Below are 57671 nucleotides of genomic sequence, written 5' to 3'. Positions count from 1 at the left end.
AGGTCCAGCGAGGGGTGGCGTTCGCTGAGGGCGTTGACGATGTCCAGATTGCCGTGGTGGGCGACCAGAATCAGGCCCCCATGGCCGCCGTCCACGGCCTGGGCGAAGTGCTGTACACCGTCGCCGGACAGCCGCGAGGGGGGATACTCGCCGTTCCAGGCGGCCACCTTGTCCATCAGCGAGCGACCAAAGCACAGAAAATGACGAAAGCTACGCGCCCGCAGCCGCAGTGGCTGTCGTTCGAGCGCCGGATCGAGCCGTGTCAGGTAGTCCTGGGAGGCGCGCCGGGCGGTGCGGTGGGACAGGTAGTACCACAGGATCACCGGCCACAGCAGTAGCTGGAAGGGCCAGTCGCCGAAGCGTCTCAGCCAGACCATGAACAGCATCCCCGAGAGGGTGCCGCGCTCGCCGATGGCGGCCCAGTGGCGGTTCATGGCTGCCTCCGATGGCGCCACAGCAGAGCGGGCAGGCGGGGCCACATGGCCACGAACAGGCGGGCGTGCATGGCGCTGATCTGGGCGTTGTCGCGCCACAGGGCGAAGTGGCTGACTCCCTGCTCGGGGTAGTGCACCCGTACCGGCAGGTTGGTGAGTTCGCCACCGGCCCAGTACCAGCGCACCAGCACCTCGGTGTCGAAGGTCATGCGATCACCACAGGGGTGCCGACGTAGCAGGCCATTGACGGCAGCCAGGGGGTAGAGACGTACCCCACACATGGAGTCGCGAATCCGCCGCGACAGGGTGTTGATCCAGACCCACACATGGGTGGCGTAGCGGCCGTACAGCCGGGCTCTGGGCACGCTGTCATCATAGCGGGCGTAGCCGACCAGCAGACGATGGGGCGTCTGGTGCATGGCATCGATGAAGGCAGGCAGGTCGTCCGGGTGGTGCTGGCCATCGGCGTCGACCTGCAATGCGTGGCTGTAGCCCAGCCGCTCGGCCTCGAGCAGCCCACTGCGCACCGCCGCGCCCTTGCCACGATTGCGCTGGTGGGTCACCAGCGCGTGGCCGTCGCTGGCCAGACGCTCGAGCTCCCGGCGACAGGACGGTTCACTGCCGTCGTCCACCAGGATCACCGGCAGGCCCAGATCGACGAGCCGCCCGACCACTCCGGCCACACTGTCGGGGTGGTTGTAGACCGGTACCACGGCGCAGGGGCGGGGCTCAGTCATGGCGCGCCTCCAGCCGGACCCTGCCGCCGGCGTGGCGACCCTTCGGCGAGTCGAACGAGAAAGCGATGCCATCGGTACGACGCTTGAGCGTCAACGTCAGGCGCTGGCCGGGACGCAGGACCTTCTGGAACTTCAGCCGGTCGACGCCGCGAAAGGCGCAAAGCGCCGGATACCGCTCACGCGCGTGGTGGATGGCCCACTGCACCAGCACCACCCCGGGCACCAGCGCGAAGCCCTCGAAGTGGCCTTCCAGATAGCGCAGACGCTCGGGTACCTCGAGGGTGATGCGCTGCTCGTCATCGACGTCCACTGCGCCCAGCCAGCGCGGCAGACGATCGTCGTCGAGGTCATCGAAGAAGCGACGCAGGGTAGCGTGATCGTGCTTGCCCTGGGGATTGAGTGGAAGCGACTCGACGAAGCGCCAGTAGCGCGGAATCGCCGACGGCTCGTGCTCGCTGGCGAGGTGCTCGCGCAGGGTCGAGATCAGCCGTCTTCTGGCCTCGTGCTGCTGGGGTAGCGCATCGCCGGCCACGGCCAGCACCACGCCGAGCCTTCCGTCGCGCAAGTCGAGATCCACGCAGCGGGCGTCATCGACAACCTCGTGCTGACACAGACGTTGTTCCAGCGCCGTCAGCGAAACACGCTTGCCGCCGATCTTGGCCAGTCGGTCGCGGCGCCCCAGCAGGCGAAAGCCCTCGCCCTGGCGCTCGACCCGGTCGGCCTGGTCCCACCACTGCTCCGGCCGGGCCAGAAAGGGCGAGCGCAATCGCAGGGCGCTGTCATTCAGGTCCAGTTCGACCCCGGGGAACGGTGTCCAGAGATCACCGCTCGATTGCCGACGATGGGCGATGCCGCCGGTCTCGGTGCTGCCGTAGATCTCGATCACCGGGCTATCCAGCAGACGCTCGCAGCGCATGGCGTCGTCCCTGGACAGCGGTGCCCCGGAGCACAGTACCCGGGCAATGCGCTGGTGGTGCAGGGCCAGGTGCTGCGGCAGCCGCGACAGTTGCGCGGGGCTCGCGACCAGGCAAGCGTCCAGCCCGACTGCGGTTGCCTCGCTGACCCGTTGGGCCATCACCTCGGGGAAGCGGCTGTCGTCGCCACAGAAGGGCGCGCCGTGACACAGCGGTGCCAGAATACCGGCGAGCAGGCCGTAGATATGCTGGTGACTGACCTGACAGACCACGGCTGTCTGTGTCAGCGGCCACAGTGCGGCGTGACGCTCGAGCTCTTCGTCGAGTTGGCGAAAGCACTTGGGCTCGAGGCTTGGCTGGCCGGTGGAACCCGAGGTGCACAGCACCACCGCCTCTTTTTCCGCCGCCTCGCTGTCAGCCGCCACCACCGTCGCACCGGCAGAGTTCCGATCGGTTTCCCGCTGTGTAGTGGCGAGGGAATCCGGGGCAGGAAGATCCTGGGTGTCTTCCGGCGATGGCTCGGCGGGGAGTCGGCCGACGACCAGCGGCATCAGTCGCGCCAGAGTGGCGGGACGATCATCGCCGGGAAGCAGCGCGCTTTGTCCGCTTTCCCAGAGTGCCAGCAAGGCTGCAGTAAAAGTGATCGGGTCTGGGTCGAGCAGCAGCCAGCGTCCGTGCGGGCGAGGGGCGAGCCAGGCGAGCCAGGCGTCGATTCGCCGGCCAAGATCCCGGGAATGGCACCAGCGGGAGGACAGGTGCCGAGCGTCCGGCCAGGCCTGTCGCCAGGGGCGATCTGCCAGACACAGATAGCCGTCACGGGTTGTCGGGGCGCCGATGGTGGGGCGTGTCATGAGGAGGAGCTCCGCAACCGGCGACGGCACAGCCATTCGCCGGTAAACATCAGGGCGATCAGGCCATAGCTGATAACGCCGTTGTACAGGGTCCAGACGTCCAGGTCCGCAAAGGCCGCCGTCCAGGCAGCGATACCGCCATTGATCAGGAAGAACAGGCACCAGGCCTGGGTGACGCGCCTGGTATAGCGCACCCCGGCGGGGGGCAGGTCGGGCTCCTTGAGACGCGCCAGGCGTTCGATCACCGGCATGCCTCGCCACAGGCTGGCGGCGAAAGACGCCAGCAGCACCGCATTGACGGCCACCGGGTAGCCGCGCATGCCAAGCTCGGCATCGACGGCAAGCCCCACCGCCAGCAGCGCCAGGGCGGCAAGGATCGCCAGACCGCGTGTCTGGGGCAGGCGCCAGGCGATCAGCCCGCAGCCAATCAGCAGCAGTGGCCAGGGCCCCAGGGTGCCCTGCAGCCACCACACCGGCAGCGGCCAGCTCAACGACAACGCGGTGGCAAGCACCACGACGGTAGTGGACAGCGTGCGCAAGACCGGGCTCAGTCGCGCATCAGCTGATCGACGGAGTTGACCACATCATCGATGCTGCGCACCGACTTGAAGGCCTCGGGATCGATGCGCCGACCGGTGAACTGCTTGAGTTCGACCACCAGATCGACGGCGTCGATGCTGTCGATGTCGAGGTCTTCGTAAAGACGGGCCTCCGGGGTTACCTCGGCAGGAGAGACTTCGAACAGCTCGACCAGGGTACGTTGCACGTGGGTGAGAATCTGTTCACGGCTGATGGCGGCTTCAGTTGACACGGCGTTCCTCCACCAGTGCTTGCAGCGCCGCCAGGCTGGCGAAGTGGCGGCGAGTATCCTCGGCCTCGGCGTCAAGGGTGACGCCGTAGCGCTTCTGCAGCGCCAGCCCCAGTTCGAGGGCATCGATGGAGTCGAGCCCGAGGCCCTCGCCGAACAGCGGCGCATGGTCGTCGATGTCCTCGGGGGTGACATCCTCGAGTTCGAGGGTGTCGATGATCATGTGCTTCAAATCAAGCGACAGCGGTACGCTTTGGTTCATGGTGGAGGCGCTCCAGTTCCCTGTTGAAGTAGTGGCTCAGTTCCCGCGTCAGTTGTCGGGCTTGCTGGCTGGTCGGTTGGTTTGACGCCGGCTCTGGCGGCAGGTCGTCGAGTATATGCAGGTCCATCTGAACCTTGCGCCGGGGGATGTGATACCAGGGCTCACCCTTGGTCAGGGTGGTGGGCGAGCATTTGATCAGCACCGGGGTGATGGCGCTGCCGGTGCGCAGGGCGATGTTCGCTCCACCACGGCGGAACTTTATCGGGCGACCGGGCGTGGTGCGCGTGCCCTCGGGAAACAGGATCAACGAATTGCCCCGGGCAAGGCTGTCCCGCGCGGCCTCGAGCAGTGCCTGGGGATCGCGGTTGGTGATATAGCCGGCGACACCGATCGGCCCGCGGGTGAAGGGGTTGGTGGCGAGTCGGCCCTTGACGATGCAGTCGGCGTTGGGGGTATAGGCCAGCAGGAACACCACATCGATCAACGACGGATGGTTGGCCAGAATCAGACGGCCGCCACGGGCGAGTCGCCCACGACCTTCCAGGCGATAGTCGAGTACCCCGAGGCCCTTCATCAGCGCAATGAAGGCGCGAAAGACCCGCTGGATCAGACGCCTGGCCAGGCGTTGGCGACGCATCGGGTCGCGCATCCCCAGGTGCAGCAGCGGTGCCACCACCAGGCCGATGATCAAGCCGCCAATGCCGAAGGCAGTGAAGGACAGGAAGGTGCCGATGCCGCGCCGCCACTGGTCCAGCGTCATGCTTCCTCCAGGCGCCAGCCCGGGGCGGCGGCGAGACGTGGACTGCAGCCACCAAGCCAGTCGATGACGTCGAGCGGCGTCGGAGCCGCCCCTGGCGTGGCGTCCTCGGTTACCAGCGCCCGGCCCTGGGTCAGTGACAGTCGCAGGCCCACCGCGCAGGCGTGCCCCGGGTGCGGCGTGCAGTCGATATAGTCGCCGGGAAGCGTCCCTTCGCTGAACACAATGACCACCGCTTCATGGCCCTCGGCCAGGTAGCCACGGGCTTCCCACAGCAAGGCGTTGAACTCGTTGCCGCTGGCGCCGAGCGCCTGTAGCGGGCGGTAGTGATGGTTGGCGATGGCGTGGACGCCCAGGGTGGCGTTGTGCACCGACATCGAAAAGCGGGTAGGCGAGAGCGGTTCCTGATTCGCCAGAGCCTTCAGCATCGACAGAGTAAAGTTGGCGTCGCCGTGGCGGGATGCGTGGATCAAGGGACAACGCGCCTCGGGATCGAGCCCTGCAAGAATATCGCAGGTGGCCCGACCGGCATTGTCCAGTCGGCGCCGGAGCATGGCCGGTAGCGAGACTCCCGGCTTGTCTGAGGGCAGTAGTCGGGCATCCTTCGTCGCGTTTTCTTCGCGGAGAGGATCCCAACCAAGCCATTCACTTAGGCGTAGTTGTTCCATGCTTAAAATCCGCCTGAGCGAAAAGGTAAATTTTACCGCTAAATCTGCACCTATCCAAGCACGTTAATTATCAGTATTACGTCGAAAAAGGGGTGTTTGGTCGCGTTTTTTTCTGATTGGTGCAGATGTCGATAGGCGCGCGGTGTAAGCAAGGTTGGGCTCGATAAGGCCTTTCAAGGAAAGTTGCTCCGGAAAGTACCGAGATCAGACACCAAAGCCACATCAAACAGGGCTTTAAGATGCGACATATGTGGGACGACATGGTGGCGTGTTTCATTGCTGTCCAGATCACAGCGGTCGCATGTGGTGTAGGAGGCCTCGGTGGTAGTCCGTCGGCGCTATTCGGGGTGCGAGCTGCTGCAAAGGCACAACCTGACTTTCTTGTCGAACCAGAATGGGCCACCGAGGCGGCCCGTTTTTGTCCGTGTACGTCAATGCCGAGCGAGTGGCCGGGCATCGGCGCAGCGAGGCTGACAGCTCGTGCCTGATCAGGGCGTCGCCTTCTGGGCGATGGCCTGGCGATAGCTTTCAAGCGTCAGCTGATTGCTGGTCGCCCAATCGCTGTCGACCACCATCTGCATGCGATCCTTCAAGTGGGCGTGGATCGGTTCCAGCTGTCGTGCGTCGGAAAAGGTGAACTCGGTCTCGATATCGGTGTTCAGGGCGATAGCCCAGAAGCCCGGCTTGACCCAGGTCCAGAAGCGGGTCACACCGATATCCACGGTGGTCACGTCGTCGCTGGCGTCGGCGCTGTTGACTACATTCCAGCCTGCGTCCTCGAAGCCTTCGCTGGCGTAGACGCGCACCAGCTCCGTGATGGTCTTGTCTTCCGGCAGCAGCACGTCGCCGAGCGCCTTGCCGTAGCCATTGCGCTTGCGTCCGATGGCCCGGGACTTGAGCTCGTCCGTCGCCGCCTCGGCGCCCTCGAAGCCCAGTGATGGAATGTCGGCGGAGCGGGGGGCCTCCTCGAAGTGCCGCTGATCAGTGACGTTGCGTATGTACAGGCTGGGGCCTGTGTGTGCCTGGCTGACTGTCCCGGTATTGGGTGTCTGTACGTCCACGGTGCTACGACTGGTGGCGCATCCCTGCAGAAGGGCGGCCGCCACAATGATGGCGGCCAGCATGATCCTTTTCATATGTCGTTCCCTGATGTCTTGATGATGAGCAATATCGTTGTCGGCAGCAGAGCGATCAGTGCCGAAGCGGAAAAATATCAGTATTGGTTGAACAAGTGCAGCTAGCACGCGCCGAGGTTGTGTCGTAAGACAATGTAATGCAGGTGTTGGAATGTAAATGTCTAACTTTTGTTAACTTTGCGTATAGGGTTTAATTTACTGATATAGAAGAAATATTCTGATGTTTTGCACGTAAGGTGCCGAGATGGAGGTTTGAGAGTTGCAGATCTCTTGCCTATAAGGGAATGGCTTGTTTGGCGGTGTGACTGGTAGTTGGCGCCGACCGGACCGATGACGGCCCACGCCTGGTGGCGTGGAAGGCTCATTTCCCGAGCAAACAACGGAGTGTTTGTCATGGCGAAGAATCCGTACACCCAACCGAATCGAGACGAGGCTCATGACACTGAGCGTCGTACCGACGCCAACAGCAAGTCCGACAATCTCGAGACCTACCGCAGTGATGCGACCGGGCATGACCTGCGTACCAACCAGGGCACCCGGATCGCGGACAACCACAATTCGCTGAAGGCCGGCGAGCGCGGCCCGACGCTGATGGAAGACTTCATCTTCCGCGAGAAGATGAATCACTTCGATCACGAGCGCATTCCCGAGCGTATCGTCCATGCCCGCGGTGCGGCGGCCCACGGCTACTTTCAGCCCTATGAGGCGGCGGCAAGGTACTCCAAGGCGGGACTGTTTCAGGATACCGGCAAGAAGACGCCGGTATTCGTGCGCTTTTCCACCGTGCAGGGCGGGCGCGGGTCCAATGACACCGTGCGCGACGTGCGCGGCTTTGCCACCAAGTTCTACACCGACGAGGGTAACTGGGACCTGGTGGGCAACAACATGCCGGTGTTCTTCATTCAGGACGCGATGAAGTTTCCCGACTTCGTGCACGCGGTGAAGCCCGAGCCCCACAACGAGATTCCCCAGGGGCAGTCGGCCCACGACACCTTCTGGGACTTCGTCTCGCTGATGCCCGAGAGCGCCCATATGGTGCTGTGGACCATGTCCGACCGGGCCTTCCCGCGGCACTACCGCTATATGGAAGGCTTCGGCGTCCACACCTTCCGGCTGATCGATCGACAAGGCAAGGCCCGCTTCGTCAAATTCCACTGGAAGCCGCTGGCGGGCACCCACTCGCTGATCTGGGACGAGGCCCAGAAGCTGTGGGGTCGTGATCCAGACTTCAACCGCCGCGAGATGTGGGGCGACATCGAGAATGGCGATGCCCTGGAATGGGAGCTCGGCATTCAGGTGGTCGAGGAAGAAGACGAGCATGCCTTCGACTTCGATATCCTCGATCCGACCAAGCTGATTCCCGAGGAGCAGGTGCCGGTGACTCCCATCGGCAAGATGGTGCTGGATCGCAACCCGGACAACTACTTTGCCGAGACCGAGCAGGTCGCCTTCAACCCCGGCAATGTGGTGCCCGGCATCGACTTCAGCAACGATCCGCTGCTTCAGGGGCGCCTGTTCTCCTATCTGGATACCCAGATGCTGCGTCTGGGTGGCCCGAACTTCCACGAGATCCCGATCAACCAGCCGGTGTGCCCGTTCCACAATCACCAGCGCGACGCTCCGCACCGTCAGACCATCAACAAGGGCCAGGTTTCCTACGAACCCAACTCGATCGAGGATGGCTGGCCCCGGGAGACCCCGCCGGCGGAAGAAAACGGCGGTTTCGAGAGCTATCAGGAGCGCATCGATGCCCACAAGGTCAGGGCGCGCAGCGAGTCCTTCGGCGACCACTACTCCCAGGCCAGGTTGTTCTGGCATAGCCAGAGTGACGTCGAGAAAGAGCACATCATCGCCGCTTACGCCTTCGAGTTGTCCAAGGTCGAGCGTCCGTGGATCCGTGAGCGGGTGATCAAGGAGATCCTGCCCAATATCGACATGGAGCTCGCGCGCCGAGTAGGCGAGGTGCATGGTGTCAAGCCGCCGGAGCATCCGCCGGCACCCTCGGAAGAGTTGGGCACCACGTCGCTGGACGCCTCCTCGGCGCTTAGTTTGATGCATCGCGGTCAGCCGGATATTCGCTATCGCAAGGTGGCGATCCTGGCCGCCGACGGGGTCGACGGTGACCAGGTGGAAGCGCTGCAGAAGCGCCTGGAAGCCGAGGGGGCCCAGGGGCTCATCATCGCGCCGTCGATGGCGCCCGTGGCGACCGTTCAAGGCGGCACCCTGACCCCGGATGCCATGCTCAACGGACTGCCGTCGGTGACTCTGGACGCCGTGGCGGTGGCCCCTGGCGATGACAGTGTCAAGGCGCTGGCGGGTTCCGGCCTGGGGCTTTACTACGTGCAGGAGGCCTACAAGCACCTCAAGCCGATCGCTGCACTCGGCGACGGTGCCAATGTGCTGCAGGCGGCTGGCATCGAGGTGCCGGAAGACGGCGTGTTCTCGGCGCAGACCGTGGACGATCTCTACGCCGATTTCCAGGAGGCGATTCGTGGCCACCGGGTCTGGTCGCGCGACGCCAAGGCCAACGACATGCCGGCCTGAGGTCCGGCGATGGCAGACCCCTTTGAACTGGCGGTCAGCACAGCAGCCCCCGAGGAGACTCGGGGGCTTTTTTTGGGTTCATCGCATTTTGCCGGGAAATGCGGCGCGGATCTTCAGGAAGAAGTACGCCGTGTCGCGTTATCCATAGGCCATCCGCCGATCGGACCTGATCCACGGCTTGCTGTTGGGGCTATTGGCCGGTCTTACCCATGCCCTGTATTCGTGGACGGCACGCCGCCTCATGCAGCGGGGCATCGCTCCCCGGGCCGCCATGAGGGCCACCTTTGACCACCTTTGGATTGGGTGGCCTGATCTGAAACCTGTCCTCATGGTCGCCGAGGCCTTATGACTCCCAGACTTGCCAGCTGAGCCGAAACCAATCATTATTCGGCTCACAATGCGAGTCGAATATCGTTGTCATTCGGCTCCTCCGCCTTCTTGGAGGCCTGGCATGACCGATCACGCCTCGACATGGATCTGGCAGCATCCTGACTGGCCGAACTTCACCTGGCACGCGGCCGAGATTCAGCCGCGGGTCCAGGCATGCTGGAGGGATCTCGGCATCTTGCTGGGACGCTCGTGGGCTCTGACATCCGCGGATGACCAGGACGCTGAGGCAAGAGCCGCCCTGGATACGCTACTGCAGAGCATCGTTACCTCTTCGGCCATCGAGGGAGAGCGTCTGAACGTGGTGTCAGTTCGCTCTTCCTTGGCCCGACGCCTTGGTGTGGAGGAGCCGGAGGGGGCTACCTCACCACGTGCTGAAGGCCTGGCGGAGTTGATGCTGGATGCCACCTTCAAGCCTGACACGCCGCTGGACACCACCAGGCTGTTTCAGTGGCATCGGTGGTTGTTCCCTGATGCTGACGCGGGGCTTACGACGTTAAGGCCCGGGCAGTGGCGCGGAGTGGAGCCCATGCAGGTGGTCTCGGGTCGCCTCGATCGACCCAAGGTGCATTTCGAAGCGCCGCCGCGAGAGGGGTTGGAACATGAGGTTGATCAGTTCCTCACTTGGTTCGCGTCCAGCCGTCATGACCCCGAGTTGGATCCCCTGGTTCGAGCGGGCCTGGCACACTTCTGGTTTGTAACACTGCATCCATTTGAAGACGGCAATGGTCGAATTGCCCGGGCTATCGCTGATCGCGCCTTGGCGCAGGCGGATCAGCAGAGTATCCGCCTGTATGCCATGTCGGCTGCCATCCTGGAGCGCCGCGCTGACTATTATCGGCGCCTGGAAGCGAACCAGTGTGGCACGCCTGACCTGACGGCCTGGCTTGTCTGGTTCCTGGAGACGCTGGATGCCACCTTGTTGGATGTCCTGGGGAAGGTCGATCGGACGTTGGCCAAGGCCCGTTTCTGGCAGCACTTCAGGGCGGCCGGCCTGTTGCCTGAGCAGGTGAAGGTGTTGAACCGCCTGCTGGATGGCGGTGAGAGAGGCTTCGAACACGGCATCAGTGCGTCGCAGTACCAGAAAGTCGCCAAGGTCAGTAAGGCAACTGCCACCCGTCATCTCGCAGGGCTGGTCGAGAAGGGTTGCTTGGTAAAGCTTCCAGGAGGTGGCCGCAGCACGCGCTATCAGGTACCGGAACGGTTTCATCAGGACAGCGGGGAGTAGGTGTTCGCCGTAATGACACGAGGAGAAGGAGTGCCGAGCCATACTGCTGAGACCCGCGGTTGCGGGGAACGGTAGGAGACGGGGTGCCGCCCTCTCGACCTCGGTAAGGCACGTTGTCGACAGCTAGCTTGGCCTTTCCCCAATAGCGATAATAACTCGTTGAGACCGCCACATTTTTTTCTTCGACTCCGCTCAAGCGCACCACTGGTGACCCTGAGTGCAAGCATCAGCCGGTGTAAGCGTCACCTGGATGAAAGGTGCAGGAGTAAAGACGGTTCCCTCAAGCTAAATAAATTGCCTGAAGTGCGCATCATTGCCCGAGCTGATATCGACCTTGGTTGAGTCATCAGGAGATGTCTTGCAAGAGATATCGGCGATGACGTACTGATCGGTGAGACGTTGTTTTTTCTGCCACCGCCACTTTCACGAAGTTGGCGGTTTTTTGTTGCTGTTTCCGTTAGTTACTTATTCAAGTGACTCACTATGTGGCGGATTGGTTGACTATTTGACCGTGTATGGGGCCTTGCCTTGAATGGGATGAATCAAGGAGGCGCCATGGATGAACTGATTCCCCCCAAAGACCGCTCCGGCACCCAGACCCTGAGTCGAGGGCTCGAAGTGCTGCAGTGCGTCGGGCGTGGTATTTCCACGATCAAGGCGCTGTCCCAGGCGATGCAGCTCCCTCGCAGTACGGTGGCCCGTTCCCTGTCCTGCCTGGTCAGAGACGGCTACCTGCACAAGGTGCCCTACAAGGGCTACTACCTCGGGGCGAAGTTGATCGAGCTGGGCGAACGGGCGGCGGAGCAGCAGCCCCTGGTCGATATTGCCAGGCCGTACCTGGAGGCGCTGGCCGAGCAGACGCGGGATACCGTGCACTTCGGGGTGCTCGACGGTGGCGATGTGCTCTACCTGTGCAAGTTGCCGGGCAAGCGGACTCTTGAGATGCGCTCGCGCACCGGAGGGCGCATGCCGGCGCTGGCCACTGCCCTGGGCAAGGCAATGCTGGCATCGAAGGATCCCTCCAGCTGGCCCGCCTACTATGCCGCCGTGCAGCAGGGATCCAGGCCACGCGAGGATGCTCCTGCACTCAAGTCATTCGCGGAGGTCCGTCGCGATCTGAAGGAAGCCGACGTGCGCGGCTGGAGCTTCGACTGGGAAGAAAACGAGTACGGCATCCGCTGTGTCTCGGCACCGGTCAAGAATCATGTCGATAACGCCGTGGCCGCCGTCAGTGTCACCAGTGTCATCAGCTTTATGCCGAGAGACCGCATGGCAGCCTTGGGCCCCCAGGTCAAACGCACCGCCGACACCATCTCGCGAGCTCTTCGAGGTGAAAGTTAGCAAGCAGCATAGCGTCCAGGCGCGGTCGCGCGTGGCGCTCTGTGCCTGGCAGCCACCACCCACACCGGAGCGTGAGATGGACGTATTGGTCGATACCGGCCCCTGCAGCGCCGGGGATGACATGAAAGGACCACCGATGATGCTGGCATCACCTGTCTCTGACGATGTCAGAGAGGCCGTTCCGCCTGTGGACAGTGGTTGTCTGGGATCTTGAAAAGGACACCTGCCATGAACATTGTCTTCTCCGATCTGGATCACGCCGACCATGACGTCGAGCAGGACATCCTGGCTTCCGCCGGATTCGACGCACCGATGCTGGCCTGTCGCACCGAGCAGGATCTGGTCGATCAGCTTACTGACGTGGACATCGCGCTCAACCAGTACGCCCCCTTCACCCGTCGGGTGCTCGAGGCGCTCCCACGACTCAAGCTGATCGTGCGCTACGGTGTCGGCGTCAATAACGTGGACCTCGAGGCGGCCACCGCCGCCGGGGTGCAGGTATGCAACGTACCCGACTACGGCATGAACGAGGTCTCCGACCATGCCCTGGCGCTGACGCTGGCGCTCACGCGCAAGCTGGTGCCGATGAACCTTGCCTGTCACCAGGGTCGCTGGGACTACGTCGAGGCCATTCCATTGCGGCGGCAGTCGACACAGACGGTGGGTCTGATCGGCCTGGGGCGGATTGGCCGACTGTACGCTCGGAAAGTCAACGCCCTCGGTTTCCGCGTCATCGGCTACGACGCCTTCTACCGCCCCAGTGCCGAGGATGGCACCGACTATATCGAAGCCGTCGAACTCGATTCACTCTACGGCCGGGCCGATGTGGTGGCGGTGTTCTGCCCGCTGACGGAGGACACCCGTCACCTGATCGACGCAGGGGCACTGGCCGCGATGAAGCCCGGGGTCTTTCTGGTCAACACCTCACGAGGCGGGATCGTCGACGAGGTGGCACTGGCCGAGGCGCTCGCCTCCGGTCACGTCGCCGGGGCAGGCCTCGACACCACCGAACGGGAGCCGCTGGAACCCGAGAGCCCGTTGTGGGCCCAGCCAAGCTGTCTGATCACACCGCACATGGCCTGGTATTCCGAGGACGCGGCTGCCGAGCTCAAGCGCAAGGTGGCCGAGGAGGCGGTGCGCTTTGCCAGAGGGGAGGCGGTGTACTGGGCCGTCAATCGGCTCGCGTGACCAACCCTCGAGAAGCGGATGCAGGATCGCTGTGACGACGGGCGCCTTGGTGCCCGTGCTCTTCAATGCCAACAACACCAACAAAGGAAGACCTCATGCCAAGACTCTCCAGAATGAAGCTGTCCCTGATCGCCGCGGCACTGGCGATGACCCCGGCGCTGTCTCAGGCCGAAACGCTGCGCATGTCCAGCGTGACCTCGACCTCGGCCAAGGACGCCAGTGTCGAGTTCAAGCGCCTGGTCGAAGAGCGGACCGACGGAGAGCTCAAGATCACGCTGTTCCCGGATAACCAGCTAGGCGATGACAGGGTAGTGGTGGAAAGCACCATCTTCGGTGATATCGACATCGGTATCTCCTCGACCAGTCCGATGGCCACGCTGTTTGCGGACCTGTACGTGTTCGATGCTCCCTTCCTGTTCCTGTCGACGGAAGCCACCTACAGTGCCCTGGACGGCGAGGTCGGCGACAAGCTCCTCGAGTCGCTGGAAAGCAAGGGCCTCAAGGGGCTGGCGTTCTGGGAGAACGGTTTTCGCAACTTCACCGATAGCGGCAAGGTGGTGGCCGAGCCGGCTGATCTGGACGGCATGAAGGTGCGGACCATGGAGAATGAGGTCCATCTGGCGGCCTGGCGCGCCTACGGTGCGAATCCGACACCGATGGCCTTCACCGAGCTGTTTACCGCGCTGCAGCAGGGGACCGTGGACGCCCAGGAAAACCCGTTGGGCATCATCGACGGCAATCGCTTCCAGGAAGTGCAGGACCATGTGTCGCTGACCCAGCACGTCTATACGCCCTACCTGGTGTTCATGAACCTCGACAGGTACAGCGCCCTCGACGACTCCCTGCGTGAGGCACTCGACGCCACCATCGATGAGATGACGACGTACCAGCGCGAGCGCTCCCAGCAGCTGGAAGGCGAGATCCTCGACAAGTTTGCCGATCAGGGGGTGACGGTGACCGAGATTACCCCGGAGCAAAAGGAGCTGTGGCGTGATGCCGCCGTCGAGGCCGACATCTATTCGCTGGTCAAATCGAAGATGGAGCATCCCGAGTACCTCGATGAGCTGTTGAAGCCATGACCCGATGAGGCCAGAAGGCGCCCGCTGCACGCGGGCGCTTCGCTGTAGCCTTGCCGACTTCTGTCATCACCCCGCTGCCAGGGAGAGAGCGGATGAAACTTGTGAGATGGCTCGATGAGTACGCGGAGATCTCGATCTGCGTGGCGCTGATGTCCGCGATGACGCTATTGCTCGCGGTGCAGGTGTTCATGCGATACATCATGGGCGCGTCGCTGTCCTGGTCCGAGGAGCTCGCGCGCTACTTCTTTATCTGGTTGATTTATCTTGGGATCAGCTACGGCGCCCGGGAAATGCGGCATATCAAGATCGACGCGGCGCTCAAGCTGTTCCCACGCTCGGCGCGTCACTGGGTGGTCATCCTGGGGGACCTGCTGTTTCTGGCCTTCGCGCTTTATGTGGTCTGGACCAGCTGGGCGGTCATAGAGCGCCAGCTGATGCTCGGCCAGGCCTCCCCGGCTATCGGTGTTCCCATGTGGGTGGTCTACGCGGCGCCTTTCGTCGGCTTCGCGCTGACCACCCTGCGCCAGGTGCAGAGCATTCGCTGGCGGCTTGCGCATCCCGACGCCGTACACGACAAGGAGGTGTGAGATGACCGCGACGGTATTGTTCTTGAGCCTGGTCGTATTGTTGATCCTGAACGTCCCTGTGGGCATCGCCATCGGTCTGTCCTGTGTGGTGACCATCCTGTCCTTCGGCACCCTGTCCGAGCTCTATGTGGCCCAGACCCTGGTGTCGGCCACCGACAGCTTCCCGATCATGGCCATACCGCTATTTATTCTGGCCGGCGACCTGATGGGGGCCGGCGGCGTGTCGCGGCGGATTCTCGGGGTGGCCTCGGCGTTCTTTGGTCGCTTCACTGGGGGCCTTGCCATCGTCACCGTGGTGGTGTGCATGTTCTTTGCCGCGGTATCGGGCTCGGGCCCGGCCACGGTTGCAGCGGTGGGGTCCATGGTGGTGCCGACCATGCTTGAGGCCGGCTACTCGAAGTCCTTCGTGCTGGCGCTGGTGGCGGCGGCCGGCAGTATCGGCGTGATCATTCCGCCTTCGATCCCGATGGTGCTGTACGGAGTCTCCACCGGCACCTCGATCTCCAACATGTTCCTTGGCGGTGTCCTGCCGGGGCTGTTGATTGGTCTGGTGCTGATCACCTACGCCTACTTCTATTCCCGCAAGATGGGCTGGAAGGGCGATGATACCCCCTTCGATGGGCGCAAGACCCTGTGCCTGGTGTGGGAGGCCAAGTGGGCGCTGCTCAATCCGGTGATCATCCTGGGGGGCATCTACGCGGGCATCTTCACTCCCACCGAGGCGGCGGCGGTGGCGGCGGTGTACGCCTTTGTCTGTGGGGTGTTCATCCATCGCGAGCTGTCGCCCCGGGATATCTTCAAGACCATCGCAGGGTCCTGCGCCACCACCGGCACGGTGATGGTGATCCTGGGCTGCGCCTCGACCTTCGCCCGCATCCTGACCATCGAGCAGATCCCGGTGGCAATCGCCGACTTCATGCTGCAGTTCTCGTCGAGCCCTGCGGTGTTGCTGCTGGTCATCCTGGTAATGCTGCTGCTGGTGGGCTGCGTCATGGATACCACACCGGCGATTCTGGTGCTGTCACCGATTCTCTATCCGGTGGCGACCTCCATGGGCATCGATCCAGTGCACTTCGGCATCGTCATGGTGGTCAGCCTGGCCATCGGCTTCATCACGCCACCGCTGGGGATCAATCTGTTCGTGGCCTCGCGCATCGGCAATGCCTCGCTTGGCACCGTGATCAAGGGCATTGTGCCCTTCGTGATCGTGATGATCCTGACCTTGCTGGTGATCGCCTACGTACCGCAGCTGTCGCTGGTATTGCTGTCGGTGTTCAATTGAGCGTGGCATCGTAAGTCGCACACGCTGTCCATCAACGCCTTTATCGCCCCCGTCTGCCGCTGCCGGCCAGGCCTCGGGAGACAGGGGCGATGCGCATGCCAAGGGGCAGCGGATGGCTGGCACATCGGGCGCTCCGGCCCTTGCCCAAGGTCTAGCGGTTGCCGCTGAGTTCGCCGTCTATGCTTCTCCTGTCGGGTCAGTGACCGCCAATGACAAGGAGATGCTCATGCTCGCCTCGTGCAGAACCGCCCTCGTTTTCACTACGTTCGCCACTATGCTTGCCCCGATGTCGCTTCTGGCTCAAACCGTCATGCAGGAGCACCGCATCAAGAGCTCTGCGGACGATGCCATCGAGCTCTATGTCAGGGAGCGTCTGCCTGATGGAGTGTCGCCCGCCGACCTGTCCGAGGCGGTGCTGTTTGTTCACGGTGCCACCTATCCCGGCATTTCCTTCGACACCGACCTGGCAGACGGCAAGAGCTGGATGGATCACACCGCGGAGGCAGGCTTTGCCACCTACTACCTTGATCAGCGGGGGTATGGCAATTCGACTCGGCCGGAGGTGATGGCGCAGCCCTCTGAAGACAACGCACCTTTCGCGCGGGCAGAGACGGTCATCGACGATATGGAGGGTGTCATCGATTTCATTCGCGAGCGCACTGGAGTCGACAGGGTCAATCTGGTGGGCTGGTCCTGGGGCACCGTCACCAGCGGCATGTACACGGCGCGTAACGATGAAAAGGTGGATCGCCTGGTGCTGTTCGCGCCGGTCTATAGCCATCGTAACCAGAACTGGACCAGCAGCCTGGCCGATGCGAATGATCCTGGCAAGTTGGCCGACGTGGGCGCCTACCGGACAGTGAATCGAGATCAGGCAGACCAGCGTTGGGCCAACCAGATCCCGCCCGAGGCACTTGAACAGTGGCGTGATCGGGCGGTTTTCGACAGCTGGTTCAACGAGATGCTGGCTATGGAGCCCGCCGAGGATTCCGACGTCGTCAAGGCGCCTAACGGCGTTCTGGTTGATCTGTGGGAGATCTTCAATGCGCGACCGATCTATGAGGCTTCGCGCATCAGCGTACCGACGCTGGTTATTCGCGGCGATGACGACCCTACGGCGACCGACGCTGATGCCAGAGGGCTTTTCGCAGAGCTGGCAGCTGAGGAAAAGCGCTATGTGGTGATTGGAGAGGGATCGCACTTTCTTAATCTGGAAAAGCATGCCCCTCAGCTATTTGCCGAGACATTACTGTTTCTCGGCGGTGGCGAAGGGCAGCCTTGACGACGGCGTGGCCTGGACGGGCGACGGATTAGCGGTCCAGATAGTTGCGATAGATACGCGCCATGCGCTTGCGGTCGCGGTAGCCCCTGAGTTGTTGCGTTTCCAGGTGGTGGGGACGCGCCTGTCCGTTGTCGTCGAACACAAAGGAGCGGCTGGCCCCCATGATGCCGGGGGCGGAGCTGTAGATGTACAGCACCAGCAACTCGAGCACGTAGTCGCTGTCTTCACCCTCACACAGGGTGTTGTCTTCGTCCTCGATGTCGGCGGCGCGTGCCCGGCGCACCAGACTATCGATTTCGCCGGCATCCAGGTGGGCGTTGGATGGCAGCGGACCCTGCAGCGTCCCCCTGGAGACGGAGGTTGGGGTTTCGCCGTTTTCGTCGGTATCCAGCTCCGACACGGTGCAGCGGCGTATTCCGCACTTCTCGTGCAGCCATACCTGGACGGTCTCGATATGGATGCCTTCGGCGCTCATGTTGCTGATCAGGCAGCGGCCTTGGGTGGACAAGCCCATCACCTGATTGATGACCACCTTGGGGCGCCGCTGGCGACGGAAGCCGGCGTAGAGCAACTGAGCGTAGAAGATCCAGACTGCCAAAGTGCCGAGGCTGGTCATGAATTGCAGAAAGGTACCGTGGCTGGAGATCCATTCCATGGGAGAGGTCCTTGTGGCAAAGAGGGGGAGTGAGATCGAGTCCATGATCTCCACGTACGACGCTGCTTTTATTGTGCAGGGTCGAGCATCTAGAAAGAGTGGGTCAGCGGTGACGGACTTGCAAGACGTGGGGAGGTGAAGGGGTGCGTGCAACGAAAAACGGCCACCGCTCTGATGAGCTAAGTGGCCGTCTTTACTAAATTCTTGGTCGGAGTAGCAGGATTCGAACCTACGACCTCTGCCTCCCGAAGGCAGCGCTCTACCAAGCTGAGCTATACTCCGATGTTTGAGGTGTGTCCCTCAACGGATGCGTAGTATACGGATCCGTGTGGATGATGCAACCCTCGCGAGCCCGAGTCAGCCACTTTTTTCCAGCTTCCCCGTCACTTGAGGGCACTTGCCCGGTGATTTTCAGGTCTTGCGTTCCACCGCCAGGCGGGCCAGTTCGGCCATGCTGTCGCGGTAGGGCGAGGGCGGCAGATGGTCGAGTTCGGCCAGGGCCTTGGCGGCCATCTCTTCGGCCTTCTGGCGGGTGTAGTCCAGTGCGCCGGTGGACTTGACGATGGCCAGCACCTCGTCGAGGTGGTCGAGTCCGCCCTTACGGATGGCGCGACGCACCAGGCGGGTCTGGTCGGGGGTGCCGGCGGCCATGGCCTGGATCAGCGGCAGGGTGGGCTTGCCTTCGGCCAGGTCGTCGCCGACGTTCTTGCCCATGGCCTTGGCGTCGCCCTCGTAGTCGAGCAGGTCGTCGACCAGCTGGAACGCCAGACCCAGGTAGCGTCCGTACAGCGCCAGCGCCTGTTCCTGGCGTTCGTCGGCGCCGGCCAGGATGGCGCCGCTGTGGGAGGCGGCCTCGAACAGCATCGCGGTCTTGCCGAGGATGGTGTCGAAGTAGGCGGCCTCGTCGGTGTCGGGATTGCCCACATTGGTCAGCTGCTGAACCTCGCCCTCGGCGATGGTGCAGGTGGCGGCGGACAGCACCTCCATGATGCGCATGGAGCCGACCTCGACCATCATCTGAAACGAGCGCGAATACAGAAAGTCGCCGACCAGCACCGAGGGCGCGTTGCCCCAGGCATCATTGGCGGTGGCCTTGCCGCGACGCATGTGCGACTCGTCGACCACGTCGTCATGCAACAGCGTCGAGGTGTGCATAAATTCGATCAGCGTCGCCAGGGTGATGTGACGATCGCCCTGATACTCCAGCGCGCGTGCCGCCAGCAGCACCAGCAGGGGACGCAGACGCTTGCCGCCGCTTTCGATGATGTACTGGCCGATGGTCTCCACCAGCGGGATGCGCGAGGCGAGCTGGTCGAGGATGGTCTGGTTGACGGCGGCGAAGTCGTCGGCGACCACCGCGTGAATCGGCGAAGGAGCTGCTGATGGTGACGGGGTGGCGTTGACTGACATGAAGGCGGCTTCGACTGGAGGTGAGGGAGGCCGTGGGCCTTGGGTTGCCGGTCATGCTATGGGCCGCCCATGGGGGCGTCAAGACGATTAGCGCCCGGCGGCGGCCTCGCGCGGGGTTTTTTCCGGTCTCGCCACTTGACGCTGGTTGTCGGGTTGTGCCCACGCGAGGGTGTCGCTATAATACGCGGCCCACTCATCCATGCTCCCTGTCAGATGGCTGCCAAAAGGGGCGCCACTCGAAGCAGGTCGATCAAGAGCCAACCCCGATGAGTTTCTGGAGAAACAGCATGTACGCAGTGATCAAGAGCGGTGGCAAGCAGTACCGCGTTCAGGAAGGCCAGACTCTCAAGCTCGAGAAACTGGAAATCCCCACCGGCGATACCGTCGAGTTCGACGAGGTTCTGCTGGTCGGCAACGATGACGACGTCACCGTTGGTGCCCCGCTGGTCGAGGGTGCCAAGGTCAGCGCCGAAATCGTCGCCCACGGCCGTGGCGAGAAGGTGACTATCATCAAGTTCCGTCGCCGCAAGCACAGCATGAAGCGTCAGGGCCACCGTCAGTGGTTCACCGAAGTTAAAATCACCGGAATTTCTGCCTAAATACGCCTCGCCCTCGGGCGAATGCGTAGCGGACTATTCCCTCAACGAGCGAGGACTTTGCAATGGCTCATAAGAAGGCAGCCGGCTCCACACGTAACGGTCGCGACAGTGAAAGCAAACGCCTTGGCGTCAAGCTGTTCGGCGGCCAGGCCGTGACCCCGGGTAACATCATCGTGCGTCAGCGTGGCACCCGTTTCCACGCCGGCACCGGTGTTGGCATCGGCAAGGACCACACCCTGTTCGCTCTGGACGAAGGCGTGGTCAAGTTCGAGACCAAGGGTCCGAAGAACCGTAAGTTCGTCAGCGTCGTCTCTGCCTGAGACCGCCCGAACGCCATGGGCCGCCGGCGAGCGTGACTCGCTTGCCGACAGGCCCCGGAAGGCCCCGCCAAGCGCGGGGCCTTCTTGTATCATGGTGGAAAGCATCCGCCAGGAGAGTGATAGATGCAGTTCGTCGACGAAGCCTCGATCATCGTGGAGGCAGGCAACGGAGGTAACGGTTGCCTGAGCTTCCGGCGCGAGAAGTACGTGCCCAAGGGCGGCCCGGATGGCGGCGATGGCGGCCATGGTGGCAGCGTCTACCTGATTGGTGACGATGCCCTCAATACGCTGATCGATTTCAAGTATCAGCGCTTCTACAAGGCGCAGAACGGCCAGCCCGGCCAGGGTCGCCAGATGAGCGGCCGCGCTGGCGAGGATCTCCACGTCAAGGTGCCCGTGGGTACCACGGTGATCGACGAGGATACCCTCGAGGTGATCGCCGACGTGACCGAGATCGGCCAGGTGGTGCAGGTGGCCCAGGGCGGCCGCCGTGGGCTCGGCAACATTCACTTCAAGTCCTCCACCAATCGGGCACCACGGCGTACCACGCCGGGCACCGAAGGTGAGCGGCGCAACCTGCGCCTGGAGATGAAGGTGATGGCCGATGTCGGTCTGCTGGGGCTGCCCAACGCCGGCAAGTCGACGCTGATCCGCTCGGTGTCGGCGGCCAAGCCCAAGGTGGCCAACTACCCCTTCACCACCCTGGTGCCGAACCTGGGGGTGGTAAAGCTCGGCATGCACGAGCACTTCGTCATGGCCGACGTGCCGGGGCTGATCGAGGGTGCTTCCGACGGTGCCGGCCTGGGGCTGCGCTTTCTCAAGCACCTGACGCGTACCCGCCTGCTGTTCCACGTAGTGGATGTGGCTCCGTTCGATGAGTCCGATCCAGTGGAAGCCGCCGAGGCGATCATCCATGAGCTGGGCGAGTTCTCGCCGACCCTGGCCGAGCGCCCGCGCTGGCTGGTGCTCAACAAGCTCGACCTGCTGCCCGAGGACGAGCGCGAGGCTGCCGCCGACGAGATCGTGCGTCGACTCGGCTGGGAAGGCCCGGTCTTTCGTATCTCGGCGATCTCCAACGTCGGCACCGAGGCACTGGTGCAGGCGGCCCATCGCTGGCTGACCGAGCAGCGCACCCTCGAGAACGAGGATGAAGAGGCCATGGAGCGCGAGCAGGAGATGCGCCGGCGCATGGAAGATGAGGCGGTGGCCAGGACAGAGGCGCGCCTGGGTCGTCGTCGCAAGCGTGACGAAGACGACGATGACGATCTCGATGACGACGACTACGACGTCGAGGTCGAATACGTTCAATAGCGGTCGTCAGGGGAGTCGACAGCCTCCCCGTTCGGCCAGAGCAGCGGGGCGAGAAAAGGATGCACAGCGGAGAGCGGGTCCCGGGGCGTGACGCCCTGTCCAGCGCGCGGCGGGTGGTGGTGAAGATTGGCAGCGCCCTGTTGACCAACGACGGGCGTGGCCTCGATGACCCCGCCATCGGTGGCTGGGTGGATCAGATCGCCGCCCTGGCGAGTCGCGGCATCGAGGTGGTGCTGGTGTCTTCCGGGGCCGTGGCGGCAGGCATGGTGCGTCTCGGCTGGCGGGCTCGCCCGTCATCGGTGCGAGAGCTCCAGGCCGCTGCGGCGGTGGGGCAGAACGTGCTGACCGAAACCTACGAGAATCACTTCGGTCGTCACGGCCTTGTGACCGCGCAGATTTTGCTGACCCACGACGATCTATCCAATCGCAAGCGTTACCTCAACGCGCGCTCGGCGCTGAGCACGCTGGTGGACCTCAAGGTGGTGCCGGTGATCAACGAAAACGACACCGTGGTCACCGACGAGATCCGCTTTGGCGACAACGATACCCTTGGCGCCCTGGTGGCTAACCTGCTCGAGGCCGATGCGCTGGTCATCCTGACCGATCAGGAGGGCTTGTTCGACGCCGACCCGCGCCATGACCCCAGCGCCCGGCTGATCGAGGAGGGGCGCGCCGACGATGCTCGTCTGGCGGCGGTGGCCGGCGGCGGCGGCGCCCTGGGGCGCGGTGGCATGACCACCAAGGTGCGCGCGGCGCGCCTGGCCGCGCGCAGCGGGGCGGTCACGGTGATCGCCAGCGGTCGCCAGCCCCGGGTACTGGAGCGGCTGGCCGATGGCGAGCGGCTGGGCACCCTGTTGACGCCGGACCGGGCCCCCATCGCTGCGCGCAAGCGCTGGCTGGCCGGCCAGCTGCAGGTGCGCGGCACCCTGACCCTGGACGCCGGCGCGGTACGGGTGCTGCGCGGCAGTGGCTCGTCGCTGTTGCCGGTGGGGGTCAAGGCCTCCTCGGGTGACTTCGCGCGCGGCGATATGGTGCTGTGCGTCGACGAGCAGGGCGAGCGGATCGCCAAGGGGCTGGTCAACTACAACGCCGAGGACGCACGCAAGATTCTCGGCCAGCCCAGCGGGCGCATCTGTGAGTTACTCGGCTATATGGAAGCGCCGGAGCTGATTCACCGCGACAATCTTGTGGTGCTGGCTTGATCCAGGTCGGTATCAGGCGCCTTGTTGCCCCCGGCGCCTCTCTTTAGGGATATGGTTCCCGTCTTTTCTCCGTGCTCTTATGCGCCGCCGACAGCAGCCGCTGTCGGCGGCGCATGCGCGACATCTGTCCTGTTGCGTGAGCCTTGAAGCTGAAGCGTGCCCTGGTGCGTGGTCTCAGCGGTCTTTGGAGAAGAGGGAGCGTTGTCGATGAAGTCTATTCTGGTAACGGGTGCTGGTTCCGGCGTCGGCTTTGAGGTCGTCAAACTGTTTTTGGAGAAGGGCTTCAAGGTCGGTGGCCTGGATATCAACGTCAAGGCGCTGAACGAGCTGCAGGCGCAAGGGCAGGCGAACCTGTTTGCCTACAAGTGCGATGTCTCCTGTCGTGCTGGTGTGCATGACGCCATCGAGCAGTTCGCCACCGTCTGCGGTGGAGTGATCGATGTCGTCCACTCCAATGCCGGGATTCAGGCGAGTGGCCTGTTCAAGGACGTCGAGCTCGAAAAGTACGAGATGATGAACCTGATCAATGCCATGGGCACGATCTACATCATCAAGGAGGCGCTGCCCTACGTGATGGCGTCCGAGGCAGGCGCCATCCTGCTGACGTCGTCGGCGTCGGCGATCACCGGGCTGCCGATGTTCAGCGTGTACGGGGCGACCAAGTCCTTCGTGACGTCGCTGGGCGAGTCGCTGAGTATCGAGCTGGAATCCGATGGCATCTATGTAGGGATCATCGAACCCGGCCTGATCAATACACCGATGAACTCCAACAATCCTGACTCCATGGTGTGCACGGAGCAGGAGATTACTCTGGGCCCGAAGGAAGTGGCGGAGGCCGCCTACCAGGCGATCAGCACTCGCCGTCAGCTCTACTGGCACGTGGGCGAAGAGGCTCATGATCTGGCGGAGGCGATCCAGGGGCTGCGGCTGCAGGAGCGTCAGCGCTTCGTCAAGCAGATGATCCAGTCGAAGCTGAAGTGATTCGAGTGGCGATGGCGGCGGCAACGTCTGCGGTGACCTGAGGCGCCCGTGGCGTCGTGACAAGTGGCGCGATGACCGGTGCGGTGGCCGCCGCTGGCCGGGCACAAGGTCGGTGGAGTGAGCCAGGCGCGCCAGGCCCTAAAAGGCTGGCGCGCAGTACCTTGACATGATAGGATGCGCCATCCTCTCAGACACGGCCCGTAACGATTGCCTCGCGACAGTGCTTGCGATGGCGGTCGGCCAGATGGCCAGGCCGACGGGGATTTTTTTATTTCCCTGTTGGATCAATACGTTATCAAGTCATCGTGCGACGGTGACGACAACTTTCTCCAAGGAGACAGTCAGTGGCTAACAGCAAGCAAGCCCGTAAGCGCGCCCGTCAGGCAGAATCTCGTCGTGTCCTGAAGGCAGGCCAGCGCAGCATGGTCCGCACTTACGTCAAGCGCGTGATCAAGGCGATCAACAGCGGCGACCACGCTCAGGCAATGGACGCCTTCAAGGCGGCGCAGCCGGTCATCGACCGCATCGCCGACAAGGACACCCTGTCCAAGAAGAAGGCCGCTCGCATCAAGAGCCGTCTGAACAAGCGCATCAAGGCGCTGGCTGCGTAAGCCGGTCCCGCGCTTTCGGCGTGACGCGGATGCGTCCGTGTCGCGCACGCGAAAAACCGGCTACGGCCGGTTTTTTTGTGCCTGCCAATTGATGACCCGCGGCGCCCCGGTGCCCCTTCGTCGCCCTTCTCCGGGCGATGGAGAGCCACAGGGCGGGGAATGTCAGTGGGACAAGAGGGCCGGACAAACGAGCCGGGAATTGAGCAGGGAACCCGCAAGCAAGGAATCAGTGACGTGACCGACGAGCGTCGACAGCAGGCCTCGGATGAGGACATTGATCAGGCCCTGGAGCAGGGAGCGGGCACCTCGGTGGGGGGCGCCAAGGCGCCCGTGCGTCGGGGCCTGATGCGCTCTGGGTTGGTGGTCAGCAGCATGACCATGCTGTCCCGGGTGCTGGGGCTGGTGCGCGACGTGGTGATCGCCACCCTGCTGGGTGCAGGACAGGGCGCCGACGCCTTCTTCGTGGCCTTCAAGATCCCGAACTTCATGCGTCGGCTGTTCGCCGAGGGCGCCTTCAATCAGGCCTTCGTGCCGGTGCTGTCGGAGTACTCGACCACCCGCACCCGCGAAGAGATACGCGAACTGCTCAATGCGGTGTGCGGTAGCCTGGCGGCGGTGCTGGCGCTGATCACCGCCCTGGCTATCGTCGCCGCGCCCTGGTTGACCTGGGTGTTTGCTCCTGGCTTTGCGCGAGATCCCGACAAGCTCGCGCTGACCACCGACATGCTTCGGCTGACGTTCCCGTATCTGCTGTTGATCTCGCTGACCGCCTTCGCCGGCAGCGTGCTCAATACCTGGAATCGCTTCGCGGTACCGGCCTTCACCCCGGTGCTGCTGAACCTGTCGCTGATCGGTGCGGCGCTGGTGCTGACGCCGATGATGAGCGAGCCGGCCATGGCGCTGGCCTGGGGCGTGCTGATCGCCGGTGCCGCGCAACTGCTGTTTCAGGTGCCCTTTCTGGTGAGGCTCGGGCTGATGCCCCGGCCCTGGCCCAACTTCGTTCACGAGGGTGTGCGGCGCATCCTTCGACTGATGGTGCCGGCGTTGTTCGGAGTCTCGGTGTCGCAGATCAACCTGCTGCTGGATACCATCCTGGCCTCGCTGCTGGCGGCGGGCAGCGTGTCCTGGCTCTACTATTCCGACCGCCTGGTGGAGCTGCCACTGGGGGTGTTCGGCGTGGCCATCGGTACGGTGATCCTGCCGGCGCTGTCGCGGCGCCACGCCGAGGCCTCCACTGAGCACTTCAGCCAGATGCTGGACTGGGCGCTGCGAGCGGTGCTGCTGCTGGGGCTGCCAGCGGCGCTGGCGCTGGCGCTGCTGGCCGAACCGCTGTTGATCACGCTGTTCCACTACGGCGCCATGACCGACAACGATATCGTGATGGCGGCGATGAGCCTGCGTGCCTATGCCCTCGGCCTGGTCGCCTTCATGCTGATCAAGGTGCTGGCGCCGGGGTTCTTTGCCCGCCAGGACACCAAGACGCCGGTCAAGGTCGGTATCATCGCGATGGTCGCCAATATGGTGTTCAACCTGATCCTGATCTGGCCACTGGCCCACGCCGGGCTGGCGCTGGCCACCGCGCTGTCGGCCTTCCTCAATGCCGGGATGCTGGCCTGGCTGCTGCGCCGGCAGGGCGTGCTGCGCTTCCAGCCCGGCTGGGGGCGCTTTGCCGTGCAGCTTGGAGGCGGCTGTGTGGCCATGGGCCTGGTGCTTGTGTTGCTGGCGCCGGAGTGGCACCAGTGGCTCGGCTGGGGGCTCATGCCTCGTGTGCTGTGGATGGCGGCGCTGGTGGCGGCCGGCGGACTTGCGTACTTCGCCTGGCTGGGGCTGACAGGAGTCAGAGTCCGCCAGTTCCGGCTCAAGGGTTAGGGCTGGGGTTTGTCAGAAAGCTGTCTGCCCACCCAGACGCCTTCAGACGGTGGGAAGACGCGGCGCCCCGCACTTCGCTATAATCGACTCCCTTTAGGTTCGGTGTGACCCGACTCATGGAAGTAATTCGAGGCCTGCACAATCTGCGCGAGGAGCACCGTGGCACGGTGGCGACCATCGGCAACTTCGATGGGGTGCACCTGGGCCATCGGGCGATCCTTGAGCAGTGCCACGCCGAGGCGGCGCGCAGCGGACTGCCGGTGACCGTGGTGGTGTTCGAACCCCAGCCGCGCGAGTACTTTGCCGGCGACCAGGCGCCACCGCGCCTGACGCGGTTGCGCGACAAGGTCGGCCTGCTCAAGGAGTGCGGCGTCGATCGGGTGCTGTGTCTGCCGTTCAATGAATCGCTGCGCCAGCTGACGGCGGCAGAATTCATCGAACGGGTGCTGCTGGAGGGGCTCGGCGTACGCCATCTGGTGGTGGGCGACGACTTCCGCTTCGGTTGCGATCGTCGCGGTGATTTCGCCCTGCTGACCGAAGCCGGCCGCAGCAGCGGCTTCAGCGTCGAACACACCCTGACCTTTCGCATCGACGATGATCGAGTGTCGAGCACACGGGTGCGCACCCTGCTGGCCTGTGGCAACTTCGAGGCGGCGGCGCGCCTGCTGGGTCGGCCTTACCGCGTCAGCGGTCGGGTGGTGCGTGACCAGCAGCGCGGGCGCACCATCGGCGTGCCCACCGCCAACCTGCCGCTGCTGCCGGGTCCGCTGGTGCTGCGCGGTGTCTATGCGGCGACGGTGGAGATCCACGACGGCAGCGATGGCGAGGCGTCCCAGCGTCATCCCGCGGTGGTCAATATCGGCTGGCGGCCCACGGTAGGGTCGCCGCGTCCGGTGCTGGAGGCGCATCTGCTGGACATGCAGGCAGACCTGTATGGCAAACGCCTGACGGTGGTGCCCTGCGCCAAGCTGCGCGGTGAAGAGACCTTCGCGGACTTCGCCGCGCTGAAGACCCAGATATATGCCGACATCGACCGGGCGCGAGCAGTCTTTGCCCGGGACCCTGACGGCCCACGACCCTATCCTCTGGCATCGGCGCCACGTGCGCGCGAGGCCGCAACCCAGGATTCCCCGGCGGGGCAGGCCCCCGCCGATCATGACGACGGCTGACCCCAGGACTATGAGCGACTACAAGCACACTCTGAATCTGCCAGAAACCGAATTCCCCATGCGCGGCATGCTCCCCAAGCGCGAGCCGGCGCGGGTCGAGCAGTGGCAGAAGCTGGACATTTACCAGCGCTTGCGCGAAGCACGCCAGGGCCAGGAGGTCTTCGTGCTGCACGATGGCCCTCCCTACGCCAACGGCAGCATTCACATCGGTCACGCCGTCAACAAGATCCTCAAGGACATCATCGTCAAGTCGAAGAACCTGGCCGGCTTCGATGCACCCTACGTGCCGGGCTGGGACTGCCACGGGCTACCCATCGAGCACAAGGTGGAGACCACTCATGGCAAGCACCTGGAGCCTGAAAAGGCCCGGGCGCTGTGTCGCGAGTACGCCGACGAGCAGGTCAAGGGCCAGCTTCAGGACTTCGTGCGTCTGGGCGTGGTCGGCGACTGGGACAATCCCTACCGCTCCATGGAGTACGCCAACGAGGGTGGCGAGATCCGTGCCCTGGCCGACATGGTCAAGGGCGGCTACGTGTTCAAGGGACTCAAGCCGGTCAACTGGTGCTTCGACTGTGGTTCGGCCCTGGCCGAGGCCGAGGTCGAGTACGCCGACAAGAAGTCCGACGCCATCGATGTGGCCTTCACCTGCGCAGACGACGCCAAGCTGGCCACCGCCTTCGGTCTGGACAGCCTGCCCAAGCCGGCGGCGGTGGTCATCTGGACCACCACCCCCTGGACCATCCCGGCCAACCAGGCGCTGAATGTCCATCCGGAGTTCAACTACGCCCTGGTCGACACCGGCGAGCGGCTGTTGCTGCTGGCCGAGGAACTGGTCGAGAGCTGCCTCGAGCGCTTCGGCCTGAGCGGTGAGGTCATCGCCACGGCGCGTGGCGAACGGCTGGAGCTGATCGAGTTCCATCATCCGCTGTATGAGCGTACCGCGCCGATGTATCTCGCCGACTACGTGACCAGCGACGAGGGCAGCACCGGCATCGTCCACTCGGCGCCGGTTCATGGCGTCGATGACTTTGACTCCTGCCGTCGCTACGGCATGGACTTCAGTGACTTCATCAGCGTGGTCAAGGGCGACGGCGTCTACGTCGACGACCTGCCGCTGTTCGGTGGCATGCTGATCTGGAAGGCCAACCCCAAGATCGTCGAAGCACTGTCCGAGGCCGGCGCGCTGATGGCTCACAAGACCATCACCCACAGCTACATGCACTGCTGGCGTCACAAGACCCCGGTGATCTACCGGGCCACCGCCCAGTGGTTCGTCGGCATGGACATCCCTGGCCATGACGGTCGCACCCTGCGCGAAAGCGCGCTCGAAGGGATCGAGGCAACCGAGTTCACCCCGGGCTGGGGCAAGGCGCGGCTGCACAGCATGATCGCCAACCGCCCGGACTGGTGCATCTCGCGTCAGCGCAACTGGGGCGTGCCGATCCCGTTCTTCCTGCACAAGGAAAGCGGCGAGCTGCACCCGCAGACCGTGGAGCTGACCGAGAAGGTCGCCGACCTGGTCGACCGTGACGGCATCGACGCCTGGTTCCGCCTGGACCCGGCCGAGCTTCTGGGCGAAGAGGCCAGTCAGTACGACAAGGTCACCGATACCCTGGACGTGTGGTTCGACTCCGGCACCACCCACCGCCACGTGCTGCGCGGCTCGCACCCCCACGGCCATCAGAGCGGCCCGCGTGCCGATCTGTACCTGGAGGGCTCGGACCAGCACCGCGGCTGGTTCCACTCGTCGCTGCTGACCGGCTGCGCCATCGACGGTCACCCGCCGTACCGGGGCCTGTTGACCCACGGCTTCACCGTCGACGCCCAGGGCCGCAAGATGTCCAAGTCCATGGGCAACGTGGTGGCCCCGCAGGAGGTAATGGACAAGCTCGGCGCCGATATCCTGCGTCTATGGGTGGCCTCCACCGACTATTCCGGCGAGATGGCGGTGTCCGACGAGATCCTCAAGCGCACCGCCGACGTTTACCGGCGTATCCGCAACACCGCGCGCTTCCTGCTGGCGAACCTCAACGGCTTCGACCCCGAGCGTGACGCCCTGGCCTTCGACGACATGCTGGCGCTGGACCAGTGGGTGGTGGACCGTGCCGCGCAGCTTCAGGCACGCATCGAGACGGCCTACGACGAGTACCGCTTCCTCGACGTCTACCAGCAGGTGCACGGCTTCTGCGCGCGGGAACTGGGTGGCTTCTACCTGGACGTGATCAAGGATCGCCAGTACACCACCCAGTCCGACTCCCAGGCTCGTCGCAGCGCCCAGACCGCGCTCTATCACGTGGTCCAGGCGCTGGTGCGCTGGGTCGCACCGATCCTGTCGTTCACCGCCGAGGAGATCTTCGAGAACATCCCCGGCGAGAAAGGCCTGGCCGAAGGCCGCAGCGTGCTGCTGGAGACCTACTACACTGGCCTGTCCACCCTCAGCGACGACGCCAGCATGGGCCGTGACTTCTGGGAGCGAGTGCTGACGGTCAAGCAGGCGGTCAACAAGTGCCTGGAAGACGCCCGCAACGCCAAGACCATCAAGGGCAGCCTGGCCGCCGAGGTGACCCTGCACGTCAGCGACGAGCTTGACGAACTGCTCTCGCGCCTGGGCGACGAGCTGCGCTTCGTGATGCTGACCAGCGAGGTCCACCTGGCGCCGCTCGACCAAGGAGTCGATGCCGCCGAGACCGACGTCGAAGGGCTCAAGGTGGCGGTGCGCGCCAGCGACAACGCCAAGTGCGAGCGCTGCTGGCACCATCGCCCCGAGGTGGGCTCGCTGCCCGAGCACCCGGACCTGTGTTCGCGCTGCGTCAGCAACCTGCCGGACGGTCCGGGTGAGGTGCGTCACTATGCCTGACGCCACGGATTCCACGACCAAGGAGGGTGACGGGCACATGAGTTCACAGGTGGAACCGATGCGCCAGCCGCTGCGCTGGTGGTGGCTGGCGCTGGCCTGGGTCGTGCTCGATCTGGGCACCAAGGCACTGATGAGCCAGACGCTGACCTACGCCACGCCGGTGGAGGTGCTGCCGTTCTTCAATCTGACGCTTTTGCACAATACCGGGGCGGCCTTCAGTTTCCTGGCCGATCACCCCGGTTGGCAGCGCTGGCTGTTCGCCGCCATCGCGGTGGCGGCCACCGTCGGCCTGACGATCTGGATGCGTCGCCTGCGGCGTGACGAGAAGCTGCTGGGGGCGTGTCTCGCGCTGATCATCGGCGGCGCCCTGGGCAACCTCTATGACCGCCTGGTGCACGGCTACGTGGTGGACTTTCTGTCGTTTCACGCGGCGGGCTGGTACTACCCGGCGTTCAACGTGGCGGATATCGGCATTACCCTGGGCGCCATCGGCCTGATCTGGGAGTCGATCTTCGGCGAGCGCCGCCGCGCCCGGCGCGGCTAATTATCTGTTGCCGGCAGCGACGTATCGGTCCCTGCCGGTCCGTCACTCTTTCGGAGATCCCAATGAGCGACTACCGTATCGACGAGGGCATGGAAGTCACCCTTCACTTCACCCTCAAGCTGGAAGATGGCACCGTGGTGGACTCCACCCGGGACAAGGCCCCGGCGACCTTTCAACTGGGCGATGGCAACCTGCCGCCCGGGTTCGAGCAGCCGTTGAAGGGTATGACCGACGGCGACAGCGGCAGCTTCGAGGTCAGTCCCGAGCACGCCTTCGGTCAGCACAACCCGCAAAACATCCAGCGCATGAAGCGTGAGGTGTTCAACGGCGACGAGCCGGAGGTCGGCACCGTGATGTCCTTTGCCGATGCCAACGGCGACGAATTGCCCGGGGTGGTCACCGAGATCGACGGCGACATGGTGGAAGTGGACTTCAATCATCCGCTGGCCGGGCGCACCCTGACCTTTGAGGTCGAGGTGCTGGGCGTCAAGCCCGCCACCACCCACTAGGCGATTCACGTCCCCGGTGTGCCGGTAAGGCGCAGTACGTGATGACCACGCGAATCATCCGCTCAACCAGGTGCCAAGACGGCACCGAGGCAAGGCAAACCATGCAAATCAAGCTGGCCAACCCGCGCGGCTTCTGCGCCGGCGTCGACCGGGCCATCGACATCGTCAACAGCGCGCTGGACGTGTTCGGGCCGCCCATTTACGTGCGTCACGAGGTGGTCCACAACCGCTTCGTGGTCGATAGCCTGCGCGAGCGTGGGGCGATCTTCGTCGAGGAACTCCACGAGGTTCCCGATGACGTCATCGTGATCTTCTCTGCCCACGGGGTGTCCCGGGCGGTGCAGGAGGAGGCCGAGCGGCGCGGGCTCAAGGTCTTCGACGCCACCTGCCCGCTGGTGACCAAGGTGCATATGGAAGTGCTGCGCTACGCTCGCCGTGGCCAGGAGTGCATCCTGATCGGGCATGAAGGGCATCCCGAGGTCGAAGGCACCATGGGGCGTTACGACACCTCCCACGGTGGCCAGATCTACCTGGTCGAGGACGAAAAGGACGTGGCCCGTCTGGAGGTCAAGGACCCCAGTCGGCTGGCCTTTGTCACCCAGACGACCCTGTCCATGGACGATACCGCTCGGGTGATCGATGCCCTGCGCGCCACCTTCCCCGACATCCAGGGGCCGCGCAAGGACGATATCTGCTACGCCACCCAGAACCGCCAGGACGCGGTGCGCGAACTGGCGGCGGGCTCCGACCTGGTACTGGTGGTGGGAAGCCCCAACAGCTCCAACTCCAATCGCCTGCGCGAGCTGTCCGAGCGAGTGGGCACCCCGGCCTACCTGATCGACAGTGCCGAGCAGATCGATCCGGCTTGGCTTGCGAATATCGGCGCGGTCGGCGTGACCGCCGGGGCCAGCGCCCCGGAGGTACTGGTCAAGGGGGTCATCGACCGCCTGACCGAGCTGGGTGCAGAGGCCCCCGAGGAACTAGCCGGCCGAGAGGAAACCATCACCTTCTCGATGCCGCGTGAACTGCGCGAGCGGGTGATCGTCAGCGACTGATGCCACCAGACGATTGCCGTGCAGGCATTCCACCGTTCGTTTTTCCAGTGCAGCATCTCGACGCCGCCCCCAAGGGCGGCGTCCTTGTTTTCAGGCGTAGGAGAAAGCCTCAAGTCTGTGCTTAAGCGTGGTGTCGCGACACAACCTTGATCCAGCGCCTGCCGTCCATGGCGGACGTGCGACATACTCGAAGGGAAAACGAGCCGGAGAAGCCCGATGCAGGGAATACGAAAAACGCGAGGCTCAATTTACGCAGAGACGCGCTGGGATGAGCATGGATTCAGTGAGCTGGACCAGAAAGTCAGTGCCGCTTCGACACGGGCTTCGTCACCAGGCCCGATGGAGCGTCAGGGCGGTTTCACCCTGATCGAACTGTTGCTGTGCATCGCCATCATCGGTCTGCTGGCGTCGGTGGCCTACCCCATGTACACCGAGCATCTACGCGAGACCCGTGTCGCCGATGGCCGCGCCTTGTTGATGACAACCGCCTCGTCGCTGGAACGCTGCTACAGCCGTGACCAGGCCTATGATATCGCCGCCTGTGACGGGCTTGAGCGACCGTCGGAGTCCGGTTTCTACCAACTGTCGGTGGAACGCCACCCAGGACGCTATTTTCTCGAGGCCAGGGCCCTCGACGCCCAGTCGGTGAAGGAAGGCTGCGATAGCCTGACCATGGACCAGACCGGCGAGCGGGCACCAGATGACTGCTGGTAGCCGTCAGCGCGGGGTCACCCTGCTGGAGCTGGTCGTCTGCGTCGCGGTGATCGGTCTGATGGCTGCGGTGGCGGTGCCAAGTCTGCACCATTGGCTGGCGGGCGAGCGTCTGGTGGCGGATACCAATCGCCTGGTCGGCGCACTGACCCTGGCACGCACCACCGCCTTGACCCGACGCCAGGAGGTCAGGGTACTGGTGGTCGACTGCGGGGGACGCTGGCGGCTCGAGGTGCTGGCGGGAGACGCGGACGCCGGCGGCTGCCAGTCCACTCCAACCGCGCATGGTGATGTACTGATGGTCGATGAAGCAGCGCACACTGACGGTACCCGGGTATCGCCCGGTGGGGTCAGCTTCGATCTGATGGGGCGCCTGGATGAGTGCAGCTACGGTAGCCCCTGCCGTTGGCAGCTTCGCGGGACAGGAGGCGAGGGTCGCTGGGTGTCGGTGGAGCCAAGCGGCGTGGTACGTTCCGGCGATGAGGAAGATGCCGCGTGAGAAGCCTGCGATCCCAGGCCGGGTTTTCCCTTCTCGAGGCACTGGTGGCGCTGGTGCTGCTGTCGGTGGGACTTTTGGGGGTGGCGGGGATGCAGTTGCGCAGCTTGCAAAGCGCCCATTCCAGTATCCAGAGATCTCTGGCGGACCTGGCCGCCCAGGATGCACGGGAACTGCTGTGGGCAAGCCTGGTGGCCAATGGCGGGTACTGTCCTGAAGGTGTGCCCGAGAGCCTTTCCCGAGAGCACTGGCGCGAGCACTGGGCCGATTTCCTTCCCGGTCTCATTGCCCTGGACGAGGCGGTGATCGCGCGGGACGACTGCGCCTTCGAGCTGCGTATTGGCTGGAAGGACGAGCGCTTCACCGAACCTAGCCTGTTTCAGTACTGGGTCAAGCTGCCCGCTCGGAAAGCACCATGAGTCCGGACCGCGTCCTTTCCCCAGGCAAGTCGTTGCATCGCCAGCGCGGCGTGTCGCTGGTCGAACTGATGGTGGCCATGGTCGTCGGCAGCCTGGTGATCCTGGCTGCGGGCTCGCTGTTTCAGGAGGTCAACGCCAATGCGCGCGAGGTGCTGCGCCTGGCCGATCGCCAGGCGGTCCTGAGCTACGCCCTCGATACCATCACCGCGGCGGTGCGCCGGGGCGACGCCTCCCCCGGCGATTACGTGCTGCGCCCGGCGCCAGATGGCGAGTCCTGTACGCTGCACGAGGTCGACAGCGGCGAGCCTCTGGTCGATGGCCTGGCCTACGATGGTTCCTGCGAGGACGATCAGGTGCTGGAAGATCTGGGTGGGGGACTCTATCGCATCACCCTGAACCTGTCCCACGCCAGGACACCGATTCGGCTGCACGCGGTGGATCGTCTCCAGGCCGTGTCCGCGGCGGAGGCCGACGGGTGAAGCCTCAAGCCCGCCAGCGAGGCGCGGCGCTATTGGTGGTGCTGTCGCTGGTAGCGATCGCCTCGGTGGTGGCCATGGCCGGGGTCAAGTCGGCGCTGGTGGATGAACGCCTGGCCGGCAATATGCGCGCCATGGCCCAGGCCCAGATGGCGGCGGATTGGGGGGCCGCCGAGCTTCTCATGGCGCCAGATCAGGTTGCCAGCGGGGAGCGAGAAGCCTGCGAGACCCTCGAGCAAAAAGTGGTGGAAGGTAGCTGGAGCGGTGATTGGCGCCAAGGCGGAGTGATTCCGGACCAGCCCAATATTGGCTATCGCTGGGTGCCTTGCTCTTATGCCAGTGTTCCCGCTCGACTGGTGGTTGGTTTTGTCGACGGAGGACAGCACAACCTGGCCTTGCACGGTGTCATCGTTGCGGCGGCCGATGATCAAGGCGCGGGAATCGGTGGACTGCCCGCCTTGCCGGAAGGTTGTGACACTGTGTCTGCTGGTTCGTTTGTCAACTATGGCCCCAATCCAGTAGAAATGTGTTGGAATTCTGCTCCGGCTCCAGGACAGCCAGCGCCATCGCTGGATCCACAAGACAAGGTGACAGAGGTAGCAGCCGAGTTTGAGCAAGATGAGTTCGATGAAACCGGTTGCGCGCAGCATGGGACCATCCTGTTCTGCGACCAAAGCTATGGCTTTTCAGGTCAGTTAGAGCTTGCTGACGTGCCAGAGGCAGAACTGATTGTTGTCGATGGAGCAGCCAATATTCTTGTCTCGGAGGGCGAGTACGAGTGCAACCTGGTGGCGTCAGGCCAGATTGTGCTTAATGCTTCAAGCGAAGTAGCTCTGGCAGGAGACATCTGGGCAGGGGGGATAGTGATCAACGGGGACAACGAGAGCTCGCCCTTTATCGTCGATGGAGCCCTGGTTTCATCCGGTACCATCGGCTTGAATTACAATGTCATGGTCAACGGAACCGATGATCCTTCGGATAATGAACACGACAGCATCCTCTGGCTGGATCGATCAGCATAGATGTCTCGTTAGGTGTCTAGTGACAGCCACCCTCTAACTCGCTACGCAAGCGGCCAAAGTTGCTCAATACCAGCCTGGCACCCCGATTCCCCCCTGCGCAGATATCGAAAGTCCCGTTATGTCCACTGGCACGTCCATTGGCCAGAAAACGCACCGGCTTTGCATCCTCGCGAAAGCCGATGCTTGAGAGCCGGCTGGGCGCAAAGACATGAAGTGTCGCGCCCTCCCAACTCGGCGCTCCCGCCTTGATCAACAGCTTCCCTCTCCAGTCCTCGCCGCAGTGAATGCCGTCGTCGCTCGGGCAAAGGGTGACGGGTCTTGCCCGGGTGATGGCCGTGCCCCGGGCCAGCATCAGGGCGCCTTCTAGTCGCGAAAGCTCGCTGGCGATATCCTGTCGGGCGGCCATTGCCCGGTAGCCCGGCAGGGCCACGCTGGTCAGAAGGCCTACAATAGCCACCACCAGCAACAGCTCCAGCAAGGTAGTTCCGGACTGGCGGAAAGCGATTCGATGAGGTTCGGGATGGCAAGACTTGGGGCGGTAAGGTTCGGGGTGGTGAGGTGTGTGCCAGTAAGCTCGGGACATACAGACATAACGGGGGCGTCGGGCGTCGTCCATGGCGAACACTTCCTTGTGGTTGTTGTTGTTTGAATTCAGGGTTCCTTGAGCCTAGCTCGGAGAAGGGAGAGCAGACGTTGGAGAAGCGCTTTGAGTGATTTCCTGGTGATTGGCGGCGGCGTCATAGGGCTGATGACGACACTGCAACTGGCCGATGCCGGTCACAGTGTGACGGTGGTAGAGCGAGGCGGCTGCGGTAGCGAGGCCTCCTGGGCCGGGGGCGGGATCGTCTCGCCGCTTTATCCCTGGCGCTACAGCTCGCCGGTATCGCGCCTGGCGAGCTGGTCGGAGGGGGCCTACCCCGAACTGGCCCTGCGCCTGCTGGAGGAGACCGGGGTCGACCCGGAGTATCGTCAGAAAGGGCTTCTCTACCTGAGGGTGGATGACGAAACGCGCGCACTCGAGTGGGCGCGGGAGGTTGGCAAGCCGCTGTCGCGGGTAGGCGCTGAAGTGATCCGCCGAAAGGAACCCAACGCCCGCCGCGATATCGACGAGGCGCTGTGGATGCCGACCCTGGGCAGCATTCGTAACCCCCGTCTGATGCGCGCGCTGAGGTCCCGACTGGAAGACATGACGTCGGTGACGTTGCGCGAGCAATGCACGGTCACCGGGTTCGAGCGGCAAGGGGAGCGGGTGGCGGTGGTGAACACCGACCAGGGCAACCTCAGTGCCGATCAAGTGGTTATCTGTGCCGGCGCCTGGTCGGCGGGGCTTGCCGACATGGCCGGGCTCGATCTGCCGGTACGCCCGGTCAAGGGTCAGATGATTCTGTTCAAGGCACCACCCGGACTGGTCGAGCGGGTGGTGCTGATGGATGGACGCTACGTGATTCCTCGCGGCGACGGGCGGGTCCTGGCCGGCTCCACCCTGGAAGACGCCGGGTTCGACAAGGGCACCGACGACGACGCCCGTAGCTCACTATGGCATAGCGCTACCGCCATCATTCCGGCATTGGCCGACTGCGAGATCGAGCACCACTGGGCCGGGCTGAGGCCTGGATCACCGGACGGCGTGCCTTATATCGGCCAGGCCCCCGGCTGGGACAACCTGCACGTCAACGCCGGGCACTACCGCAATGGGCTGGTGCTGGCGCCGGCCTCGACGCGCCTGCTGGTGGATCAACTGCTGGGAAGAGAGCCGATCATTGATCCCGCGCCCTATCGGTTGCAAGGACGTGTGGAAGAGCGCCCAAGCTGACCGGGAGTGAGGCGATCGAAGCAGGGGCAGGGTGAGGTAGCAATGGGCAGCGGGGCGTCGGTCAACTGGGCGTCGGCGTGACTGTCGGGGCGTTCAACGCCCCTGGGTGTCATCGTCGTTATCGCCGTCAGCATCGTCGCCTTGGCGGCTTTCGGTGATGAACTTGTCACGATGGTCACCGCAGCAGAACCACTCGCCCTTTTCGCGCAGGGCGTCCTGCTCGGGCAGGTGTACCTTGCACCAGGTGCAGCGGACCATTTTGCCACCCTCATGGGAGGTGGGGCCTTGATCCTGCTGCTCAAACTTCCATTCGCGGTACATGCGATAAAGCTTGAGCCCGGCAAAGAACACCACGGCGAAGATCAGAAGGCGGATTATCAAGAGGTTCATCCTTACTCCACACGGATTGGAGGCGGCCTTTGCCTGTTGGCGGCCCTTGCGGGACAATGGGGGCTGATCCCCCCGATTCTCGAGAGATTTCTCCGCTCATGCAAGACCTGACTCTGGTGATGGCGCAGCTCGACCCCTTGGTCGGCGACATCCCCGGCAACGCCGACCGGGCCATCGAGACCGTACGCGAGGCTTTCCTCGAGCACGGTGCCGACGTGGTTGTTCTGCCGGAACTGTTCTTGACCGGGTATCCGCCCGAGGACCTGTTGCTGAGGCCGTCGATGGAGACCCGCCTGCGCGAGGCGCGTACCCGCATGGCGGAAAAGATGGTCCGTGACGTCATGGTCATCGTGGGCTATCCCGGCCGTCGCGAGGGCGCGCTGCACAACATGGCCGGCGTGCTCTACAACGGCCAGTGGCTGGATGAGTACGCCAAGCAGGCCCTGCCCAATTATCAGGTATTCGATGAGCAGCGCTACTTCCAGCCCGGAGACACGCCGCTGGTCGTGGAACACAAGGGCGCCAGGCTCGGGATTCTGATCTGCGAGGATATCTGGCAGGAAGCGCCGGTCCGCCAGGCTCGCGACGCCGGTGCCGATATCCTGGTCACCCTCAATGCCTCGCCCTACCACCAGAACAAGCCGGCCGAGCGGCTCGAGCTTCTCGAGCAGCGTGCCAGTGACGTCGGCCTGCCGCTGGTCTATGTCAATCAGATTGGCGGTCAGGATGAGCTGGTGTTCGACGGTGGCTCCTGCTGTGTCGACGCCGAAGGCAAGCTGGCGGTGCAGGCGCCGCACTGGGATATCTGGCTGAGCCCGGTGCACTTCGTCGAGGAGCAGGGCAAGTGGACCCCGCGCCAGGGCGAGGTGGATCTGGACGTGGCGCCGGAGGAAGACCTCTACAGCGCTCTGGTCACCGGTCTGCGTGACTACGTCAACAAGAGTGGGTTCAAGGGCGTGGTGCTGGGGCTGTCTGGCGGCATCGATTCGGCCCTGTCGCTGGCCATCGCGGTGGATGCACTCGGCCCCCAGCGGGTCCATGCGGTGATGATGCCGTATCACTACACCGCCGACATTTCCAAGGAAGACGCCGCCGAGCAGGCCCGTCTGCTTGGGGTCAGCTATGAAGTGATGCCGATCGCGCCCATGGTTGAAGCCTTCATGGACACCCTGGCCGAGAGCTTCGAGGGTACCGAGCGCGATACTACCGAGGAGAATCTCCAGTCGCGCTGTCGCGGTGTGCTGCTGATGGCGCTGTCCAACAAGAAGGGCCTGATGGTCCTGACCACCGGCAACAAGAGCGAGATGGCGGTGGGCTACGCCACCCTCTACGGTGACATGGTCGGTGGTTACAACGCCATCAAGGACGTCTACAAGACCTGGGTGTATCGCCTGGCGCGCTGGCGCAACACCGAGAACCTGGTGATCCCGGAGCGTGTCATCGAGCGTCCGCCCTCGGCGGAACTGGCGCCGGACCAGCAGGACAGCGACTCGCTGCCGGACTATGACACCCTGGACGCCATTCTGGTGCGCTACATCGAAGGCGACATGAGCGCCGAGGCGATCATCGAGGCTGGCTTCAGCGCCGAGGACGTCTACAAGGTGGTCAAGCTGGTGGACCGCTGCGAGTACAAGCGCCGCCAGGCACCGGTAGGCGTGCGCGTGACCCAGCGCGGCTTCGGCCGTGACCGTCGTTATCCTATCGTCAATGGATGGCAACCGGGCCTCTGACGAGACCTGCTTCTTTCCTCTTGTCGGTACCCCACCCGTCGGGCCAGATCGGCTCGGCGGGTGGCGATGTTATACCCACCCTTCGCTGTTTGTGACGTCACTTCCCGTTGTTGGTCAGGATTTCCCGGCCCGGGATTTCTCTTGCGCTCGCTAGGGCTTGTCTGAAAAGTGCCTGCGCTCGGTAATACGGCGTTAAAAATCGGATCAAAATGCTCATTTACACCCCGTAAACTGCGCTTTCTCACCGATTTTTGCCTTGTCTAACCTTCGCTCGTCGACTTTTCGGACAGCGCCTAAAGCCCCGCGACCATTAGATGGTATTTTCTTTGATGCGTACGCCGTTTTTACACGGTGATCGACGTCACTTTGCATATTCGTCGGAAGAGATGATTTAAGCCTTCATGACTGAAGCGCCAATAGGCATCGTAAAGGTAATGGAGAAGAGTGCGGTGCGAGGTGTAGGCGATATCGCAGTTCTTGCTGAACTAGTATGGTTGTTGTCAGGGGGCTTGGCGAAGATTTCTTTCTTGTTATTGTTTTTCATGGTTTTTTTGAAATTATATATAACTAATTAAATTAATTTGTAATGGTGGTTTCTGGGTGTATTTAGACCAATGTCCCGGTAAATAAAGCGCGACATTTCAATGTTGGGACGACGCCATGGTGCTAAGATTTTTTAGAACAGGAACCTATAACGCCGGCAGAGGGAGCGCGAATGATGACGTCCTTTCGAGTTAAAACCGCTTGTGCGCTGGTAATGGGGGGTGGGGCGGTGTTTTCCCAGCATGGCGTGGCTGCCGAGTTGACCATTGCCACGGTGGATAACCGGGACATGCTGCGAATGCGAGAGCTGAGCGAGGACTTTGTCGCGGGGAATTCCGATATTCAGCTCAACTGGGTGACGTTGGACGAGAGTACGCTGCGCCAGCAGGTCACCACCGATATCGCCACCTCCGGGGGGCGCTTCGACATCGTTACCATCGGCACCTACGAAGCCCCCATCTGGGCGGAACGTGGCTGGCTTGTACCCATCGCCGACATGCCTGGCGACTACCAGCCCGAGGATCTGCTGCCCACCGTGCGCCAGGCGCTGTCTTATCAGGAGGTTCTCTACGCGGCTCCCTTCTATGCGGAGTCCGCCTTCACCATGTACCGCACGGACCTGTTCGAGGATGCGGGCCTGAGCATGCCCAGGGCGCCGAGCTGGGACTTTCTGGCACAGGCGGCAGAAAAGCTCTCGGACTCCGATGAACACTACGGCATCTGCCTGCGGGGCAAGCCGGGGTGGGGCGAGAACATGGCCCTGTTGACCGCCATGGCCAACGCCTTCGGCGGTCGCTGGTTCGATGAAGAGTGGCAGCCACAGCTCGAGGGAGGTGGCTGGCGCGATGCGCTGGATCTCTATCTGACCTTGTTGGGAGAGTACGGCCCGCCGAATCCGGAAGACAACGGCTACAACGAGAATCTTGCGCTGTTTCAACAGGGCAAGTGCGGCATCTGGGTAGATGCCACCGTGGCCGCATCCGCGGTGACCGATCCCGAGGCCTCCGAGGTCGCCGATCGCGTGGGGTTCGCTCTGGCGCCTGATAACGGACTGGACAAGCGCAGCAATTGGCTGTGGGCCTGGGCGCTCGCAATTCCCACCAGTTCCGAGCAGAGCGAGGCGGCCAAGCGCTTTGTCGCCTGGGCCACCTCCCGGGGCTATCAGGAACTGGTGGCCGAGCGAGAGGGCTGGTCCCAGGTGCCGCCGGGGACCCGTGCTTCGCTTTACGACAATCCAAGTTACCGCGAGGCCGCGCCCTACAGTGAGCTGGTGCTGGAATCGTTGAGAAGCGCCAATCCGGATGACCCGACGGTACAAGCGGTGCCCTATCGAGGCGTTCAGTACGTGGCGATCCCCGCTTTTCAGGGTATCGGTACGGCGGTGGGTAACCGCTTCGCCAAGGCGTTGGCCGGAGACATCTCCGCCGAGGAAGCCATCGAAGATGCTCAGTGGGTCACCGAGAAGGTGACCGAGCAGGCACGCTTTGCTCAGCAGTAGTGGCGATCGGCTCCTCGAAGGAAGCCGGCGGAACGGGTGAGCCCGCAGGTGCGACGTTCACCCGCAAGCGAGATGAGTGACACACAAGGAGGAGCCCATGGCGACATCCGGATTTGACCCGCAGCAATCTCTAGACAGCGTCGACGATGAACAGCTGCCGGTTCCGCCCCACAAGCAGCACGGTGCCAAGCACTTTCTCGGACTGTATGCCGCTGAGCACGTGGCCGCGACCGAGTTCGTGATCGGTGCCACCTTCGTCGGCCTCGGTGCCGGCATCTGGGACATTCTGATCGGTCTGGTCATCGGCAACACCCTGGCGATACTGAGTTTCACCCTGATCACCGCACCGATCGCCGTCGGCACCCGGCTCAGTCTTTTCGCCTACCTGGAACGCATCGCCGGCAACGTCATGGCGAAGCTCTACAACGGCGCCAATGTGGTGATCTTTGCTGCCATCTCGGCGGCCATGATCACGGTCTCTGCCACCGCGGTGCGGGTGCTTTTCGATGTGCCACCTCAGGTGGCGCCCTATCCCACCGACATGGCCTTCGTCATCATCGCCTTTGCCGTAGGGGCCATCGTGGTGCTGGTCGCGGCCTTCGGCTTCAACGCCCTGAGCGAGTTCGCCAGCATCTGTGCACCCTGGCTGATGGTGATGTTCACCGCCGGCGGCATGGTCTTGATACCGGCGCTGTCGGAGTCGGTGACCGGTTTTACCACCCTGACGAGTTTTTCGGATTTCGTCGCCATCGCCAGTGCCAGCGTATTCACCGGCATCAACGCCGATGGCGAACCGGGGATCGGGCTGTGGGAGGTCATCGGCTTCGCCTGGGCCGCCAATACCTTCGCCCACTTCGGACTGATCGACATGGCGCTTTTGCGCTATGCCCGCAAGAAGCGCTACGCCCTGGCCACCAGTACCGGCATGATGTTCGGCCACTATGTGGCCTGGATCTCGGCGGGCCTGATGGGGGCGGCCACCGCCGCCACCATGAAGCTCAGTATCCTGGTGGTCGACCCCGGCGATGTGGCGTTCTACGCGTTGGGAATGTCCGGCTTCGTGATCGTGATCGTGGCCGGCTGGACCACGGCGAATTCCAACCTGTACCGCGCCGGTCTGGCCGCCCAGGCGCTGATGCCCGAGGTCAAGCGCTGGAAGGTGACCATGCTGGTGGGGCTCGGGGTGATGGGCGCAAGCTGTTTCCCCTTCGTCTACCGCAGCATGTTGCCGCTGCTGACTTACGCTGGCCTGATCCTGGTGCCGGTGGGCGGCATCGCCTTTGCCGAGTACCAGCTGTTCCCGCGGCTCGGCATGACCCGCTACTGGGCCAACTTCAAGGGCCTTGCCGACAACCGGCCGGCGATCGCCAGCTGGGGTATCTCGCTGATCTTCGGTTTTGGGCTCAATGTCCTCGACGTGATGCCGTTCTACTACCTGTTCCTGCCGACCTGGTTTGTGTCGATCCTGGTCTACGTGGTGCTGGCGCGAAGGGCCGGTGCCTGTGAGGCCTATCCAGAGAAGGAAAAGGCCCAGCAGGAGTTCAACGAGCGGGTGGTCGAACATCACCGACGCAAGGCGGCGGAAAAGTACCGCGAAGGCGTGGAGGACAAGACACTGCTATCCAAGGGCATCAAGGTGATGTGGGGGATCGTTGGGCTGGGTGTGCCAGCGGTGCTGGCCTGGCGGGTGATGTTTGAAAGCCCCGACCTGTATCAGTACTACGTCAATCGTGAGCTGTTCTACGACATCACCATCTGGTGCACGGTTATCTACTTCGTCTTCGCCTACTGGGGCCTGCAGCGCTCCAAGCAGTTCAAGCGTCGGGAGCCCGAGGGCACACCGTCCCAGGCATCGACAGGTTGAGTAGAAGCAGCAAATAGCCGGAGCCTGGCCTGCGGTGGACGCCAAGGGCAGCCACAGGCCAGCGACGGCGGAAGGACGGTGGATCGCAGCCCTGGAGCGTCAAGATGGGAGCTGGACGAAGAGAAAGGAAACGAAACGAAGCGAAGCGCAGAGCGAATGACAGCAAGCGCTGCAACAAGAAGGGGCCGCCCATGGGCGGCCCCTTCTCCTTTCTTTGGCCTGCCGGCAACCTCACGGCACCGCCTGCCTTGCGGTCGTTCAGGCGCTCAGTGGGGCGCCGTCGACGTACTTGGGTTCGAAGCGACGACCGTTGAGGCGCTCGTTGTCCGGGTCGTTCTCGATCAGCACCTGCAGCGTCTCACTGGCGCGATCACGCAGGCCCATGCCGAGGTAGCCTTCGACCATCACCGCCAGGGCGTCGCGGGTAGCCTCGGCCTGGGGGTAGTTCTCCAACACCCAGCGACCCCGCTGCACGGCGGCCATGTAGGCCTTCTTGCGCAGGTAGAAGTCGGCCACATGCAGCTCTTGCTGGGCCAGCAGGTTGCGCAGGTAGATGATGCGCTGTTGCGCGTCCGGGGCGTACGGACTGTCCGGATAGCGGGTGATCAGGTCGGTAAAGTCGGTGTAGGCGTCTCGGGTAGCGCCGAGGTCCCGCTCCGAGATATCGATGACCTTGAGCGACTCCAGGCTGAAACGACCGGCCTGCCAGGCGGCCAGCCCGCGCATGTAGTAGGCGTAGTCGACCTGCGCATGGTTGGGGTGCAGGCGAATGAAGCGGCTGGCGGCGGCCCGGGCGGCTTCCCAGTCATCCATCTCGTAGTAGGTATAGATGAGTTCGAGCTGGGCCTGTTCGGCGTAGTCGCCGAAGGGGAAGCGGGTGTCGATGGCTTCCAGGCGGTTCATGGCCGTGGTAAAGCTGCCGTCCTCCAGGGCCTGGCGACCTTCCTGGTAGAGCTGGCGTTCGGTGGCGCCGTCGTAGCGCTCTTCCTCGACGTCGTTGCTGGCGCAGCCGCCGAGTACCGCGCCCATCAACACCAGGGCGCCCAGGCGAGCGGCGGAAGTAGTGAAAACGCGCATCTTGGTCCTCGTGTCAAACAACCCGGGTCGGCCGTGGTAGAATCGGCCGCGATCCGCCCACTATAAAGCACCTTGCCTGGAAACGCAGTCTTCCTGCTGCGGGCCACGTGTTTTGTGCGCGAGTTGCCATCAATCTTCGATCCCCACAGAGAAGTGTTCCGAACCATGTCACAGACCCTCGACGTCCACAGTCGCATTCCCCTCGACATGGCAGGCTATCGCCTGGACCAGGCCGCAGCGGAATTGTTTGCCGACTATTCCCGGGAGCGGTTGAAGGGTTGGATCAAGGACGGTTCCCTGACCCTGGATGGGGCTGCGGCCAAGCCCAAGGACAAGGTCCACGGTGGTGAAAGGCTGGTGCTCAAGGCCCTCATCGAGGATGACACTCGCTTCGAGGCGCAGGATATTCCGCTTGAGGTGGTGTTCGAGGACGACCAGGTACTGGTGGTCAACAAGCCGCCGGGGCTGGTGGTTCACCCCGCTGCGGGCAACCCCGACGGGACCCTGCTCAATGCCTTGCTGCACCACTTTCCCGACGCCGCCACCTTGCCTCGTGCCGGTATCGTGCATCGCCTTGACAAGGACACCAGCGGGCTGATGGTGGTGGCCAAGTCTCTGGCCGCCCACGCTGACCTGGTGGCGCAGCTGCAGGCGCGTAGCGTGTCGCGGGAGTATGACGCCATCGTGGTGGGCAAGATGACCTCTGGCGGCACCGTGGATGCGCCGATCGGCCGACATCCCAAGGACCGCAAGCGCCAGGCGGTTACCGCCTCGGGCAAGCCGGCGGTGACCCACTATCGGGTGGTGGAGCGCTTTCGTGCCCATACCCACGTTCGCTGCAAGCTGGAGACCGGCCGCACTCACCAGATTCGCGTGCACATGGCGCACCGGCGCTTTCCGTTGATTGGCGACCCGGTTTACGGTGGGCGACTCAAGCTGCCGCCCGGAGCGGGGCAGACGCTCAAGGAAATCCTGCGCGAGTTTCCGCGCCAGGCGCTGCACGCGCGTCGACTGGCCTTCGTCCACCCGAGTCGCGGTGAGGAGGTCAGCTTCCAGGCGCCGCTGCCGGATGACCTGCTGATGCTGCTGGACTTCCTGCGTGACGATGCGGAGACCATGCAATGATCGATGCCCTCGACCTGCGCCCCAGCGTGATCGTGCCCGACTGGCCTGCTCCGGCCAATGTCGGTGCCTTCGTCACCACCCGCGAGACCGGCCCCAGCCAGGGACCCTACGCCGCCTTCAACCCGGCGAGTCACGTCGGCGACAAGCCGGAACATGTGGAGCTTTGTCGGCGCCAGTTGAGCAAGGAACTGGGCGATGAGCGTCCGCTGCTGTGGCTCGATCAGGTCCACGGCGCCAGCGTCCAGCATGGCTTCAGTGACACCATACCCAAGGCCGATGCCTCGGTGGCGACCACCCATGACTACGCCTGTGTGATACTGACGGCGGACTGTCTGCCGGTGTTCTTCTGTGACCGTGGCGGTGAGCGCGTGGCGCTGGCCCACGCTGGCTGGCGCAGCCTGGCCGGTGGCGTGCTGGAGGCTACCGTGGCCTCCCTGGGCACTGCGCCTGGGGAACTGATGGCCTGGTTGGGGCCGGCGATCTCCAACGCACAGTTCGAGGTCGGACCCGAGGTGCGTGAGGCCTTCTGCGGCGTGCACCCCGAGGCGGCCAGCGCCTTTGAACCGAGCCCCTATCGCCTGGGGCACTATATGGCGGACCTTTACAAGCTGGCGCGTCTGCGGCTTGAACGTCTTGGCGTCTCCCACGTCAGCGGCGGACACTTCTGCACCGCCTGTGAATCACGCTTCTATTCCCATCGTCGTGACGACGGCGTCACCGGACGCATGGCCAGCGTGATCTGGCTGCGATAGAGCGGACCGACGTCGCACTTTTCCCGAGACTCCCCTCTAGACGTGAAACTGCTTCACTAGACTTGAAACGTCCCTAAAGCACCGCCATATCTCTGTCAAGTCACATTGACAGGGTCAAGCGGTGCGTCCAAACGCATCGCCATCCCGAAAGGAGATATCGATGCGTTTTGACAAGTTTACCGCCAAGCTGCAGCAGGCTATCGCCGACGCCCAGTCCCTCGCCGTGGGGCGCGGGCACAATCAGATGGAACCTGCGCACCTGCTGCTGGCGCTGCTCGACAACCGCGACACTGGCGTCAAGGCGCTGGTACAGAAGGCGGGGGGCGACGCCGGTCGGCTGCGTGACGCCCTGGCGGGCCAGATCGACGATCTGCCCCAGGTCGCCCAGTTCGACGGCGAAGTGCAGCCGTCCCGGGATCTGATCAAGCTGTTCAACCTCACCGATGCCGAGGCCCAGAAGCGTGGCGATCAATACATCGCCAGTGAACTGGTACTGCTGGCGGCAATCGCCATGAAGCATGCCGTGGCCAAGGCGCTGACCCAGGCTGGCCTTGCGCGCAAGTCGCTGGAGGGCGCCATCGATAGCGTGCGCGGTGGCCAGAAGGTGGATGACGCCAACGCCGAGGACAGCCGCGAGGCGCTGGAGAAGTACACCCTGGATCTGACCCAGCGGGCCGCCGACGGCAAGCTGGATCCGGTGATCGGGCGTGACGACGAGATCCGTCGCACCATCCAGGTGCTGCAGCGGCGCACCAAGAACAACCCGGTGCTGATCGGCGAGCCCGGCGTCGGCAAGACTGCCATCGTCGAGGGGCTGGCCAGCCGCATCATCAACGGCGAGGTGCCCGAGGGGCTCAAGGACAAGCGCGTGCTGTCGCTGGACATGGGCTCGCTTCTGGCCGGGGCCAAGTTTCGCGGCGAATTCGAGGAGCGCCTGAAGGCGGTGCTCAACGAGCTGTCCCAGGAAGAAGGGCGGGTCATCCTGTTCATCGACGAATTGCACACCATGGTCGGTGCGGGCAAGGCCGAGGGCGCCATGGACGCCGGCAACATGCTCAAGCCGGCGCTGGCCCGGGGTGAGCTGCACTGTGTCGGTGCCACCACCCTGGACGAGTACCGCAAGTACATCGAGAAGGATGCGGCGCTGGAGCGGCGCTTCCAGAAGGTGCAGGTGGACGAGCCCAGCGAGGAAGACACGGTGGCGATCCTGCGTGGCCTCAAGGAGCGCTACGAGGTGCACCACGGCGTCGACATTACCGACGGCGCGATCATCGCCGCGGCCAAGCTGTCGACGCGCTACATCACCGATCGTCAGCTGCCGGACAAGGCCATCGACCTGATCGACGAGGCGTCGTCGCGCATTCGCATGGAGCTCGACTCCAAGCCGGAGGAAATGGACCGTCTGGATCGTCGCCTGATCCAGTTGAAGATGGAGCGCGAGCACCTCAAGAAGGAAACCGACGAGGCCTCACGCAAGCGCCTCGATACCCTTGAGGAACAGATCGGCGAGCTCGAGCGCGAGTACGCCGACCTGGACGAGATCTGGAAGGCCGAGAAGGCCAGCATCCAGGGCGCGGCCCAGTTCAAGGACGAGCTAGACCGGGCGCGGGTCGACCTGGAGCAGGCTCGCCGCCAGGGTGACCTGGGGCGGATGTCGGAACTGCAGTACGGGGTGATTCCGGAGCTCGAGAAGAAGATTGCCGAGAGCGGCGATGCCGAGGCGGACACTCGTCACCACAAGCTTTTGCGCTCCAACGTCACCGAGGAGGAAATCGCCGAGGTGGTGTCACGCTGGACCGGCATTCCGGTGGCCAAGATGCTCGAGGGCGAGCGCGACAAGCTCCTGCGCATGGAGGAGGCCCTGCACCAGCGGGTCATCGGTCAGGACGAGGCGGTCACCGCCGTGGCCAACGCGGTGCGGCGCTCCCGCGCGGGCTTGGCCGACCCCAACCGGCCCAACGGCTCCTTCCTGTTTCTCGGCCCGACCGGGGTGGGCAAGACCGAACTGTGCAAGTCGCTGGCCAACTTCCTGTTCGACACCGAGGAAGCCATGGTGCGCATCGACATGTCCGAGTTCATGGAGAAGCACTCGGTGGCGCGGTTGATCGGCGCGCCTCCCGGCTATGTCGGCTATGAAGAAGGCGGCTACCTGACCGAAGCGGTGCGCCGCAAACCCTATTCGGTGCTGCTGCTCGACGAGGTGGAGAAGGCCCACCCGGACGTCTTCAACATCCTGTTGCAGGTGCTGGAGGATGGTCGCCTGACCGACGGCCAGGGGCGCACGGTGGATTTCCGCAACACCGTCATCGTGATGACCTCCAACCTGGCGTCCGACATCATCCAGCAGTTCGGTGGTGACGACGCCGACTACGACAGCATGCGCCAGACGGTGATGGAGGTGGTCGGAAGCCACTTCCGGCCTGAGTTGATCAACCGCATCGATGAAGTGGTGGTGTTCCACGCCCTCGGCCAGGATCAGATCCAGGCGATCGCCGGCATCCAGCTTGAACGTCTGCGCACGCGGTTGGCAGAACACGATCTCGGGCTCACGGTCTCCGACGAGGCGTTGGCACTGTTGGCGGTGGTCGGCTTCGACCCCGTCTATGGCGCTCGTCCGCTCAAGCGCGCCCTGCAGAGCCGGATCGAGAACCCGCTGGCACAGGACCTGCTGGCCGGCAAGTTCAGCGCTGGCGACGTGATCCGCGTGGTCGCCGACGATGGTCAGTTACGTTTCGACCGCTGACCACGGGTCGATCACGCAAGAAGGCCCCTTCATCAAGGAGGGGCCTGATGCCTTCGGCTGGCATTCGTGCATGATGGGTAATTCGAATAACCATTCTCAAGCAAATGGTTAATCGGTCGCTATACTGAAGGTCAGGTTGCGTCCTGTGACCCCCTTGCCCGCCCGGTTCCCCACCCGGCGGGCTTTTTCGTGGCGTTCCTCAAGGCTTGGGCTCTGCCCGAAAGGGCAACGAGCGCGGGCTTATTCTTGCCAAGCCCTAGCGCGTCGCCCGGGCGTCGGACAGGTGCACGCGTCGCAGGCGTACGTTGTCGCCCACCAGGTGCTTTTGCAGTTCCTCGAGACTGACGTTCTTGGTCTCTGGCATCAGGAATATCACGAACACCAGTTGCAGCAGCATCATTACCGCGAAGAAGGCGAACACCGGCCCGCCGCTGAAGGTGCCCAGCACCCAGGGCATGACCAGGGTGATCAGCGCAGCGAAGACCCAGTGGATCGAGGCACCGAAGGATTGGCCGCGGGCACGCACGTGGTTGGGGAAGACCTCGGAGATGAACACCCAGATGACCGCACCCTGACTGATGGCATGGGCAGCGATGAACAGTCCCAGCAGCAGCGGGACTTCGAGCCCGCCCAGGGCGTCGGCGAAGAAGGCGCGAGAGATCAGCACCAGCGACAGCAGATAGCCGGCCGAGCCGATGAACAGCAGGGTACGGCGGCCGAAGCGGTCGATCAGCGACATCCCGATCATGGTGAAGACCAGATTGACCAGACCAATGCCGGCGGTGGACAGAAGCGCTGCCTGGCTACCGAGTTCGGCGGCTTCGAGCACCCGGGGGGCATAATAGATGATGAAGTTGATGCCCGAGAGCTGGTTGAAGAAGGCGATCAGGAAGGCCAGCAGAATCGGCAGACGATAGCGACGCGAGAAGAAGGGGGCCTTGGCGGACGCTTCGTCGGTTTCGGCGGCGCGAATGGCGTTGATCTCGGCGTCGACATCGGCGTCAGGGTTGATCTGGCGAAGTACCTGGCCGGCTTCCTCGATAGCGTTCTTCTTGAGGATGAGCCAGCGCGGACTGCGCGGGACACGGGTGATCATCAGGGTGTAGATCAGTGCAGGGATGGCCTCGATGCCCAGCATCCAGCGCCAGGCGCCGTCGCTCATCAGGCTGCCGATCACATAGTTGGAGACGAATGCCATGAGGATGCCGAAGACGATATTGAACTGGTACATGGCGACCAGAAAGCCACGATGGCGGGGCGGGGCGATCTCGGAGATATAGGTGGGGGCCGCCACCGAGGAGATGCCGACGCCGATGCCGCCGATCAGGCGGAAGAAGGCGAACAGCCAGGGGTCGGACACCACCGCCGAGCCCACCGCGGAGACCAGGTACAGCACACCGATCATCAGCAGGGTGGCGCGCCTTCCCAGTGCATCGGTGGGCCAGTTGCCGAAGATGGCACCGATCACGGTGCCCCAAAGGGCCATGGACATGATCAGCAGGCCATGCTGCAGGTCGCTGAGACCCCACAGCGCCTGGATGGGCTTGTCGGCCCCGGAGATGACCGCGGTGTCGAAGCCGAACAGGAATCCTGCCAGCGCCACGGTGATGGACCATTGCACGATGCGAGACATGTAGTGCTACCTCCTGTGAAAGGGGGGGGCGTTGTTGTGGTTGTCGAAAAGACCTTGTGGTTGTCTAGGGCTTGTCTGAAAAGTGCCTGCGCTCGGTAATACGGCGTTAAAAATCGGATCAACATGCTCATTTACACCCCGTAAACTGCGCTTTCTCACCGATTTTTGCCTTGTCTAACCTTCGCTCGTCGACTTTTCGGACAGCGCCTAGAGACATCCTTGGGTGAATCGATTCTCTCTTGAGGCGTCAGCGATCCAGATGGCAAGTGTCAGCGACCCGATTTGAAAGCGTCGGCGAGTCGTTCGCTGATCGTCAGCGGTGCCGATCAGACCCGGGGCGGGGCAGAGAGAAACTCTCCTGCCGTTATGCTCCGGCTATCGTGGCGACTTTCCGCCGCACCCTCTCCATCGGTGTCTGGTAAAGTAAGTGAATCGTGTCACCTGGCGTCATTACAGCAGCGTCATGGCCAGATTTCGAGAAAACGGCGTTAGACATTGGTCTTGCTGCACCCGCGAAAAGAGGTCTTTCTGAGTGCTCTGACCGAGCGCGATGGGAACGGCGGTTGACAGTCACAGAGCGCTATTGGAATCTTGAGGGTTCCTGACTGCGGGCGCGGCACGATGGGTGACCCCCAACGCCGCGTGAAGGGTAGGCCAATGGGCCTCTACCCGCCGAAGGACTACCAGGTTCGGGTTAACCGCCCCGCCTGGCCAACGCCCCGACGCGGTGACCCGCCGTGATGAGAGTGCAGGCCCCAACCGGGCCGACGGACGCCAGGGTTTGGCATCAGGTGCCGGTGCGCCGGCAGCAGCATACCGCTGCACTCGACTTCGTACCCACGACAGGTGCGAATCGCACTCGAGACCTCCAGGGGAGATACATCTGTGGAATTGCTTTCAGGCGCGGACATGATCGCCCGCTTCCTCCAGGATGAGGGCGTGGAATACATCTACGGCTATCCGGGCGGCGCCGCACTACACATCTACGATGCCTTGTTCCGTCAGGACAAGGTCAAGCACATCCTGGTTCGCCACGAGCAGGCCGCGACCCACGCCGCCGACGGCTATGCACGGGCGTCCGGCAAGCCCGGGGTGGTACTGGTCACCTCGGGGCCGGGGGCCACCAATGCGGTGACCGGCATCGCCACTGCCTATATGGACTCGATCCCGATGGTCGTGCTCTGTGGTCAGGTGATGAGCCATCTGATCGGTGACGATGCCTTCCAGGAGACCGATATCGTCGGTGTCACCCGGCCAATCGTGAAGCACAGCTTCTCGATCAAGCACCCGAGCGAGATTCCCGAGGTGCTCAAGAAGGCCTTCTATCTCGCCGCCACCGGGCGTCCCGGTCCGGTGCTGGTGGATATACCCAAGGACATGACGGCGCCCACCGAGCGCTACGAGTACGTCTATCCGAAGAAGGTCAAGATCCGCTCGTACAACCCGGTCAGTCGCGGCCATACCGGACAGATCAAGAAGGCCGTCGAGCTGATGCTCAAGGCCCGTCGTCCGGTGTTCTACACCGGTGGTGGCGTGGTCCAGGGGCGTGCTTGCGAGGGTCTGACCGATCTGGTCAAGCAGCTCGGCTTTCCGATCACCACCACCTTGATGGGCATCGGGGCTTATCCCCAGAGCGACGATCAGTGCCTGGGCTGGCTCGGCATGCACGGCTCCTATGAGTCCAACATGGCGATGCATCACGCCGACCTGGTGATCGCCATCGGCGCGCGTTTCGACGATCGTGTGACCAACAATACCTCGAAGTTCTGCCCCACGGCCAAGATCATCCACGTGGATATCGACCCCAGCTCGGTGTCCAAGACGGTGCGCGCAGACGTACCCATCGTTGGACCTGCGGCCAGCGTGATCAACGAAATGATCAGCCTGGTGCAGGGCCATGAGATCGCCAATCCCGACGCGCTCAAGGACTGGTGGAAGACCATCGACGAGTGGCGCGACGAGCGCAAGGGCAAGCTCTACGAGCCGTCCAGGCCCGGCGAGGTGCTCAAGCCGCAGGAGGTGATCGAGGCCATCTGCCGGGTGACTCGTGGCGAGGCGTACGTCACCACCGACGTGGGTCAGCACCAGATGTTCGCTGCCCAGTACTACAAGTTCGACAAGCCTAATCGGCTGATCACCTCCGGTGGACTCGGCACCATGGGCTTCGGTTTTCCCGCGGCCATGGGCGTCAAGCAGAACTTCCCCGATGAGGAGGTGGTCTGCGTGACCGGCGAAGGCAGCTTCCAGATGATGATGCAGGAACTCTCCACCTGTAAGCAGTTCGGTGGTGGGGTCAAGATCATCAATCTAAATAACGGTTCGCTGGGCATGGTGCGCCAGTGGCAGGACCTCAACTACAAGTCCCGCCATGCTCACTCCTACATGGAGTCGCTGCCGGACTTCCAGATGCTGATCGAGGCCTACGGTTTCACCGCGCTCAGGGTCGAGAAGAAAGAGGATCTGGAAGAGGCGCTGGCGCGTACCTTCGCCGACACCCATGAGCTGGTGTTCCTCGACGTCGCGGTGGACCCGCACGAGCACGTCTATCCGATGCAGGTGCCTCTGGGCTCCATGCGTGACATGCTGCTTTCCAAGACGGAGCGGACCTGATGCGACATATCATCTCGATTCTGATGGAAAACGAACCGGGTGCGCTGTCGCGGGTCGTGGGGCTGTTCTCCCAGCGCAACTTCAACATCGAAACCCTCAACGTGGCGCCCACCGATGACCCGACCTTGTCGCGTCTGACCGTGACCACCGTCGGGGACGACCGGGTGATCGAGCAGATCACCAAGCACCTCAACAAGCTGATCGACGTGGTCAAGCTGGTGGATCTCACCGAAGGCAACCATATCGAGCGTGAGTTGATGCTGGTGAAGGTCAAGGCGCTGGGCGCTGCCCGCGATGAGGTCAAGCGCACGGTAGACATCTTCCGTGCCCAGATCGTCGACGTCACCCCGAGTCTGTACACCGTGCAGATCACTGGCGATGCCGAGAAGCTCGACGCCTTCCTGCAGGCGATGGGCCCCGTGGGCATTCTCGAAGTAGCGCGCACCGGCGTCTCGGGTATCGCCCGTGGTGACAAGGTGCTGAGCCTCTAGCAAACCGCTGGCCCTGGTGGGCAGCCGGTGAACCTGTTACGCCGCCTCTCGGGGCGGCGTTTTCGTGCCCGGCCTCAACGCTCCACGACTTCCTGCCACAGGGCGTCGATCAACGGGCTCTTCAGACGCCGCTCCAGCACACAGAGGCCCACGTCGTAGTGCGGCAGTTCCGGCTTGACCGGGAGTATTCTCACGCGTTCGGCCAGCGGGCTCGCCTCCAGCACGATGCGTGGCACCACACCGATGCCGAAGCCGAGTCCGACCATACTGACGATGGCTTCGTGGCCGGCTACCTGGGCGTAGATGGTCGGGGTCACGCCCAGCGCCTTGAACCAGGTGTCGGCCAGTTCCCGCGATAGCCCAGCCTCCGACAGGATCATTGGCACCCCTTGCCACTGTGTCTGGCTCGGGCTCATCGGCTGCTGTGGCACCCACGGTCGTTGCTCTTGTGGGGCGATGAACACCAGTGCCGAACGGGTCAGCGACTTGAAGGCGAGACCGTCGGGCAGGCGGCGCGGGCGTGAGGTAATGGCCATGTCTTCGTCGCCGGCCAGCACTCGCTGGATGGCTCGGGCTGGGTCGCCGGTGTGCAGCTTGAGCTCGATGGCGGGATAGCGCTGGCGGAAGTCGGCCAGCAGGCTGTAGAGAAAGCTGTAGCTCGCGGTCACCGAGCAGTAGATGCTGATTTCACCACTGAGGCGCTTGGCCTCGCTCTGCAACGACAGGCGGACCTGTTCCCACTCTTCCAGGGCTTCCTTGGCATAGCGCTGGAAGCGCTTTCCCTGGGGGGTCAGCACCACGTGGCGATTGTCACGGTTGAACAGCACCACGCCGAGCTGTTGTTCCAGTTGGCGAATGGAGCGGCTCAGGGTCGATGGGCTCACGTGGCAGGCCTCGCTGGCACGGCCGAAGTGCAGTGAATCGGCCAGCATCAGAAAGTGCTTCAGGGGGCGGAAGTCCATGGGGAGTCCTGACCTGTAATTGCATATTTTGGCACGTAGTATTGCAAATATAGCGTTTTACGCAATACGGGCGCTGGCGTAAGGTGGGATGCATCGACGGAGGGCGAGCCCTCTCGTCTGCCCAGCGCCGCACAAGACGGCGCGGGTGGCCATCAACGCTGAACGCAACACGACACAGACAAGATCTCTTCTATCGCCGAGCAGGCACTCGTTTTCAGGAGCACCAGATGCGCGTTTATTACGACAAGGACTGCGATCTTCAGCTGATCCAGAACAAGCAGGTCACCATCGTCGGTTACGGCTCCCAGGGCCACGCCCACGCCAACAACCTGAAGGAATCCGGCGTCAGCGTCACCGTCGCGCTTCGCCCGGGTTCTTCTTCCGCCGCCAAGGCGGAGGCCGCCGGCCTCAAGGTGGCCTCTGTGGCCGAGGCTTGCCAGTCCGCCGACGTCGTCATGGTGCTGGCGCCGGACGAGAACCAGAAGGCTATCTACGAGCAGGAAATCGAGCCGAACCTCAAGGAAGGCGCTACCCTGGCCTTCGCCCACGGCTTCAACATCCACTACAACCAGATCGAGCCGCGCAAGGATCTGGACGTGGTGATGATCGCCCCCAAGGCGCCGGGCCACACTGTGCGCTCCGAATTCGCCCGTGGCGGCGGTATTCCTGACCTGATCGCCATCCACCAGGATGCCACCGGCCAGGCCAAGGAACTCTGCCTGTCCTACGCCGCCGCCATCGGTGGTGGCCGCAGCGGCATCATCGAGACCACCTTCAAGGACGAGACCGAAACCGACCTGTTCGGTGAGCAGGCTGTCCTCTGTGGTGGCGCTGTCGAACTGGTCAAGGCCGGCTTCGAGACCCTGACAGAAGCGGGCTACGCCCCTGAAATGGCCTACTTCGAGTGTCTCCACGAGCTCAAGCTGATCGTTGACCTGATGTACGAAGGCGGCATCGCCAACATGAACTACTCCATCTCCAACAATGCGGAGTATGGCGAGTACGTGACCGGCCCTGAGGTCATCAACGACGAGTCGCGTGCCGCCATGCGCAACGCCCTCAAGCGTATCCAGACCGGCGAGTACGCCAAGATGTTCATCAACGAGGGCAACAGCAACTACCCCTCGATGACCGCACGTCGTCGCCTGAACGCCGAGCACGAGATCGAGCAGGTCGGTGAGAAGCTCCGTGGCATGATGCCCTGGATCGCCGCCAACCAGCTGGTCGACAAATCCAAGAACTGATGGGTTCCTGGTAACCCATCGTCGGGCTTGCCCGCCGATGGGGACAGAAACGGGGGAGGAGCACACTCAGTGCTCCTCCCCCGTTGCGTCATGGGTGAACGACTGAGTGGTCATGGTGCTGCCGCATGAATCCTGCGCTGTGCCTTGCGTTTGGCCCGCAGGTGCCCGAGGCTGGGGGAGAGGGCGGCTGCCGCGAGGTTGGCGGTAACGGCCGGCCGGTCGTGTAGAATGATCCCATACTCGAAGCCAATGGATGACAGAGATGAGCGAAGACGCAGGCAAGCGTGAGCAGGAACCACGAGAGCCCCAGGATGAAGATCTGGCCAGCGCCTTCATGCGGGAATCCGAAGTCGTGGAAGAAGCGGTCGAGGACGGCAAGAAGGTGCGACGGCGGGGGATCTACCTGTTGCCGAACCTGTTCACCACCTCGGCGCTGTTTTCGGGATTCTTCGCCGTTGTCGCCGCCCTCAATGGCGATTTTACCGCCGCTTCGGTGGCCATCTTCATCGCCATGGTGCTCGATGGCCTCGACGGCCGGGTAGCCAGGCTGACCAATACACAAAGCGAGTTTGGCGCCGAATATGACAGCCTTGCTGACATGATCTCCTTTGGCATGGCGCCGGGGCTTGTCGCCTTTACCTGGATCCTGCAGGACATCGGCAAGACCGGATGGGTGGTGGCGTTCCTGTACGTGGCCTGTGCGGCGCTTCGCCTGGCGCGGTTCAACGTGCAGATCGGCAGCGTCGACAAGAAGTGGTTCATCGGCTTGCCCAGCCCGTCGGCGGCGGCGCTGGTGGCGGCCAGTGTGTGGACGTTCCACAGCTTCGACGCCACCGCTCTTGGCTTCAAGCTGTTGATGCTGCTGGTGGTGGGGGCGGCTGGCATTTTGATGGTCAGCAACATTCGCTACTACAGCTTCAAGGATGTCGATCTCAAGGGGCCGGTGCCCTTTGTGGCCCTGCTGGCCATCGTGCTGGGATTTGTCGTGATCTCGATCGAGCCGTCGGTCATGCTGTTGCTGCTGTTCGGTACCTATGTGGCGTCCGGTCCGACGATGGCGCTGATGCGCAAGCTCAAGACCTAGCCCAGGATCATCTTGCGGTAACAATAGAGGCCGATGTGAGCAGCAAGCCCAACGCTTCGTTATACTGACGACCGACAGGAACGCCCGCCTAGCGCGGGCGTTCCTGTTCTTGTATGAGTGCCGAAAGCGCCTTCTGGGGCAGTCTGTGCATTCATTCACAGGGGGTTCCATAGAGCGGTGTGGACAAGATGGTGCCGCTGTTGGATCGACACTGCTCGATGATCTGGCATTTTTTTACGAAAAGCGCTTGCCAAGGCCGGAGGTGATGCGTAAAGTACGCATCCGCTGCCGGCGACGAGCAAACGTCACAGGCGGTGAAGGGTGGTAAAGTGATTGTTTTGAAAAGGCTTTTTCAAGTCTTCGAAAAATTCTCCACTTGACGGGCAACGAGAAATCGGTAAAATGCTCGCC

General features: G+C 63.3%; 52 protein-coding genes and 1 tRNA gene (1 of these 53 running past the window's edge). 36 read left to right on the top strand and 17 right to left on the bottom strand.

Annotated features, from left to right (window positions below):
- The 9 genes from KUV74_RS18625 to KUV74_RS18585 form a co-directional block, all read right to left on the bottom strand.
- Positions 1 to 434: the 5' end (the start) of a glycosyl transferase gene (locus tag KUV74_RS18625; RefSeq protein ID WP_222517075.1), read on the bottom strand. It extends 505 nt beyond the left edge of the window; the window shows 434 of its 939 coding nt (coding positions 1-434); it begins with the start codon at positions 432 to 434; the stop codon falls past the left edge of the window.
- A complete protein-coding gene (locus KUV74_RS18620) occupies positions 431 to 1171 on the bottom strand; it encodes a glycosyltransferase family 2 protein (RefSeq protein WP_222517074.1) in 741 nt (246 codons plus the stop codon). Before KUV74_RS18620 ends, KUV74_RS18625 begins: the two co-directional genes overlap by 4 nt.
- Positions 1164 to 2936, bottom strand: a complete 1773-nt coding sequence (locus tag KUV74_RS18615) for an AMP-binding protein (RefSeq protein ID WP_222517073.1) — start codon at positions 2934 to 2936, stop codon at positions 1164 to 1166. The genes KUV74_RS18620 and KUV74_RS18615 overlap by 8 nt, the downstream gene beginning before the upstream one ends.
- Complete coding sequence (locus KUV74_RS18610; RefSeq protein WP_261395575.1) at positions 2933 to 3475, bottom strand: hypothetical protein; 543 nt, start codon at positions 3473 to 3475, stop codon at positions 2933 to 2935. The genes KUV74_RS18615 and KUV74_RS18610 overlap by 4 nt, the downstream gene beginning before the upstream one ends.
- 8 nt (positions 3476 to 3483) lie before the next feature.
- Entirely contained in the window at positions 3484 to 3747 is a 264-nt protein-coding gene (locus KUV74_RS18605; RefSeq protein WP_222517072.1) for an acyl carrier protein, read from the bottom strand.
- Positions 3737 to 4006, bottom strand: coding sequence for a phosphopantetheine-binding protein (locus tag KUV74_RS18600; protein ID WP_045993617.1), 270 nt, complete (start codon positions 4004 to 4006; stop codon positions 3737 to 3739). Before KUV74_RS18600 ends, KUV74_RS18605 begins: the two co-directional genes overlap by 11 nt.
- Positions 3978 to 4766: a lysophospholipid acyltransferase family protein gene (locus KUV74_RS18595; protein ID WP_222517071.1), complete on the bottom strand. Its 789-nt coding sequence runs from the start codon at positions 4764 to 4766 to the stop codon at positions 3978 to 3980. Before KUV74_RS18595 ends, KUV74_RS18600 begins: the two co-directional genes overlap by 29 nt.
- Positions 4763 to 5431: a beta-ketoacyl synthase chain length factor gene (locus KUV74_RS18590; protein ID WP_222517070.1), complete on the bottom strand. Its 669-nt coding sequence runs from the start codon at positions 5429 to 5431 to the stop codon at positions 4763 to 4765. Before KUV74_RS18590 ends, KUV74_RS18595 begins: the two co-directional genes overlap by 4 nt.
- 488 nt (positions 5432 to 5919) lie before the next feature.
- On the bottom strand, positions 5920 to 6567 hold the full coding sequence (locus KUV74_RS18585; protein WP_124805126.1) for a flagellar biosynthesis protein: 648 nt from the start codon (positions 6565 to 6567) through the stop codon (positions 5920 to 5922).
- A 393-nt stretch (positions 6568 to 6960) separates the two neighbouring features.
- Here KUV74_RS18585 and katE point away from each other — a divergent pair, with 393 nt between their 5' ends.
- From katE to KUV74_RS18545, 8 genes are all read left to right on the top strand, one after another.
- Positions 6961 to 9111, top strand: coding sequence for a catalase HPII (gene katE, locus KUV74_RS18580; protein ID WP_213230428.1), 2151 nt, complete (start codon positions 6961 to 6963; stop codon positions 9109 to 9111).
- Positions 9112 to 9562: 451 nt separating this feature from the next.
- Positions 9563 to 10726 (top strand): Fic family protein, encoded by a 1164-nt coding sequence (locus tag KUV74_RS18575; RefSeq protein WP_222517069.1) that lies wholly within the window; start codon positions 9563 to 9565, stop codon positions 10724 to 10726.
- A 555-nt stretch (positions 10727 to 11281) separates the two neighbouring features.
- Entirely contained in the window at positions 11282 to 12067 is a 786-nt protein-coding gene (locus KUV74_RS18570; protein WP_222517068.1) for an IclR family transcriptional regulator, read from the top strand.
- A gap of 228 nt (positions 12068 to 12295) precedes the next feature.
- Positions 12296 to 13255 (top strand): C-terminal binding protein, encoded by a 960-nt coding sequence (locus KUV74_RS18565; protein WP_222517067.1) that lies wholly within the window; start codon positions 12296 to 12298, stop codon positions 13253 to 13255.
- A 95-nt stretch (positions 13256 to 13350) separates the two neighbouring features.
- Entirely contained in the window at positions 13351 to 14334 is a 984-nt protein-coding gene (locus KUV74_RS18560) for a DctP family TRAP transporter solute-binding subunit (RefSeq protein WP_222517066.1), read from the top strand.
- Positions 14335 to 14426: 92 nt separating this feature from the next.
- The gene (locus KUV74_RS18555; protein WP_045993609.1) at positions 14427 to 14921 is read left to right on the top strand and encodes a TRAP transporter small permease; all 495 of its coding nucleotides are present in this window, start codon (positions 14427 to 14429) and stop codon (positions 14919 to 14921) included.
- A gap of 1 nt (position 14922) precedes the next feature.
- A complete protein-coding gene (locus KUV74_RS18550) occupies positions 14923 to 16203 on the top strand; it encodes a TRAP transporter large permease (RefSeq protein ID WP_108133517.1) in 1281 nt (426 codons plus the stop codon).
- A gap of 112 nt (positions 16204 to 16315) precedes the next feature.
- Entirely contained in the window at positions 16316 to 17485 is a 1170-nt protein-coding gene (locus KUV74_RS18545) for an alpha/beta hydrolase (protein WP_222517065.1), read from the top strand.
- Between the two features lie 28 nt (positions 17486 to 17513).
- On the opposite strand, the gene KUV74_RS18540 is transcribed toward KUV74_RS18545, so the two are convergent.
- The 3 genes from KUV74_RS18540 to ispB all read right to left on the bottom strand — a co-directional run bounded on the left by KUV74_RS18540 (position 17514) and on the right by ispB (position 19550).
- Positions 17514 to 18140, bottom strand: coding sequence for a hypothetical protein (locus tag KUV74_RS18540; protein ID WP_222517064.1), 627 nt, complete (start codon positions 18138 to 18140; stop codon positions 17514 to 17516).
- A 205-nt stretch (positions 18141 to 18345) separates the two neighbouring features.
- Positions 18346 to 18422 (bottom strand) — tRNA-Pro (locus KUV74_RS18535).
- A gap of 129 nt (positions 18423 to 18551) precedes the next feature.
- Complete coding sequence (gene ispB, locus KUV74_RS18530; protein ID WP_045994438.1) at positions 18552 to 19550, bottom strand: octaprenyl diphosphate synthase; 999 nt, start codon at positions 19548 to 19550, stop codon at positions 18552 to 18554.
- A gap of 287 nt (positions 19551 to 19837) precedes the next feature.
- Between ispB and rplU the strand changes: the two genes are divergently transcribed.
- The 17 genes from rplU to KUV74_RS18445 all read left to right on the top strand — a co-directional run bounded on the left by rplU (position 19838) and on the right by KUV74_RS18445 (position 35701).
- Positions 19838 to 20149: a 50S ribosomal protein L21 gene (gene rplU / locus KUV74_RS18525; RefSeq protein ID WP_045994439.1), complete on the top strand. Its 312-nt coding sequence runs from the start codon at positions 19838 to 19840 to the stop codon at positions 20147 to 20149.
- A 62-nt stretch (positions 20150 to 20211) separates the two neighbouring features.
- Positions 20212 to 20469 carry a 50S ribosomal protein L27 gene (gene rpmA / locus KUV74_RS18520; protein WP_045994440.1) on the top strand — a complete coding sequence of 86 codons (258 nt, stop codon included), beginning with the start codon at positions 20212 to 20214 and terminating at the stop codon, positions 20467 to 20469.
- A gap of 123 nt (positions 20470 to 20592) precedes the next feature.
- A complete protein-coding gene (gene cgtA, locus KUV74_RS18515) occupies positions 20593 to 21780 on the top strand; it encodes an Obg family GTPase CgtA (protein ID WP_108133520.1) in 1188 nt (395 codons plus the stop codon).
- 59 nt (positions 21781 to 21839) lie between these two features.
- Entirely contained in the window at positions 21840 to 22982 is a 1143-nt protein-coding gene (gene proB, locus KUV74_RS18510; RefSeq protein WP_108133521.1) for a glutamate 5-kinase, read from the top strand.
- Positions 22983 to 23189: 207 nt separating this feature from the next.
- Complete coding sequence (locus tag KUV74_RS18505) at positions 23190 to 23963, top strand: SDR family NAD(P)-dependent oxidoreductase (RefSeq protein WP_108449256.1); 774 nt, start codon at positions 23190 to 23192, stop codon at positions 23961 to 23963.
- A 344-nt stretch (positions 23964 to 24307) separates the two neighbouring features.
- Positions 24308 to 24574 carry a 30S ribosomal protein S20 gene (rpsT, locus tag KUV74_RS18500; protein ID WP_045994444.1) on the top strand — a complete coding sequence of 89 codons (267 nt, stop codon included), beginning with the start codon at positions 24308 to 24310 and terminating at the stop codon, positions 24572 to 24574.
- Between the two features lie 345 nt (positions 24575 to 24919).
- Positions 24920 to 26443, top strand: a complete 1524-nt coding sequence (gene murJ, locus KUV74_RS18495; RefSeq protein ID WP_222517140.1) for a murein biosynthesis integral membrane protein MurJ — start codon at positions 24920 to 24922, stop codon at positions 26441 to 26443.
- Positions 26444 to 26559: 116 nt separating this feature from the next.
- Positions 26560 to 27612 carry a bifunctional riboflavin kinase/FAD synthetase gene (gene ribF / locus KUV74_RS18490; RefSeq protein WP_108133523.1) on the top strand — a complete coding sequence of 351 codons (1053 nt, stop codon included), beginning with the start codon at positions 26560 to 26562 and terminating at the stop codon, positions 27610 to 27612.
- 10 nt (positions 27613 to 27622) lie between these two features.
- Positions 27623 to 30469, top strand: coding sequence for an isoleucine--tRNA ligase (gene ileS / locus KUV74_RS18485; protein ID WP_222517063.1), 2847 nt, complete (start codon positions 27623 to 27625; stop codon positions 30467 to 30469).
- A gap of 37 nt (positions 30470 to 30506) precedes the next feature.
- The gene (gene lspA, locus KUV74_RS18480) at positions 30507 to 31013 is read left to right on the top strand and encodes a signal peptidase II (protein ID WP_231498700.1); all 507 of its coding nucleotides are present in this window, start codon (positions 30507 to 30509) and stop codon (positions 31011 to 31013) included.
- Positions 31014 to 31075: 62 nt separating this feature from the next.
- A complete protein-coding gene (fkpB, locus tag KUV74_RS18475; RefSeq protein ID WP_045994447.1) occupies positions 31076 to 31522 on the top strand; it encodes an FKBP-type peptidyl-prolyl cis-trans isomerase in 447 nt (148 codons plus the stop codon).
- Between the two features lie 101 nt (positions 31523 to 31623).
- A complete protein-coding gene (ispH, locus tag KUV74_RS18470; RefSeq protein ID WP_185696479.1) occupies positions 31624 to 32577 on the top strand; it encodes a 4-hydroxy-3-methylbut-2-enyl diphosphate reductase in 954 nt (317 codons plus the stop codon).
- A 339-nt stretch (positions 32578 to 32916) separates the two neighbouring features.
- Entirely contained in the window at positions 32917 to 33291 is a 375-nt protein-coding gene (locus KUV74_RS18465) for a type IV pilin protein (protein WP_162816485.1), read from the top strand.
- Positions 33278 to 33787 (top strand): GspH/FimT family pseudopilin, encoded by a 510-nt coding sequence (locus KUV74_RS18460; protein ID WP_222517139.1) that lies wholly within the window; start codon positions 33278 to 33280, stop codon positions 33785 to 33787. Before KUV74_RS18465 ends, KUV74_RS18460 begins: the two co-directional genes overlap by 14 nt.
- A complete protein-coding gene (gene pilV, locus KUV74_RS18455; RefSeq protein WP_315900866.1) occupies positions 33784 to 34203 on the top strand; it encodes a type IV pilus modification protein PilV in 420 nt (139 codons plus the stop codon). The genes KUV74_RS18460 and pilV overlap by 4 nt, the downstream gene beginning before the upstream one ends.
- Positions 34200 to 34682 (top strand): PilW family protein, encoded by a 483-nt coding sequence (locus tag KUV74_RS18450; protein WP_222517062.1) that lies wholly within the window; start codon positions 34200 to 34202, stop codon positions 34680 to 34682. The genes pilV and KUV74_RS18450 overlap by 4 nt, the downstream gene beginning before the upstream one ends.
- Complete coding sequence (locus KUV74_RS18445) at positions 34679 to 35701, top strand: PilX N-terminal domain-containing pilus assembly protein (protein ID WP_222517061.1); 1023 nt, start codon at positions 34679 to 34681, stop codon at positions 35699 to 35701. The genes KUV74_RS18450 and KUV74_RS18445 overlap by 4 nt, the downstream gene beginning before the upstream one ends.
- Positions 35702 to 35717: 16 nt before the next feature.
- On the opposite strand, the gene KUV74_RS18440 is transcribed toward KUV74_RS18445, so the two are convergent.
- Entirely contained in the window at positions 35718 to 36317 is a 600-nt protein-coding gene (locus KUV74_RS18440; protein ID WP_222517060.1) for a GspH/FimT family pseudopilin, read from the bottom strand.
- A 90-nt stretch (positions 36318 to 36407) separates the two neighbouring features.
- Between KUV74_RS18440 and thiO the strand changes: the two genes are divergently transcribed.
- On the top strand, positions 36408 to 37514 hold the full coding sequence (gene thiO / locus KUV74_RS18435) for a glycine oxidase ThiO (protein WP_222517059.1): 1107 nt from the start codon (positions 36408 to 36410) through the stop codon (positions 37512 to 37514).
- 93 nt (positions 37515 to 37607) lie between these two features.
- Here the strand turns inward: thiO and KUV74_RS18430 are convergent, their stop codons facing one another.
- Positions 37608 to 37904, bottom strand: a complete 297-nt coding sequence (locus KUV74_RS18430; RefSeq protein ID WP_222517058.1) for a PP0621 family protein — start codon at positions 37902 to 37904, stop codon at positions 37608 to 37610.
- A gap of 98 nt (positions 37905 to 38002) precedes the next feature.
- On the opposite strand from KUV74_RS18430, the gene KUV74_RS18425 reads away from it, so the two are divergent.
- The 3 genes from KUV74_RS18425 (at position 38003) to KUV74_RS18415 (ending at position 43539) form a co-directional block, all read left to right on the top strand.
- Complete coding sequence (locus KUV74_RS18425; RefSeq protein WP_108449267.1) at positions 38003 to 39634, top strand: NAD+ synthase; 1632 nt, start codon at positions 38003 to 38005, stop codon at positions 39632 to 39634.
- Positions 39635 to 40349: 715 nt separating this feature from the next.
- Positions 40350 to 41675 carry an ABC transporter substrate-binding protein gene (locus KUV74_RS18420; protein WP_222517057.1) on the top strand — a complete coding sequence of 442 codons (1326 nt, stop codon included), beginning with the start codon at positions 40350 to 40352 and terminating at the stop codon, positions 41673 to 41675.
- A gap of 97 nt (positions 41676 to 41772) precedes the next feature.
- Positions 41773 to 43539: a purine-cytosine permease family protein gene (locus tag KUV74_RS18415; protein WP_108133538.1), complete on the top strand. Its 1767-nt coding sequence runs from the start codon at positions 41773 to 41775 to the stop codon at positions 43537 to 43539.
- Between the two features lie 258 nt (positions 43540 to 43797).
- Here the strand turns inward: KUV74_RS18415 and KUV74_RS18410 are convergent, their stop codons facing one another.
- Entirely contained in the window at positions 43798 to 44616 is an 819-nt protein-coding gene (locus KUV74_RS18410; protein ID WP_222517056.1) for an outer membrane protein assembly factor BamD, read from the bottom strand.
- Between the two features lie 165 nt (positions 44617 to 44781).
- Between KUV74_RS18410 and rluD the strand changes: the two genes are divergently transcribed.
- The 3 genes from rluD (at position 44782) to clpB (ending at position 49236) form a co-directional block, all read left to right on the top strand.
- Positions 44782 to 45741, top strand: a complete 960-nt coding sequence (gene rluD, locus KUV74_RS18405) for a 23S rRNA pseudouridine(1911/1915/1917) synthase RluD (protein WP_222517055.1) — start codon at positions 44782 to 44784, stop codon at positions 45739 to 45741.
- Positions 45738 to 46493 (top strand): peptidoglycan editing factor PgeF, encoded by a 756-nt coding sequence (gene pgeF, locus KUV74_RS18400; RefSeq protein ID WP_222517054.1) that lies wholly within the window; start codon positions 45738 to 45740, stop codon positions 46491 to 46493. Before rluD ends, pgeF begins: the two co-directional genes overlap by 4 nt.
- 160 nt (positions 46494 to 46653) lie before the next feature.
- Positions 46654 to 49236, top strand: a complete 2583-nt coding sequence (gene clpB / locus KUV74_RS18395) for an ATP-dependent chaperone ClpB (protein ID WP_108133541.1) — start codon at positions 46654 to 46656, stop codon at positions 49234 to 49236.
- 256 nt (positions 49237 to 49492) lie between these two features.
- Here clpB and KUV74_RS18390 read toward each other — a convergent pair whose 3' ends face one another.
- Positions 49493 to 50869 (bottom strand): sugar porter family MFS transporter, encoded by a 1377-nt coding sequence (locus tag KUV74_RS18390; RefSeq protein WP_222517053.1) that lies wholly within the window; start codon positions 50867 to 50869, stop codon positions 49493 to 49495.
- Between the two features lie 885 nt (positions 50870 to 51754).
- Here KUV74_RS18390 and KUV74_RS18385 point away from each other — a divergent pair.
- A complete protein-coding gene (locus KUV74_RS18385) occupies positions 51755 to 53479 on the top strand; it encodes an acetolactate synthase 3 large subunit (protein ID WP_045994255.1) in 1725 nt (574 codons plus the stop codon).
- Positions 53479 to 53970, top strand: coding sequence for an acetolactate synthase small subunit (gene ilvN, locus KUV74_RS18380; protein WP_045994256.1), 492 nt, complete (start codon positions 53479 to 53481; stop codon positions 53968 to 53970). Before KUV74_RS18385 ends, ilvN begins: the two co-directional genes overlap by 1 nt.
- A 74-nt stretch (positions 53971 to 54044) precedes the next feature.
- Here the strand turns inward: ilvN and ilvY are convergent, their stop codons facing one another.
- Positions 54045 to 54932, bottom strand: a complete 888-nt coding sequence (gene ilvY, locus KUV74_RS18375; RefSeq protein ID WP_045994257.1) for an HTH-type transcriptional activator IlvY — start codon at positions 54930 to 54932, stop codon at positions 54045 to 54047.
- 83 nt (positions 54933 to 55015) lie between these two features.
- Between ilvY and ilvC the strand changes: the two genes are divergently transcribed.
- Together ilvC and pssA are read left to right on the top strand one after the other, a co-directional pair.
- Positions 55016 to 56176 carry a ketol-acid reductoisomerase gene (gene ilvC / locus KUV74_RS18370; protein ID WP_260425399.1) on the top strand — a complete coding sequence of 387 codons (1161 nt, stop codon included), beginning with the start codon at positions 55016 to 55018 and terminating at the stop codon, positions 56174 to 56176.
- Positions 56177 to 56438: 262 nt separating this feature from the next.
- The gene (pssA, locus tag KUV74_RS18365) at positions 56439 to 57260 is read left to right on the top strand and encodes a CDP-diacylglycerol--serine O-phosphatidyltransferase (protein ID WP_045994259.1); all 822 of its coding nucleotides are present in this window, start codon (positions 56439 to 56441) and stop codon (positions 57258 to 57260) included.
- Positions 57261 to 57671 lie beyond the last annotated feature (411 nt).

Origin of the sequence: Halomonas sp. DP1Y21-3 (assembly GCF_019801245.1) — a bacterium.
GTDB lineage: Bacteria > Pseudomonadota > Gammaproteobacteria > Pseudomonadales > Halomonadaceae > Halomonas > Halomonas litopenaei.
The sequence above is the reverse complement of the archived record's forward strand: the minus strand, read 5'-3'. Positions and strand labels throughout refer to the sequence as shown.

Excerpts from the sequence above, each read along its gene's own strand:
- KUV74_RS18620 (WP_222517074.1), bottom strand. The coding sequence starts at position 1,171 with ATGACTGAGCCCCGCCCCTGCGCCGTGGTACCGGTCTACAACCACCCC.
- KUV74_RS18615 (WP_222517073.1), bottom strand. The coding sequence starts at position 2,936 with ATGACACGCCCCACCATCGGCGCCCCGACAACCCGTGACGGCTATCTG.
- KUV74_RS18600 (WP_045993617.1), bottom strand. The coding sequence starts at position 4,006 with ATGAACCAAAGCGTACCGCTGTCGCTTGATTTGAAGCACATGATCATC.
- KUV74_RS18595 (WP_222517071.1), bottom strand. The coding sequence starts at position 4,766 with ATGACGCTGGACCAGTGGCGGCGCGGCATCGGCACCTTCCTGTCCTTC.
- KUV74_RS18590 (WP_222517070.1), bottom strand. The coding sequence starts at position 5,431 with ATGGAACAACTACGCCTAAGTGAATGGCTTGGTTGGGATCCTCTCCGC.
- KUV74_RS18585 (WP_124805126.1), bottom strand. The coding sequence starts at position 6,567 with ATGAAAAGGATCATGCTGGCCGCCATCATTGTGGCGGCCGCCCTTCTG.
- katE (WP_213230428.1), top strand. The coding sequence starts at position 6,961 with ATGGCGAAGAATCCGTACACCCAACCGAATCGAGACGAGGCTCATGAC.
- KUV74_RS18575 (WP_222517069.1), top strand. The coding sequence starts at position 9,563 with ATGACCGATCACGCCTCGACATGGATCTGGCAGCATCCTGACTGGCCG.
- KUV74_RS18570 (WP_222517068.1), top strand. The coding sequence starts at position 11,282 with ATGGATGAACTGATTCCCCCCAAAGACCGCTCCGGCACCCAGACCCTG.
- KUV74_RS18565 (WP_222517067.1), top strand. The coding sequence starts at position 12,296 with ATGAACATTGTCTTCTCCGATCTGGATCACGCCGACCATGACGTCGAG.
- KUV74_RS18560 (WP_222517066.1), top strand. The coding sequence starts at position 13,351 with ATGCCAAGACTCTCCAGAATGAAGCTGTCCCTGATCGCCGCGGCACTG.
- KUV74_RS18555 (WP_045993609.1), top strand. The coding sequence starts at position 14,427 with ATGAAACTTGTGAGATGGCTCGATGAGTACGCGGAGATCTCGATCTGC.
- KUV74_RS18550 (WP_108133517.1), top strand. The coding sequence starts at position 14,923 with ATGACCGCGACGGTATTGTTCTTGAGCCTGGTCGTATTGTTGATCCTG.
- KUV74_RS18545 (WP_222517065.1), top strand. The coding sequence starts at position 16,316 with ATGGCTGGCACATCGGGCGCTCCGGCCCTTGCCCAAGGTCTAGCGGTT.
- KUV74_RS18540 (WP_222517064.1), bottom strand. The coding sequence starts at position 18,140 with ATGGAATGGATCTCCAGCCACGGTACCTTTCTGCAATTCATGACCAGC.
- ispB (WP_045994438.1), bottom strand. The coding sequence starts at position 19,550 with ATGTCAGTCAACGCCACCCCGTCACCATCAGCAGCTCCTTCGCCGATT.
- rplU (WP_045994439.1), top strand. The coding sequence starts at position 19,838 with ATGTACGCAGTGATCAAGAGCGGTGGCAAGCAGTACCGCGTTCAGGAA.
- rpmA (WP_045994440.1), top strand. The coding sequence starts at position 20,212 with ATGGCTCATAAGAAGGCAGCCGGCTCCACACGTAACGGTCGCGACAGT.
- cgtA (WP_108133520.1), top strand. The coding sequence starts at position 20,593 with ATGCAGTTCGTCGACGAAGCCTCGATCATCGTGGAGGCAGGCAACGGA.
- proB (WP_108133521.1), top strand. The coding sequence starts at position 21,840 with ATGCACAGCGGAGAGCGGGTCCCGGGGCGTGACGCCCTGTCCAGCGCG.
- KUV74_RS18505 (WP_108449256.1), top strand. The coding sequence starts at position 23,190 with ATGAAGTCTATTCTGGTAACGGGTGCTGGTTCCGGCGTCGGCTTTGAG.
- murJ (WP_222517140.1), top strand. The coding sequence starts at position 24,920 with ATGCGCTCTGGGTTGGTGGTCAGCAGCATGACCATGCTGTCCCGGGTG.
- ribF (WP_108133523.1), top strand. The coding sequence starts at position 26,560 with ATGGAAGTAATTCGAGGCCTGCACAATCTGCGCGAGGAGCACCGTGGC.
- ileS (WP_222517063.1), top strand. The coding sequence starts at position 27,623 with ATGAGCGACTACAAGCACACTCTGAATCTGCCAGAAACCGAATTCCCC.
- lspA (WP_231498700.1), top strand. The coding sequence starts at position 30,507 with ATGAGTTCACAGGTGGAACCGATGCGCCAGCCGCTGCGCTGGTGGTGG.
- fkpB (WP_045994447.1), top strand. The coding sequence starts at position 31,076 with ATGAGCGACTACCGTATCGACGAGGGCATGGAAGTCACCCTTCACTTC.
- ispH (WP_185696479.1), top strand. The coding sequence starts at position 31,624 with ATGCAAATCAAGCTGGCCAACCCGCGCGGCTTCTGCGCCGGCGTCGAC.
- KUV74_RS18465 (WP_162816485.1), top strand. The coding sequence starts at position 32,917 with ATGGAGCGTCAGGGCGGTTTCACCCTGATCGAACTGTTGCTGTGCATC.
- KUV74_RS18460 (WP_222517139.1), top strand. The coding sequence starts at position 33,278 with ATGACTGCTGGTAGCCGTCAGCGCGGGGTCACCCTGCTGGAGCTGGTC.
- KUV74_RS18450 (WP_222517062.1), top strand. The coding sequence starts at position 34,200 with ATGAGTCCGGACCGCGTCCTTTCCCCAGGCAAGTCGTTGCATCGCCAG.
- KUV74_RS18440 (WP_222517060.1), bottom strand. The coding sequence starts at position 36,317 with ATGGACGACGCCCGACGCCCCCGTTATGTCTGTATGTCCCGAGCTTAC.
- KUV74_RS18430 (WP_222517058.1), bottom strand. The coding sequence starts at position 37,904 with ATGAACCTCTTGATAATCCGCCTTCTGATCTTCGCCGTGGTGTTCTTT.
- KUV74_RS18425 (WP_108449267.1), top strand. The coding sequence starts at position 38,003 with ATGCAAGACCTGACTCTGGTGATGGCGCAGCTCGACCCCTTGGTCGGC.
- KUV74_RS18420 (WP_222517057.1), top strand. The coding sequence starts at position 40,350 with ATGATGACGTCCTTTCGAGTTAAAACCGCTTGTGCGCTGGTAATGGGG.
- KUV74_RS18415 (WP_108133538.1), top strand. The coding sequence starts at position 41,773 with ATGGCGACATCCGGATTTGACCCGCAGCAATCTCTAGACAGCGTCGAC.
- KUV74_RS18410 (WP_222517056.1), bottom strand. The coding sequence starts at position 44,616 with ATGCGCGTTTTCACTACTTCCGCCGCTCGCCTGGGCGCCCTGGTGTTG.
- rluD (WP_222517055.1), top strand. The coding sequence starts at position 44,782 with ATGTCACAGACCCTCGACGTCCACAGTCGCATTCCCCTCGACATGGCA.
- pgeF (WP_222517054.1), top strand. The coding sequence starts at position 45,738 with ATGATCGATGCCCTCGACCTGCGCCCCAGCGTGATCGTGCCCGACTGG.
- clpB (WP_108133541.1), top strand. The coding sequence starts at position 46,654 with ATGCGTTTTGACAAGTTTACCGCCAAGCTGCAGCAGGCTATCGCCGAC.
- KUV74_RS18390 (WP_222517053.1), bottom strand. The coding sequence starts at position 50,869 with ATGTCTCGCATCGTGCAATGGTCCATCACCGTGGCGCTGGCAGGATTC.
- ilvN (WP_045994256.1), top strand. The coding sequence starts at position 53,479 with ATGCGACATATCATCTCGATTCTGATGGAAAACGAACCGGGTGCGCTG.
- ilvY (WP_045994257.1), bottom strand. The coding sequence starts at position 54,932 with ATGGACTTCCGCCCCCTGAAGCACTTTCTGATGCTGGCCGATTCACTG.
- pssA (WP_045994259.1), top strand. The coding sequence starts at position 56,439 with ATGAGCGAAGACGCAGGCAAGCGTGAGCAGGAACCACGAGAGCCCCAG.